The sequence below is a fragment of the Paracoccus yibinensis genome, from assembly GCF_030846195.1.
GTDB lineage: Bacteria > Pseudomonadota > Alphaproteobacteria > Rhodobacterales > Rhodobacteraceae > Paracoccus > Paracoccus yibinensis.
This window is the reverse complement of the sequence record NZ_JAVCWH010000014.1, coordinates 1-56,438: the sequence shown is the minus strand read 5'-3', so window position 1 is coordinate 56,438 and position 56,438 is coordinate 1. Positions and strand designations below refer to the sequence as shown.

General features: G+C 65.3%; 53 protein-coding genes and 3 tRNA genes (1 of these 56 running past the window's edge). 35 read left to right on the top strand and 21 right to left on the bottom strand.

The genetic code is table 11. The features are described from left to right. On the top strand, positions 1–233 hold the end of the coding sequence (locus RAH32_RS18145; protein WP_306609838.1) for a hypothetical protein. It extends 355 nt beyond the left edge of the window; 233 of the gene's 588 nt are visible here — the last part of the coding sequence; the start codon falls outside the window, past its left edge; its stop codon occupies positions 231–233. 284 nt (positions 234–517) lie between these two features. On the opposite strand, the gene RAH32_RS18140 is transcribed toward RAH32_RS18145, so the two are convergent. Together RAH32_RS18140 and edd are read right to left on the bottom strand one after the other, a co-directional pair. Next, a tRNA-Ser gene (locus RAH32_RS18140) sits at positions 518–607 on the bottom strand. Positions 608–653: 46 nt separating this feature from the next. Further along, positions 654–2,456 (bottom strand): phosphogluconate dehydratase, encoded by a 1,803-nt coding sequence (gene edd, locus RAH32_RS18135; protein ID WP_306609837.1) that lies wholly within the window; start codon positions 2,454–2,456, stop codon positions 654–656. Positions 2,457–2,600: 144 nt separating this feature from the next. Between edd and RAH32_RS18130 the strand changes: the two genes are divergently transcribed. From RAH32_RS18130 to pgi, 5 genes are read left to right on the top strand one after another with little or no spacing between them, the layout of a single operon-like run. After that, positions 2,601–3,794, top strand: coding sequence for an RSP_2647 family RNA methyltransferase (locus RAH32_RS18130; protein WP_306609836.1), 1,194 nt, complete (start codon positions 2,601–2,603; stop codon positions 3,792–3,794). Beyond that, positions 3,794–4,333, top strand: coding sequence for an RSP_2648 family PIN domain-containing protein (locus RAH32_RS18125; protein ID WP_306609835.1), 540 nt, complete (start codon positions 3,794–3,796; stop codon positions 4,331–4,333). The genes RAH32_RS18130 and RAH32_RS18125 overlap by 1 nt, the downstream gene beginning before the upstream one ends. A 60-nt stretch (positions 4,334–4,393) precedes the next feature. After that, on the top strand, positions 4,394–5,845 hold the full coding sequence (gene zwf / locus RAH32_RS18120; RefSeq protein ID WP_306609844.1) for a glucose-6-phosphate dehydrogenase: 1,452 nt from the start codon (positions 4,394–4,396) through the stop codon (positions 5,843–5,845). Positions 5,846–5,847: 2 nt separating this feature from the next. Beyond that, complete coding sequence (gene pgl, locus RAH32_RS18115) at positions 5,848–6,519, top strand: 6-phosphogluconolactonase (protein WP_306609843.1); 672 nt, start codon at positions 5,848–5,850, stop codon at positions 6,517–6,519. Positions 6,520–6,531: 12 nt separating this feature from the next. Next, entirely contained in the window at positions 6,532–8,142 is a 1,611-nt protein-coding gene (gene pgi / locus RAH32_RS18110) for a glucose-6-phosphate isomerase (RefSeq protein WP_306609834.1), read from the top strand. 58 nt (positions 8,143–8,200) lie between these two features. Here pgi and RAH32_RS18105 read toward each other — a convergent pair whose 3' ends face one another. Continuing rightward, positions 8,201–8,419 carry a SlyX family protein gene (locus RAH32_RS18105; protein ID WP_306609833.1) on the bottom strand — a complete coding sequence of 73 codons (219 nt, stop codon included), beginning with the start codon at positions 8,417–8,419 and terminating at the stop codon, positions 8,201–8,203. 51 nt (positions 8,420–8,470) lie between these two features. Here RAH32_RS18105 and hisS point away from each other — a divergent pair, with 51 nt between their 5' ends. From hisS to hisG, 3 genes are read left to right on the top strand one after another with little or no spacing between them, the layout of a single operon-like run. Then, positions 8,471–9,952 carry a histidine--tRNA ligase gene (gene hisS, locus RAH32_RS18100; RefSeq protein ID WP_306609832.1) on the top strand — a complete coding sequence of 494 codons (1,482 nt, stop codon included), beginning with the start codon at positions 8,471–8,473 and terminating at the stop codon, positions 9,950–9,952. Then, a complete protein-coding gene (locus tag RAH32_RS18095) occupies positions 9,952–11,013 on the top strand; it encodes an ATP phosphoribosyltransferase regulatory subunit (RefSeq protein WP_373429737.1) in 1,062 nt (353 codons plus the stop codon). The genes hisS and RAH32_RS18095 overlap by 1 nt, the downstream gene beginning before the upstream one ends. Beyond that, positions 11,010–11,687: an ATP phosphoribosyltransferase gene (hisG, locus tag RAH32_RS18090; protein ID WP_306609830.1), complete on the top strand. Its 678-nt coding sequence runs from the start codon at positions 11,010–11,012 to the stop codon at positions 11,685–11,687. The genes RAH32_RS18095 and hisG overlap by 4 nt, the downstream gene beginning before the upstream one ends. Before the next feature lie 216 nt (positions 11,688–11,903). On the opposite strand, the gene RAH32_RS18085 is transcribed toward hisG, so the two are convergent. The 3 genes from RAH32_RS18085 to ftsY all read right to left on the bottom strand — a co-directional run bounded on the left by RAH32_RS18085 (position 11,904) and on the right by ftsY (position 13,814). Then, positions 11,904–12,146, bottom strand: coding sequence for a transposase (locus RAH32_RS18085; protein ID WP_306609842.1), 243 nt, complete (start codon positions 12,144–12,146; stop codon positions 11,904–11,906). Between the two features lie 209 nt (positions 12,147–12,355). Beyond that, positions 12,356–12,547, bottom strand: a complete 192-nt coding sequence (locus RAH32_RS18080; protein ID WP_306609829.1) for a hypothetical protein — start codon at positions 12,545–12,547, stop codon at positions 12,356–12,358. Between the two features lie 256 nt (positions 12,548–12,803). Continuing rightward, positions 12,804–13,814: a signal recognition particle-docking protein FtsY gene (gene ftsY, locus RAH32_RS18075; RefSeq protein ID WP_306609828.1), complete on the bottom strand. Its 1,011-nt coding sequence runs from the start codon at positions 13,812–13,814 to the stop codon at positions 12,804–12,806. Positions 13,815–13,954: 140 nt separating this feature from the next. Between ftsY and RAH32_RS18070 the strand changes: the two genes are divergently transcribed. The 4 genes from RAH32_RS18070 to ispG all read left to right on the top strand — a co-directional run bounded on the left by RAH32_RS18070 (position 13,955) and on the right by ispG (position 17,395). Further along, complete coding sequence (locus tag RAH32_RS18070) at positions 13,955–15,247, top strand: adenylosuccinate synthase (RefSeq protein WP_306609827.1); 1,293 nt, start codon at positions 13,955–13,957, stop codon at positions 15,245–15,247. A 67-nt stretch (positions 15,248–15,314) separates the two neighbouring features. After that, positions 15,315–15,527 (top strand): DUF2842 domain-containing protein, encoded by a 213-nt coding sequence (locus RAH32_RS18065; protein WP_306609826.1) that lies wholly within the window; start codon positions 15,315–15,317, stop codon positions 15,525–15,527. Beyond that, on the top strand, positions 15,524–16,186 hold the full coding sequence (locus RAH32_RS18060) for a thiamine diphosphokinase (RefSeq protein WP_306609825.1): 663 nt from the start codon (positions 15,524–15,526) through the stop codon (positions 16,184–16,186). The genes RAH32_RS18065 and RAH32_RS18060 overlap by 4 nt, the downstream gene beginning before the upstream one ends. A 78-nt stretch (positions 16,187–16,264) precedes the next feature. After that, positions 16,265–17,395 carry a flavodoxin-dependent (E)-4-hydroxy-3-methylbut-2-enyl-diphosphate synthase gene (ispG, locus tag RAH32_RS18055; protein WP_306609824.1) on the top strand — a complete coding sequence of 377 codons (1,131 nt, stop codon included), beginning with the start codon at positions 16,265–16,267 and terminating at the stop codon, positions 17,393–17,395. A gap of 53 nt (positions 17,396–17,448) precedes the next feature. Here the strand turns inward: ispG and moaA are convergent, their stop codons facing one another. Continuing rightward, on the bottom strand, positions 17,449–18,456 hold the full coding sequence (moaA, locus tag RAH32_RS18050; RefSeq protein ID WP_306609823.1) for a GTP 3',8-cyclase MoaA: 1,008 nt from the start codon (positions 18,454–18,456) through the stop codon (positions 17,449–17,451). Positions 18,457–18,566: 110 nt separating this feature from the next. Here moaA and RAH32_RS18045 point away from each other — a divergent pair, with 110 nt between their 5' ends. Continuing rightward, positions 18,567–19,073 carry a hypothetical protein gene (locus tag RAH32_RS18045; RefSeq protein WP_306609822.1) on the top strand — a complete coding sequence of 169 codons (507 nt, stop codon included), beginning with the start codon at positions 18,567–18,569 and terminating at the stop codon, positions 19,071–19,073. Here RAH32_RS18045 and RAH32_RS18040 read toward each other — a convergent pair. Continuing rightward, positions 19,061–19,735 carry a DNA alkylation repair protein gene (locus RAH32_RS18040; RefSeq protein WP_306609821.1) on the bottom strand — a complete coding sequence of 225 codons (675 nt, stop codon included), beginning with the start codon at positions 19,733–19,735 and terminating at the stop codon, positions 19,061–19,063. The genes RAH32_RS18045 and RAH32_RS18040 overlap by 13 nt on opposite strands. Positions 19,736–19,845: 110 nt before the next feature. On the opposite strand from RAH32_RS18040, the gene aroA reads away from it, so the two are divergent. Continuing rightward, positions 19,846–21,177, top strand: a complete 1,332-nt coding sequence (aroA, locus tag RAH32_RS18035) for a 3-phosphoshikimate 1-carboxyvinyltransferase (RefSeq protein WP_306609820.1) — start codon at positions 19,846–19,848, stop codon at positions 21,175–21,177. Here the strand turns inward: aroA and RAH32_RS18030 are convergent. The 3 genes from RAH32_RS18030 to RAH32_RS18020 form a co-directional block, all read right to left on the bottom strand. After that, positions 21,174–21,554, bottom strand: coding sequence for a VOC family protein (locus RAH32_RS18030; RefSeq protein WP_306609819.1), 381 nt, complete (start codon positions 21,552–21,554; stop codon positions 21,174–21,176). The two genes, aroA and RAH32_RS18030, sit on opposite strands and share 4 nt — an antisense overlap. A gap of 55 nt (positions 21,555–21,609) precedes the next feature. Next, the gene (locus RAH32_RS18025) at positions 21,610–23,502 is read right to left on the bottom strand and encodes a propionyl-CoA synthetase (protein ID WP_306609818.1); all 1,893 of its coding nucleotides are present in this window, start codon (positions 23,500–23,502) and stop codon (positions 21,610–21,612) included. Positions 23,503–23,735: 233 nt separating this feature from the next. Continuing rightward, positions 23,736–26,015, bottom strand: a complete 2,280-nt coding sequence (locus RAH32_RS18020; RefSeq protein ID WP_306609817.1) for an NADP-dependent malic enzyme — start codon at positions 26,013–26,015, stop codon at positions 23,736–23,738. Between the two features lie 126 nt (positions 26,016–26,141). On the opposite strand from RAH32_RS18020, the gene RAH32_RS18015 reads away from it, so the two are divergent. The 6 genes from RAH32_RS18015 (at position 26,142) to RAH32_RS17990 (ending at position 31,629) form a co-directional block, all read left to right on the top strand. Then, complete coding sequence (locus RAH32_RS18015) at positions 26,142–26,534, top strand: cytidine deaminase (RefSeq protein WP_306609816.1); 393 nt, start codon at positions 26,142–26,144, stop codon at positions 26,532–26,534. After that, positions 26,534–27,817: a thymidine phosphorylase gene (locus RAH32_RS18010; protein WP_306609815.1), complete on the top strand. Its 1,284-nt coding sequence runs from the start codon at positions 26,534–26,536 to the stop codon at positions 27,815–27,817. Before RAH32_RS18015 ends, RAH32_RS18010 begins: the two co-directional genes overlap by 1 nt. After that, the gene (locus tag RAH32_RS18005) at positions 27,814–29,001 is read left to right on the top strand and encodes a phosphopentomutase (protein WP_306609814.1); all 1,188 of its coding nucleotides are present in this window, start codon (positions 27,814–27,816) and stop codon (positions 28,999–29,001) included. The genes RAH32_RS18010 and RAH32_RS18005 overlap by 4 nt, the downstream gene beginning before the upstream one ends. Further along, complete coding sequence (locus RAH32_RS18000; protein ID WP_306609813.1) at positions 28,998–29,957, top strand: adenosine deaminase; 960 nt, start codon at positions 28,998–29,000, stop codon at positions 29,955–29,957. The genes RAH32_RS18005 and RAH32_RS18000 overlap by 4 nt, the downstream gene beginning before the upstream one ends. Next, positions 29,954–30,586 carry a uracil phosphoribosyltransferase gene (gene upp, locus RAH32_RS17995; protein WP_207470957.1) on the top strand — a complete coding sequence of 211 codons (633 nt, stop codon included), beginning with the start codon at positions 29,954–29,956 and terminating at the stop codon, positions 30,584–30,586. The genes RAH32_RS18000 and upp overlap by 4 nt, the downstream gene beginning before the upstream one ends. Before the next feature lie 65 nt (positions 30,587–30,651). Then, a complete protein-coding gene (locus tag RAH32_RS17990) occupies positions 30,652–31,629 on the top strand; it encodes an SPOR domain-containing protein (RefSeq protein ID WP_306609811.1) in 978 nt (325 codons plus the stop codon). 61 nt (positions 31,630–31,690) lie between these two features. On the opposite strand, the gene RAH32_RS17985 is transcribed toward RAH32_RS17990, so the two are convergent. After that, positions 31,691–31,831: a hypothetical protein gene (locus RAH32_RS17985; protein WP_306609809.1), complete on the bottom strand. Its 141-nt coding sequence runs from the start codon at positions 31,829–31,831 to the stop codon at positions 31,691–31,693. Between the two features lie 122 nt (positions 31,832–31,953). Then, positions 31,954–33,198, bottom strand: a complete 1,245-nt coding sequence (tyrS, locus tag RAH32_RS17980) for a tyrosine--tRNA ligase (RefSeq protein ID WP_306609808.1) — start codon at positions 33,196–33,198, stop codon at positions 31,954–31,956. A 59-nt stretch (positions 33,199–33,257) separates the two neighbouring features. Between tyrS and RAH32_RS17975 the strand changes: the two genes are divergently transcribed. From RAH32_RS17975 to RAH32_RS17960, 4 genes are all read left to right on the top strand, one after another. After that, positions 33,258–34,361: an anhydro-N-acetylmuramic acid kinase gene (locus RAH32_RS17975; RefSeq protein WP_306609807.1), complete on the top strand. Its 1,104-nt coding sequence runs from the start codon at positions 33,258–33,260 to the stop codon at positions 34,359–34,361. Between the two features lie 90 nt (positions 34,362–34,451). Next, positions 34,452–34,528, top strand: a tRNA-Asp gene (locus tag RAH32_RS17970). A 23-nt stretch (positions 34,529–34,551) separates the two neighbouring features. Beyond that, positions 34,552–34,628: transfer RNA gene (locus tag RAH32_RS17965), tRNA-Asp, on the top strand. Positions 34,629–34,770: 142 nt separating this feature from the next. Beyond that, positions 34,771–36,030: a glutamate-5-semialdehyde dehydrogenase gene (locus RAH32_RS17960; RefSeq protein WP_306609805.1), complete on the top strand. Its 1,260-nt coding sequence runs from the start codon at positions 34,771–34,773 to the stop codon at positions 36,028–36,030. 11 nt (positions 36,031–36,041) lie between these two features. Here the strand turns inward: RAH32_RS17960 and RAH32_RS17955 are convergent, their stop codons facing one another. After that, entirely contained in the window at positions 36,042–36,665 is a 624-nt protein-coding gene (locus tag RAH32_RS17955) for a histidine phosphotransferase family protein (RefSeq protein WP_306609803.1), read from the bottom strand. A 39-nt stretch (positions 36,666–36,704) separates the two neighbouring features. On the opposite strand from RAH32_RS17955, the gene RAH32_RS17950 reads away from it, so the two are divergent. The 7 genes from RAH32_RS17950 to RAH32_RS17920 all read left to right on the top strand — a co-directional run bounded on the left by RAH32_RS17950 (position 36,705) and on the right by RAH32_RS17920 (position 43,179). After that, positions 36,705–36,884, top strand: coding sequence for a DUF3553 domain-containing protein (locus RAH32_RS17950; RefSeq protein ID WP_306609801.1), 180 nt, complete (start codon positions 36,705–36,707; stop codon positions 36,882–36,884). A 153-nt stretch (positions 36,885–37,037) separates the two neighbouring features. Then, positions 37,038–37,820: an L-ornithine N(alpha)-acyltransferase gene (gene olsB / locus RAH32_RS17945; RefSeq protein WP_306609841.1), complete on the top strand. Its 783-nt coding sequence runs from the start codon at positions 37,038–37,040 to the stop codon at positions 37,818–37,820. Continuing rightward, on the top strand, positions 37,817–38,668 hold the full coding sequence (olsA, locus tag RAH32_RS17940) for a lyso-ornithine lipid O-acyltransferase (RefSeq protein WP_306609800.1): 852 nt from the start codon (positions 37,817–37,819) through the stop codon (positions 38,666–38,668). The genes olsB and olsA overlap by 4 nt, the downstream gene beginning before the upstream one ends. Positions 38,669–38,738: 70 nt before the next feature. Beyond that, positions 38,739–41,003, top strand: coding sequence for an adenosylcobalamin-dependent ribonucleoside-diphosphate reductase (locus RAH32_RS17935; protein WP_306609798.1), 2,265 nt, complete (start codon positions 38,739–38,741; stop codon positions 41,001–41,003). 244 nt (positions 41,004–41,247) lie between these two features. Beyond that, positions 41,248–41,802, top strand: a complete 555-nt coding sequence (locus RAH32_RS17930) for a thioredoxin family protein (RefSeq protein ID WP_306609796.1) — start codon at positions 41,248–41,250, stop codon at positions 41,800–41,802. Then, positions 41,799–42,479, top strand: coding sequence for a phosphoglycolate phosphatase (gene gph, locus RAH32_RS17925; protein ID WP_306609794.1), 681 nt, complete (start codon positions 41,799–41,801; stop codon positions 42,477–42,479). Before RAH32_RS17930 ends, gph begins: the two co-directional genes overlap by 4 nt. A gap of 274 nt (positions 42,480–42,753) precedes the next feature. Then, complete coding sequence (locus tag RAH32_RS17920) at positions 42,754–43,179, top strand: protein tyrosine phosphatase family protein (protein WP_306609792.1); 426 nt, start codon at positions 42,754–42,756, stop codon at positions 43,177–43,179. Between the two features lie 3 nt (positions 43,180–43,182). Here the strand turns inward: RAH32_RS17920 and RAH32_RS17915 are convergent, their stop codons facing one another. The 6 genes from RAH32_RS17915 to RAH32_RS17890 form a co-directional block, all read right to left on the bottom strand. Further along, positions 43,183–43,524 carry an arsenate reductase family protein gene (locus RAH32_RS17915; RefSeq protein WP_306609790.1) on the bottom strand — a complete coding sequence of 114 codons (342 nt, stop codon included), beginning with the start codon at positions 43,522–43,524 and terminating at the stop codon, positions 43,183–43,185. A 150-nt stretch (positions 43,525–43,674) separates the two neighbouring features. Next, positions 43,675–44,982, bottom strand: a complete 1,308-nt coding sequence (locus RAH32_RS17910; RefSeq protein WP_306609788.1) for a DUF3422 family protein — start codon at positions 44,980–44,982, stop codon at positions 43,675–43,677. Positions 44,983–44,995: 13 nt separating this feature from the next. Then, positions 44,996–46,429, bottom strand: coding sequence for an NCS1 family nucleobase:cation symporter-1 (locus RAH32_RS17905; protein WP_306609786.1), 1,434 nt, complete (start codon positions 46,427–46,429; stop codon positions 44,996–44,998). A gap of 199 nt (positions 46,430–46,628) precedes the next feature. After that, a complete protein-coding gene (locus RAH32_RS17900; protein WP_306609784.1) occupies positions 46,629–48,071 on the bottom strand; it encodes an NAD(P)(+) transhydrogenase (Re/Si-specific) subunit beta in 1,443 nt (480 codons plus the stop codon). Between the two features lie 13 nt (positions 48,072–48,084). Further along, positions 48,085–49,656, bottom strand: coding sequence for a Re/Si-specific NAD(P)(+) transhydrogenase subunit alpha (locus RAH32_RS17895; RefSeq protein WP_306609782.1), 1,572 nt, complete (start codon positions 49,654–49,656; stop codon positions 48,085–48,087). Between the two features lie 173 nt (positions 49,657–49,829). Beyond that, the gene (locus RAH32_RS17890; protein ID WP_306609780.1) at positions 49,830–50,450 is read right to left on the bottom strand and encodes a hypothetical protein; all 621 of its coding nucleotides are present in this window, start codon (positions 50,448–50,450) and stop codon (positions 49,830–49,832) included. A 199-nt stretch (positions 50,451–50,649) separates the two neighbouring features. Here RAH32_RS17890 and pepN point away from each other — a divergent pair, with 199 nt between their 5' ends. Further along, entirely contained in the window at positions 50,650–53,241 is a 2,592-nt protein-coding gene (gene pepN / locus RAH32_RS17885; protein WP_306609779.1) for an aminopeptidase N, read from the top strand. A 42-nt stretch (positions 53,242–53,283) separates the two neighbouring features. Next, positions 53,284–54,192, top strand: coding sequence for a 1-acyl-sn-glycerol-3-phosphate acyltransferase (locus tag RAH32_RS17880; RefSeq protein ID WP_306609777.1), 909 nt, complete (start codon positions 53,284–53,286; stop codon positions 54,190–54,192). A gap of 104 nt (positions 54,193–54,296) precedes the next feature. On the opposite strand, the gene RAH32_RS17875 is transcribed toward RAH32_RS17880, so the two are convergent. Next, on the bottom strand, positions 54,297–55,157 hold the full coding sequence (locus RAH32_RS17875; protein ID WP_306609775.1) for a D-amino-acid transaminase: 861 nt from the start codon (positions 55,155–55,157) through the stop codon (positions 54,297–54,299). Between the two features lie 141 nt (positions 55,158–55,298). On the opposite strand from RAH32_RS17875, the gene RAH32_RS17870 reads away from it, so the two are divergent. Further along, complete coding sequence (locus RAH32_RS17870; protein ID WP_306609774.1) at positions 55,299–56,255, top strand: L-malyl-CoA/beta-methylmalyl-CoA lyase; 957 nt, start codon at positions 55,299–55,301, stop codon at positions 56,253–56,255. Positions 56,256–56,438: the final 183 nt, after the last annotated feature.

The window sequence follows — 56,438 nt, the reverse complement described above, 5'->3', positions numbered from 1 at the left end:
GCGAGCGGGACGTGATCTCCGATCTGGACGTGACCGACCTGCAAAGGCTGATGGGCCTGCGCAACCCGCTGTCCCACTTCCGGCACGTCGATGATGCCGGCAACCTCGACCGCCGCTCGCTCGACACCGGCCAGCAGGCCGCCGACGTCGTTCGCCACGACGCCATCTTCGCCATCGGCCTCGCCGTCAGAATGCTGGCCAAGCCCGCTTTCCGCCTTGGACCGACCGCCTGAGCCCGGCGCCTCGCCTCGATTATGGTTCGACCCCGGTTCCATCCCGCAAACGCCCCTCTCGTCGAAGTGCTCAGCCTGAACCTGAAATAAACAATCCCTGCCAATGGCTTGCAGAACTTTACCAAATCCGCGCAGTCAACAGGTCCGGAGAATATCGACCCGGAGAGAACGCTTCCGGGCCGCTTGGCGCCGCCGCCGGTGCTCAGCCCCTCCCGCATAACCCTCGAAAACAACGGAAAAATCCGGCCGCAGCCGGATCGGGAGAACGCTTTCGCGGGGGTAAGTGGCGGAGCAGGTGGGATTCGAACCCACGGGACCATCACTGGCCCGGCGGTTTTCAAGACCGCTGCCTTAGACCGCTCGGCCACTGCTCCGTAGGGTTGCGTAAACTGCGGCAGTCGGATTGCCAAGGCCCATCCGTCACACCACCACGCCCGCGCCTTCGGTCGCAGGGCCGGCCACGGCGCGGAAGGCGGCGAACAGTTCGCGTCCCATGCCTTCGCTGCTGGTGGCAGGGTCGTGCATGGCAGCGGGACGGGCTTCGAAGTCCCGCGCAAGGCAGTCGATCGTTCCGCTGATCGCGTCCAGCCGGATCAGGTCGCCATCCTGGATGCGGGCAAGGGGCCCGCCGACCGATGCTTCGGGCGAGATGTGGATGGCCGCCGGGACCTTGCCCGATGCACCCGACATGCGGCCATCCGTCAGCAATGCGACGCGCAGCCCGCGATCCTGCAGCACGGCCAGGATCGGCGTCAGGGAATGCAGTTCGGGCATCCCGTTCGCGCGCGGCCCCTGGAAACGGACGACGACGATCGTGTCTTCGGTGAATTCGCCAGCCTTGAAGGCCTCCTTCACCTGGTCTTGGTCCGAGAAGACGCGGGCGCGGGCCTCGATGACATGGCGTTCCTCGGCGACTGCGCTGACCTTGATGACGCCGCGGCCCAGGTTCCCCTGGAGCTGCTTGAGACCGCCGGTCCTGGCAAAGGGATTGCCGGCCGGGCGCAGGATCCTGTCGTTCAGCGTGTCGCGCGATCCTTCGTCCCACCAAAGGCGGTCACCATCGAGCCTGGGTTCCAAGGTATAGCCGTCCAGCCCGGTGCCGTTGACGGTCTTCACGTCGGGGTGCAGCAACCCCGCCTCGAGCAGTTGTCCGATCATGTAGCCGATGCCGCCCGCCGCGTGGAAATGGTTCACGTCGGCCAGACCGTTCGGATAGACGCGCGCCATCAGGGGCACGGATTCCGAGATGTCGTGGAAATCCTCGATGTCGATCAGGATACCCGCGGCCTTGGCCATGGCGGGGATGTGCATGACGAGGTTGGTCGATCCCCCAGTCGCCATCAGGCCGACGATGCCATTCACGAAGGCCTTTTCGTTCAGGACCTCGCCCGCTGGCAGGTAGTCGTTGCCCAACCGGGTAATGGCTGCGGCACGCTGGACGCCCGCCACGGTCAGCGCATCGCGCAGGGGGGTGTTGGGGTTCACGAAGCTGGAACCGGGCAGGTGCAGGCCCATGAACTCCATCAGCATCTGGTTGGAGTTCGCGGTGCCGTAGAAGGTGCAGGTTCCCGGGCTGTGGTAAGACGCCATCTCGGCCGCCATCAGGGCCTCGCGGCCGACTTCTCCGGCGGCGAACTGCTGGCGGACCCTGGATTTCTCGTCATTGGGCAGGCCCGAGGGCATGGGACCGGCGGGCAGGAACACCGCCGGAATATGGCCGAAGGTCGCGGCGGCCATGACAAGGCCCGGCACGATCTTGTCGCAGACGCCCAGATACAGCGCGGCATCGAAGCAGTCGTGCGACAGCGCCACGCCAGCCGCCAAGGCGATCACGTCGCGCGAAAACAGCGACAGCTCCATCCCTGCACGGCCTTGGGTCACGCCGTCGCACATGGCCGGCACGCCGCCCGCGACCTGAACCGTGGCGCCTGCCGCGTTGCCGGCGCGGCGGATCAGATCGGGAAAACGCTCATAGGGCTGGTGGGCCGAGAGCATGTCGTTATAGGCGGTGACGATGCCGATATTGGGTTTGCGGGACAGGGCCAGGTCGTCCTTGTCGGGCATCGCGGCATAGGCATGGGCTTGGTTGCCGCAGGAAAGATGCGCGCGCCGGGGACCTTCCTCGGCCGCGCGGGCAATCTTGGCCAGATAGGCCTCTCGTCCGGTGCGGGAACGTGTGCGGATCCGGTCGGTGACTCGGTCGATGGTGGCGTGCAGGGTCATGGCTGGCTCCTTCTTGCGCCATTATATACGCTGTTAGCGTTAACGGTTCAACATCGCTTGTCGCTGGGCTTTGCTTTGTCGGTGACGGCCTTGTGCCGGACGGGAGGCCGTGCCAGATCCGGGGACGCGAAAAGGATGAACCCGATGACCGATCTGCCCGTGCTGCGCCTGCGCCCGAAGTCCAAGCCCCAGGCGATCCGCCACGGCTTCCCCTGGGTCTTTGCCGACGAAGCGGTGATGGACCGTCGGAGCCGCGCAATCCCTGCGGGCGGCTTTGCCGTCCTGGAAGACGCCGAACGCAAGGCTCTGGCGCTGGTGACGGTGAACCCGAACTCCAAGATTGTCGGCCGGGTGATGGACGCGGACCCCGACGCGCGGATCGACCGGGCGTGGCTACGTGCAAGACTGGAACGGGCCTTGCAGTTGCGGCAGCGGCTGTATGACACGCCTTTCTATCGATTGATCCATGCCGAGGCCGACGGTCTTCCGGGGCTGGTGATCGACCGTTTCGGCGATGCGGCAGTGATTCAGCCGAATGCTGCGTGGGCAGACCGGATGGCTGACGATCTGGCCGATGCTTTGGTCGATGTGACGGGTGTGACGACCGTGATCCTGAACGGCCAGGGTCGCGCGCGTGGGCTGGAGGGACTTGAGGAACGGATGGAGGTTCTGCGTGGACAGGCACCGTCCGAACCCGTGGCGGTGCCGATGAACGGGGCGACCTATCTGGCCGACCTGATGGGCGGGCAGAAGACCGGGCTGTTCTTCGACCAGAGGCCGAACCACGCCTTTGCGCAGCGGTTGGCCAAGGGCGGCACGATGCTAGATGTCTTCAGCCATGTCGGAGGCTTTGGCTTGGCCGCGCTTGCAGCAGGCGCGACCCATGCCACTTGCGTCGATGGCAGCGCGGCGGCTCTGGATCTGGCTAAGGCTGGGGCAGGGCGCATGAATGCCGCCGACCGTCTGGAAACCGTGCAGTCCGACGCCTTCAAGGCGATGGAACAGATAGCCGCCGATGGCCGGCGCTTTGATCTGGTCGTCTGCGATCCACCCGCCTTCGCACCCGCGAAGCCGGCACTGGAGGCGGGGCTGCGCGCCTATGAACGGGTGGCAAAGCTGGCCGCACCGCTGGTCGCTCCGGGCGGCTATCTGGTGTTGTGCAGCTGTTCCCATGCGGCCGATCTGACGGCCTTCCGCAATGTCAGCGCGCGCGGCATCGGACGCGGCGGCCGGCGGGGGGTGCTGATCCATACCGGACAGGCGGGGCCGGATCATCCGATGCTGCCGCAACTGGCGGAAACCGGCTATCTCAAGGCGCTGTTCTTCCGGCTGGACTGATGCGGGCCGTTCTTGACGCCAATGTCCTGTTTCCCACCATCCTGCGAGAGATCCTGACTGATCTTGCAGGCGCAGGGCTGTTCGTGCCGCTGTGGTCGCCGCGCATCCTGGCCGAATGGCGCCATGCGGCTGCCCGGCTTGGTCCCGATCAGGATGCCGTGGCGGGGGTCGAGATCGCGTTGCTGCGCGACCGCTTCCCCGGTGCCGAGATGCCCGATGATGGCACCCGCGCCATCGATCTGCATTTTCCCGACCCTGCCGACCGGCATGTGGCGGAAACGGCCTTGGCGGGGGACGCGACGCTGATCGTGACGGCAAATCTGCGCGATTTCCCCCGGACCCTGATGGCTGGCCTTGGCCTGCGCGCGATCCATCCCGACGCATTCCTGCTGGATTTGTCCCGGATCGATCCGGGCACGGTTCGCGCCGTCGTCACCAAAGCCTGCGACAAGGCCGCCGCCATGGGCGGCGACATGACCATGGCCGAGATGCTGAAACGCAGCCGCCTGCCACGGCTGGCCAAGGCCCTGAGAGGTTGAACCGAGTTGCTGTTAACGCTAACAAGAGATATGGCGATCCCCAACCGCAAGGAGGACAGCATGGTCTCGCGCGTCATTCCGGTCGATGACTTCGATCTGGTCATCTTTGGTGCCACCGGCGATCTGGCGCAGCGCAAGATCCTGCCGGGCCTGTTCCGCCGCTTCGTGGCCGGTCAGATCCCGGCGACTTCGCGCATCATTGGCGCGGCCCGCACTGAACAGGACGACGCGGCTTTCCGAAGCGAAGCCGGAAAGGCGATCGAGGAATTCGGCGGCATTGCCTCTGATGACCCGCATCTGGCGCAGTTCCTGGACCTGCTGGGCTACACCCCCATCGACGCAAAGGGCGACGGCGGGTGGGCGGATCTGAAATCACGGATGCGTCCCGGTGCGGTCCATGCGTTCTATTTCTCGGTCGCGCCGGCCCTTTTCGGCGATATCGCCAGCCGCCTGGCAAGCCACGGCATTGCGGATGAAAACAGCCGCATCGTGGTCGAAAAGCCTTTTGGCCGCGACCTGGAAACCGCGCGCGCGCTGAACGCGACGTTGGCCCGGCATTTCCGGGAAGAACAGATCTATCGGATTGATCACTATCTGGGCAAGGAAACCGTCCAGAACCTGATGGCCGTCCGCTTCGCGAACATCCTGTTCGAACCCCTGTGGAATTCCCAGTATGTCGATCACGTCCAGATTACGGTGGCCGAAACCGTGGGCGTGGCCGGGCGCGGCAGCTATTACGACAAGTCGGGCGCGATCCGGGACATGGTCCAGAACCACATGATGCAGCTTCTGTGCCTGATCGCGATGGAGCCGCCCTATCACTTCGACCCGAACGCCGTGCGCGACGAAAAGCTGAAGGTGATCCGCGCCTTGCAAGCCGTGGAACCCGGCGACATCGTCCGCGGCCAGTATCAGGCGGACGGCAAGTCCACCGGCTATCTGGAGGATTCGGAGAACCCGGATTCCCGGACCGAAAGCTATGTCGCGATGAAGGTCTGCATCTCGAACTGGCGGTGGCAGGGAACGCCTTTCTATCTGCGCACCGGCAAGAAGCTGCGCGCCCGAACCAGCGAGATCGCGATTGTCTTCCGCGAGCCGCCGCATTCGATTTTTGACGACAGCGGCGCGCCCAAGGCCAACGAACTTGTCATCCGCCTGCAACCGAACGAGGGCATGAACCTCAAGGTGATGATCAAGGAACCGGGTCCGGGAGGGATGCGGCTGGTGCAGGTGCCGCTGGACATGTCCTTCGCCGATGCGCTTGGCGCCGATGGCAGCGACATGCCCGACGCCTATGAACGGCTGATCATGGACGTGATCCGGGGCAACCAGACCTTGTTCATGCGCGGCGACGAGGTCGAGGCCGCCTGGGCCTGGACCGACCCGATCATCGCCGCCTGGGAAGACAGCAAGCGGCGTCCCGAACCCTATGACGCGGGATCTTCCGGCCCCGAGGAAGCGTTGCGCCTGCTGCATCGCGACAACCGCCGATGGAGGGAGATTCGCGCGTGACGATGGAATTCAAGGAATACCCGGACAGGGAAATGCTGGCCCTGTCGCTGGCCGACCAGATCGCGTCGCAGCTGGCGCAGCAGTTGCGCACGGGCGACACGGCCAGCCTGTGCGTTCCCGGCGGCACTTCGCCCACGCTGGTGTTCGAAACGCTCAGCGGGGCTGATATCGACTGGGACCGGGTGACGGTGTTCCTGGGCGACGAACGCTGGGTGGACGGGGAACACAAGCGGTCGAACGGCCGCCTGCTGCGCCGCCACCTGTTGCGCGACAAGGCGGCGGCTGCGGATTACATCGACCTTTACACCGGCGACTCCACGCCGGACGAGGCCGCAGAGGGTCTGGCCCAGGCAATCCGCCCGCACCTGCCGATCACGGTGGTCCTGCTGGGCATGGGCAACGACATGCACACGGCCAGCCTGTTCCCGGGGGCCGACCGACTGGCCGAAGGGTTGGCCGCGGACGCGCCGCTGGTCCTGCCGATCCGGGCCGAGGGGGCCGAGGAACCGCGCATCACACTGACCCGCCCGGCCTTGGCCGATGCGATGAATGTCCATGTCCTGCTGATGGGCCCGGAAAAGCGCGAGGCACTTGAGCGGGCGCAGAAGCTCGACCCGATCGAGGCGCCGATCCGCGCCTTCCTGGACAACGCGACCGTTCACTGGGCCGAATAGGAGCCTTTCCGAATGACCGACATCTGGACCCGCCTGAAATCCCACCGTCAGGCGCAAGGCGCAACCCGCATCACCGATCTGTTCGAGGCCGATCCCGCCCGCGCCGGTGACTTTGCCACTCAGGCGGACGGCCTGGTCTTCGACTGGTCGAAGACCATGGTCGATGCAAGGGCGCGCGATCTGCTGGTGGAACTGGCCGAAGGCGCCGACATCGCTGTCCGCCGCGAGGCGATGTTCACCGGCGCCAGGATCAACGAGACCGAGGACCGCGCCGTGCTGCACACAGCCCTGCGCAACCTGCGCGGCAGCGTAGTGGTGGACGGCCAAGACGTGATGCCCGCGGTGCGCGAGACGCATGACCGCATGGCCGATTTCGCCCGCGATGTCCGGTCGGGTGCCTTCACGGGGCAGGGCGGCAAGATCACCGATGTTGTCAATATCGGCATCGGTGGTTCCGATCTTGGCCCCTACATGGCCGTCCTTGCGATGGCGCCCTATCACGACGGGCCACGCTGCCATTTCGTCAGCAACGTGGACGGCGCCGACATCGCGGATACGCTCAAGGGACTGGACCCGACCACGACGCTGGTGATCGTGGCGTCGAAGACCTTCACCACCATTGAGACCATGACCAACGCCCAGACCGCCCGCGACTGGATGGGCCGCGTCGTGACCGACCCGGCGGCGCAGTTTGTTGCCTTGTCCTCGGCGACCGGCAAGACGGCGGAATTTGGCATCGACTCGTCGCGCGTCTTCGGGTTCGAGGACTGGGTCGGAGGGCGCTATTCCGTCTGGGGGCCGATCGGGCTGTCGCTGATGCTGGCCATCGGTGATGCGCGCTTTGACGAGTTCCTTTCGGGCGGTGCTGCGATGGACGCGCATTTCCGCGCGGCGCCCCTGGCCGAAAACCTGCCCGTCCTGCTGGCCCTTGTTGGCATCTGGCACCATCAGGTCTGCGGCTATCCGACCCGCGCCGTGCTGCCCTATGACAACCGCCTGCTGCGCCTGCCGGCCTATCTGCAACAGCTCGAGATGGAATCGAACGGCAAGCGCGTGGCGATGGACGGGTCCGACCTGACTGTGGTGTCTGGCCCCGTCGTCTGGGGCGAACCTGGCACCAACGGCCAGCACGCCTTCTACCAGCTGATCCACCAGGGCACGACGCCCGTTCCCTGCGAATTCATCCTGGCCGCTCGCGGGCATGAGGATGACTTGGCGCACCATCACATCCTGCTGGCCGCCAACTGCCTTGCCCAGTCCGAGGCCCTGATGCGCGGCCGCTCGTTGGAGGAGGCACGCGCCCTGATGCAGGCCAAGGGCCTGGAAGGCGCGGAACTGGACCGGCAGGCGCGGCATCGCGTGTTCCCCGGAAACCGGCCCTCGACCACGCTGCTGATCGAGCAACTGACGCCCTTCACCTTGGGCCAGATCGTCGCGCTTTATGAACACCGCGTCTTTGTGGAAGGCGTGATCCTGGGGATCAACAGCTTCGACCAGTGGGGCGTTGAACTGGGCAAGGAGTTGGCGCTGAAGGTGGAACCGCTGCTGAAGGGCGAGGGCGCGCCGGGTCATGATGCGTCCACCGAGCATCTGGCGCAGGTCTTCCGGCAGATGCGAGGGTAGAAAAGGCCGGGGGCTTCGCGCCCCCGGACCCCCGCGGGATATTTCTGCACAGAAGATGCTACCAGTGCGGCGGGCGTTGATCGGCCAACGGGATCGAGCCTTCGGCATCAGCCTGCTGTTCGGCGGCGAAGCGCATCAGCATCTCGACCCGGCGGGTCAGCAGGGCGATCTCGCCGTCCTGGCGGGCGATGACCTCGTGCAGCTCGTCGGTCACGCGCGTCAGGTGGGCCAGCGTTTCCTCAAGCTGCCGGATTCGCGCCTCGGTATCCTTGTCCATATCGGCCCCTTCGGTTAAGGCAGCCACGGATTTGGCCGGAAAGGCAGGACCATGGCGAAAGATCAGAAAAAACAGCCCCGTCCCAAGGCGGAAACGCCCAAGGGCTTTCGCGACTATTTCGGCGCGGACGTGACCGAACGCAAGGCGATGCTGGACCGGATCGCCGAAATCTATCACCGCCATGGCTTCGATCCCCTGGAAACCAGCGCCGTCGAGACGGTCGAGGCCCTGGGAAAGTTCCTGCCCGACGTGGACCGCCCCAATGCCGGCGTCTTTGCCTGGCAGGAGGAAGCCGTGCCCGGCGGCGGGTCGGGCGACTGGCTGGCGCTGCGCTATGACCTGACGGCGCCGCTTGCGCGGGTGGCGGCGCAGTTTCGGAATGACCTGCCCTCGCCTTACCGGCGCTATGCCATGGGGCCGGTCTGGCGGAACGAAAAGCCGGGTCCGGGGCGGTTCCGGCAGTTCTATCAATGCGATGCGGATACTGTTGGCAGTGCCTCGGTCGCGGCGGATGCCGAGATCTGCGCAATGCTGGCCGATGCCTTGGAGGCCGTGGGGATCGCGCGCGGCGACTACATCGTGCGGATCAACAACCGCAAGGTGCTGAACGGCGTGCTGGAGGCTGCCGAGGTTCGCGCCGATCAAGCCGAGGACGTGCTGCGCCAGATCGACAAGTTCGACAAGGTCGGGCGCGACGGCGTGCTGGCGCTGCTGACCACGGGCCGCAAGGACGACAGTGGTGCGATGATCGAAGGCGTGGGCCTGTCCGAGGCGCAGGCCCAGCCGGTGCTGGCCTTCCTGACCTCGAAGGGCGCGAACAACGCCGCAACGCTGGCGAACCTGCGGGCGGCGGTCGGCGCGTCGGCCATCGGGGCCGAGGGCGTGGACGAGCTGGCCGAGATCGCCGGGATGCTGGCCGCCATGGGCGTGGCCGAGGACCGGGCGGTCGTCGACCCCTCGGTCGTGCGGGGGCTTGGCTATTACACCGGCCCGGTCTTCGAGGCCGAACTGACCTTCGAGATCCTGGACGAGAAGGGCCGCAAGCGGCAGTTCGGTTCGGTCGCGGGCGGCGGGCGCTATGACGGGCTGGTCGAACGCTTCACGGGCCAGAAGGTGCCCGCGACCGGGGTGTCCATTGGCGTGGACCGGCTGCTGGCCGCCTTGCGCGCCAAGGGGTTGGCGGGGGCCGAGGCGCAGGGGCCGGTGGTCGTGACGGTGATGGACCGCGACCGGATGGCAGACTACCAGGCCATGGCGTCCGAGTTGCGCGCGGCGGGCATCCGGGCCGAGGTTTATCTGGGCAATCCCAAGAACTTTGGCAACCAGTTGAAATATGCCGACAAGCGCGGCGCGCCGGTGGCAATCATCCAGGGCGCGGACGAAGCTGTGCGCGGCGTGGTGCAGGTCAAGGATCTGGTCCTGGGCGCGCGCATCGCAGCCGAGGCCAGCCTTGACGAATGGAAGGCGCAGCCCGCCCAGACCGAGGTTTCCCGCGCCGATCTGGTCGCGGAAGTGAAACGGATCCTTGGATGATCCCCAAGCGCGACAAGCAAGCCATCGGCCAGCGTTTTCTGCAAGCTTTCCGCGAGGCAGGCGCGGCCGAGGTCGCGCCCGATATCCTGCTGCCCGCCGATACGCTGCTGGATCTGTATGGCGAGGATATCCGCGCGCGGGCCTATACCTCGACCGATCCCTTGCGGGGCGAGGTCATGCTGCGGCCCGATTTTACCGTTCCTGTCGTGCAGATGCACATGGCGAACGGGGCGGAACCCGCGCGATACTGCTATCTGGGCGAGGTGTTCCGCAAGCAGGATCCGGGTGACGAACGCCCCGCCAATCCGCGCGACAACGAATATCTGCAAGCCGGGTTCGAGCTGTTCGCCCATGATCCCCAGGCCGACGCCGAGGTCTTCGCGCTGTTCCACCGGCTGCTGGCGCCATATGGCCTGCATGCCGTGACGGGCGATATGGGCTTGGTGATGGATGCCGTGCGTGCGCTGCCGCTGTCGGATGCGCGGCGTGATGCGCTGCTGCATCATGTCTGGCGGCCCGGACGCTTTGGCCGCCTGCTGGCGCGGTTTTCGCAGCCTGTCGCCCTGCGCGCCTTTGCGGAAAGCGCCGCCCCCTGGGCAGGGCTGCGGTCCGAGGACGAGATGGAGCGGCGCATGGCCCGGCTGAGGGCCGATCAGGATGCGCCGCCGCTGGACCCCCGGTGGACCACGCGGCTGGAACGGCTGTTCGCCATCAGCGCGCCCATGCCGGATGCCTTGGCGCAACTGTCGGACTTGTCGCGGGAGTGGCCCGACCTTGCGCCCGCCATCGGGCGTGTCGAGGAACGGGCAGGGATGCTGGTCGATGGGGGCATCGCGCCGGACAGCATCCTGTTCGATGCAAGCCATGGTCATCGCACGATGGAATATTACGACGGCTTCACCTTCAGCTTCCTCGCGCCGGATCACCCGGGTTGGCCGCCCGTTGCCACCGGCGGACGCTATGACGCGCTGACCGCCGTTCTGGGCCGCGGCGGTCGCGCCATCCCCGCCGTGGGCGGCATCATCCGCCCCGGCCTTGTTGCCGAACTGGAGGCCGCATGATCCGGCTGGGTGTGCCGTCCAAGGGGCGGCTCATGGAACAGACCTTCGACTGGTTCGCCGCGCGGGGCGTGACCCTGTCGCGCAGCGGATCGGATCGCGAATATGCGGGCCGGGTTCAGGGTGCCGAAGGGGTATCGCTGGTCCTGCTGTCGGCGGGCGAGATCCCGCGAGAGCTTGCCGCAGGGCGGATCGAACTGGGCGTCACCGGCACGGATCTGGTGCGGGAAAAGCTGGCGGGCTGGCGGTCTGACGTGGCCGAGGTGGCGCCGATGGGCTTTGGCCATGCGGACCTGATCCTGGCCGTGCCGGAATGCTGGTGCGATTGCGAGGATCTGGACGACTTTGCCTCGATCGCGCGCGATTTCCGGGCGGCGCACGGGTTCCGCCTGCGGATTGCCACGAAGTATCACCGACTGGTGCGCGCCTGGCTGGCCCAGCACGAGGTCGCCGATTACCAGCTGGTCGATTCCCAGGGCGCGACCGAGGGGACCGTTGCCAACCAGACTGCCGAGGCCGTGGCCGATATCACCTCGTCCGGGGAAACGCTGCGGGCCAACAACCTGAAGATCCTGGGGGTCGCGCCGATCCTTCGGTCACAGGCCACGCTGTTCGTGAACCGGGCGGCCCTGGACGATGTGCGGCCCTTCCTGGCGCAGCTTGGGGTGGCGGCCTGAGCGGGGGCTGTCTGCCCCCACGCGCTCTGCGCATTCCCCCGAGGATATTTCAATGAAGAAGTCCTAAATCCTTTCGGGATTAACTTGCGACATAGCCAGCTGCCTGAAAGTAGTTCCAGCACTCAGCGGGTGTGGACATTCCGCAGATGTCTCGGGAAGCGTTGAACAGTTCGGTAAAGATCCGCGCCCCGACCTTGCGCAGATGCGCTTCGAGCTTCAAGAACGCCTGCTCGATGGGTTCAGGTCCGGGGAATAGGGCAGCAGGTAGAGAAACCAGCAGCCAGCCTGCTTGATGGCCTTGGCTGCCTCGACGTTCCGGTATGTCGCGAGGTTGTCCAGGATGACAACAGTGCCAGGCATCAGTTCCGGCACCAGAACCTTTTCGACGTAGGCGGCGAAGGCAGGCCCGTCCATCGCCCCCCTGATGACCAAGGGGCAATCAGGCCGTCGGGGGTCAATCCTGCAATGAAGGTCTGGCTGTTCCAGTGTCCGAAGGGCGCGTCCATGGCGAGCCGCTCACCACAGGGAGCGCGACCACGCAGGCGGTGAGGTTGGTCTTTATGGACGCCTCATCACGGAACACAAGCCGTTCCGGCTGACGCCGCATTGCGGGCAAGCGGTGCGTCAACCAATCGTGTCGGGCCTGCTTTGCCCTTGCGCGGCACCGTTCACTGGCCACCAGCGATTTTTCTATAGGTGAAGCCGAGCCGCGACAGCAGCGCGGCAATGGAGGAATGGGGAGCTTCGACACCTTCCGCCATCGCCAGGGCGTCGCGCAGTTCGAAGAGCGTGATGTCAGGATCCTGGGGTGACCAGTTCCTCGAAAAACGCCTGGCATGGCGCGAGCTTGCCTCGTCCAAAAGGACGGCCTTGAGGCGCGGGATGAGGGTGACCGCATGTCCATATCAGGCGTGCCCACCGTGCGCCTGTCGCAGGTGGCAGCTTCAGGCGCATGGCTGCGGCACGGCCGCTCAGGCCCTCTTCGATAGGCCGCTGAAACCGCGTCTGGAGCGCATTCGGCAAAGGTGCTGAGATGATCCATCCCCCCCGAACAAGAGGAGCACAAACTGGGGTTTGCAGGAATCCTCCTGCGATTCACGTTTTTACCGAAACGCTTTAGAGGCCCACGAGCGCACGGGCGAAGTCGTTGGCGTCGAAGGCGTCCAGGTCGTCGATCTGTTCGCCCACGCCGATGGCATGGATCGGCAGGCCGAAGCGGTCGGCAAGGGCCACCAGCACGCCGCCGCGCGCGGTCCCGTCCAGCTTAGTCATCACAAGGCCCGAGACATCGGCCAACTGGCGGAAGGTTTCCACCTGGTTCAGCGCGTTCTGGCCCGTGGTCGCGTCCAGCACCAGAAGGGTGTTGTGGGGCGCGGTCGGATCCTTCTTGCGGATCACCCGGACGATCTTGGCCAGTTCCTCCATCAGGTCCTGGCGGTTCTGCAGCCGGCCCGCCGTGTCGATCATCAGCAGGTCGGCACCTTCGGCCTCGGCCCGGGTCATGGCGTCGAAGGCCAGGCTGGCCGGGTCGCTGCCTTGGGCTGCGACCATCACCGGCACGCCGGCGCGCTTGCCCCAGATCTGGAGCTGTTCGACGGCGGCGGCGCGGAAGGTGTCGCCCGCCGCGATCATCACCGACTTGCCCGCTGCCCGGAACTGGCTGGCGAGCTTGCCGATGGTGGTGGTCTTGCCGGCGCCGTTCACGCCCACGACCAGCACGACCTGCGGCTTCTTCGGGTAAAGGGGCAGGGGGCGGGCCACGGGGGTCATGATCCGGGCGATCTCGCCCGCCAGCAGTTCCTTGAGTTCGGTCGAGGATACCCGGCGGCCCATCCGGCCCTCGGCGATGTTGGCCGTCACGCGCAGCGCGGTATCGACGCCCAGGTCAGCCTGGACGAGCATGTCCTCAAGCTCCTCCAGCATCTCGTCGTCAAGGGCGCGGCGTGGTTCCTCAGGGCGCGCAGGAGTGGTGCCGAACAGGCGGCCGACCAAGCCCGGCGCGGGGGCGGCGGGCGCCGGTTGCTCGGCGATCGGAGCAGGCGAGGCGTCCACGATCCCGTCCAGCCCTTCGCCGATCTTCGAAGACGATCGCGTCAGCCGGTCGCGTAATTTGGTGAAAAACGACATGCCCGCACCTTTCCAAGTCCGCCGAAGACCCTAATCGCTGCAGGTCGAAAGGAAAAGGGTGGCAAATCGCGGCTTTCCCCCAGCGTGGTCCTGCGCTAGACCCTGCACCGGACATTTTTCGGGGAATGGAAGGACCGTTCATGGCCAATGTGGTGGTTGTCGGCGCGCAATGGGGCGACGAGGGCAAGGGCAAGATCGTCGATTGGCTGTCCGAACGGGCCGATGTGATCGCCCGCTTCCAGGGCGGCCATAACGCCGGGCACACGCTGGTCATCGGCAACACGGTCTTCAAGCTGTCGCTGCTGCCGTCGGGCATCGTGCGCGAAGGCAAGCTGGCCGTGATCGGCAACGGCGTGGTGCTGGACCCCTGGGCGCTGTTTTCCGAGATCGACAAGCTGTCGGCGCAGGGGGTCAGGATTTCGACCGAGAACCTGATGATCGCGGAAAACACGCCGCTGATCCTGCCCCTGCATCAGGATCTGGACAAGCTGCGCGAGGAAGCCGCGGGCAAGGCGAAGATCGGGACCACCGGGCGCGGTATTGGCCCGGCCTATGAGGACAAGGTGGGCCGCCGCACGATCCGCGTGGCGGATCTGGGCGACGAGGAAACGCTGGATGCGCGCCTGGACCGCCTGCTGGCCCATCACGATGCACTGCGCCAGGGCCTTGGCGCGGAGCCCATCGACCGGGCCGAGCTGAAGGCCAGGCTGATGGAGGTCGCGCCGAAGCTGCTGCCCTATGCCCAGCCGGTCTGGAAGATCATGGCCGACGCCCGCAAGGCCGGAAAGCGCATCCTGTTCGAGGGCGCGCAGGGGTCGCTGCTGGACATCGACTTCGGCACCTATCCTTATGTCACCAGTTCCACCACCATGTCGGGGATGGCTGCGTCCGGGACCGGGATGGGGCCGTCGGCCATCGGCTTCGTTCTGGGGATCGTCAAGGCCTATACCACCCGCGTGGGCGAAGGGCCGTTCCCGACCGAGTTGCATGATGCGGACGGCCAGCGTCTGGGCGAACGGGGGCATGAGTTCGGCACCGTCACGGGGCGCAAGCGGCGCTGCGGCTGGTTCGATGCGGTGCTGGTGCGCCAGACCTGCGCGATCAGCGGCGTCAACGGCATCGCGCTGACCAAGCTGGACGTGCTGGACGGGTTCGACACCCTGAAGATCTGCGTCGGCTATGAGATCGACGGCGTGAAATACGATTATCTGCCGACCGCCGCCGCGCTGCAGGCCAAGGTCACGCCGATCTACGAGGAAATGGAGGGGTGGCAGGAATCGACCCAAGGGGCGCGGTCCTGGGCCGATCTGCCTGCGGCGGCGATCAAGTATGTGCGCCGCGTCGAGGAACTGATCCAGTGCCCGGTCGCGCTGCTCTCGACCAGTCCCGAACGGGACGATACGATCCTGGTGACGGACCCGTTCGCGGACTAAGCCGGGGGTTTCACACCCCCGGACCCCCGTGGGATATTTATCCACAGAAGATGAAACGGAGGCGGCGATGAACCTGAAGACACGCAAGAGGCTGTCGCTGCTGATCCTGGTCATCGGCCTGCCGCTTTACATCGTCGCTGCGGTGACGCTGGTCAACTGGATGGACACGCGCTTTGGCCGCCAGCCGATCCTGGTCGAGGTCGCGGTCTATGTGGGCTTGGGCATCCTGTGGATCCTGCCGTTCAAGCGCGTCTTTTCCGGCATCGGGCGCGGGGAATGATACCGCCGCTGGTCATCTCTGATCGAGGGGTGACCGTGATCGGGGGCGGCGCGACGACCCCTTATGACCTGCAGACCGCGCTGGCGGTGGCGCCGACCCTTGTGGCCGCTGATGGCGGGGCCGACCGGGCGCTTGCCTTGGGGCAGGCCCCGGACTGGGTGATCGGCGATCTGGACAGCATCACGGCGGGCGCGCGCAAGCTGATCCCGGCGGGGCGCATTCATCACGTGGCCGAACAGAACAGCACCGATTTTGCCAAATGCCTGAGCCGCATTGCCGCGCCCTTCGTGATGGCCGTCGGCTTTGCCGGGCTGCGGCTGGATCATACGCTGTCGGTGCTGACCACCATGGCCAGCACGCCTCGGCCCCTCGTGATCCTGCTTGCATCCGACGACGTGGTGTTCGTGGCCCCCCCGCGCCTGACCCTGCCGCTGATCCCGGGGACGCGGGTGTCGCTTTATCCGATGGGACCGGCACGCGGAGTCAGCACGGGCCTGGAATGGCCGATCGAGGGGATCGAGTTCGCGCCGGGCGGGCGGGTCGGCACCTCCAACATGGCCAATGGCGTCGTGACCCTGCGGATCGAGGGCAAGATGCTGCTGATGTTGCCACGCAGCACGCTGGCATCTGTCATGACGGCGCTCCGCCTGCCTGCCTGAACGATCAAAGCCCTGTGCGGCGGTTGCCGGTTTGGCCGCGATGGCTTATCTGCAAGGGGCGAACCTGCGGAGGCATCCATGTCGCTGAACCCCATCCGTCCCTGGCGCAACATCGAGCGCCGGAAGTCGCGCCAGATCATGGTGGGCAGCGTTCCCGTAGGGGGCGATGCGCCCATCAGCGTGCAGACCATGACCAACACCAATGGCCATGACGTGCGCGCGACCCTGGACCAGGTGATCCGCGCGGCCGATGCTGGGGCGGACATCGTGCGCATTTCGGCGCCCGACCAGGAAACCACGCGGGCGCTGCGCGAGATTTGCCGCGAAAGCCCGGTGCCGATCGTGGCCGACATCCATTTCCACTACAAGCGTGCGATCGAGGCGGCCGAGGCGGGTGCGGCCTGCCTGCGCATCAATCCCGGCAATATCGGCGATGCCACCCGCGTGCGCGAGGTCATCAAGGCGGCCAAGGACCACGGCTGTTCGATCCGTATCGGCGTGAATGCAGGATCGCTGGAACGGCATTTGCTGGAAAAATACGGCGAGCCTTGCCCGGATGCGATGGTTGAAAGCGGTCTGGATCACATCAAGATCCTGCAGGACAACGACTTCCACGAGTTCAAGATCAGCGTGAAGGCTAGCGATGTGTTCCTGTCCGCCGCTGCCTATCAGCAACTGGCCGATGCGACTGATGCGCCAATTCACCTGGGCATTACCGAAGCCGGGGGCTTTGTCGGCGGCACGGTGAAATCGGCCATTGGCCTTGGCAACCTGCTGTGGATGGGCATCGGCGACACGATCCGCGTCAGCCTGTCCGCCGATCCGGTCGAGGAGGTCAAGGTCGGGTTCGAGATCCTGAAATCGCTGGGGCTGCGGACGCGGGGGGTGCAGATCATTTCCTGCCCGTCCTGTGCACGGCAGGGCTTTGACGTGATCCGAACCGTTGAAGCGTTGGAAAAGCGACTGGAACACATCAAGACGCCCATGTCGCTGTCGATCATCGGTTGCGTGGTGAACGGCCCGGGCGAGGCGTTGATGACCGATATCGGCTTTACCGGCGGCGGCGCGGGCAATGGCATGGTCTATCTGGCCGGGCGCCAAAGCCACAAGATGACGAACGACCAGATGATCGACCATATCGTGCAACTGGTCGAGGAGCGGGCCGAGAAGATCGAGGCTGAAGCGAGCGCGCAGACGGCTGCCGAGTAGGGGTGTGCTTGCACGCATCGTTGCCTTAGCCATGGTGCGTGCAAGCACGCACCCTACCCGCCGGTATGGCTCATGTGTCGGCTCATCTGGCCCGCGACGGTCTGGCGGGAGTAGTCGAAATCGTGGCCCTTGGGCTTGTGCGCGATCGCGGCGCGGATAGCTTCTTTCACGACTTCATCGTCCGCTGATGCTCGCAACGGGGCGCGCAGGTCGGCGCGATCCTCTTGCCCCAGGCACATGTAGAGTTCGCCCGTGCAGGTCAGGCGCACGCGGTTGCAACTTTCGCAGAAGTTGTGCGTCAGCGGCGTGATGAAGCCGATCTTCTGGCCGGTTTCCTGCAGGCGGACATAGCGGGCAGGGCCGCCGGTCCGTTCCGCCAGGTCGATCAGCGTGAAGCGTTCGGCCAGGCGGGCGCGCAGATCGGACAGCGGCCAGTACTGGTCCAGCCGATCCTCGTTGCCAAGATCGCCCATCGGCATGACCTCGATGAAGGTCAGGTCGTGGCCCTCGTCGCCGCACCAGCGGACAAGGTCGAACAATTCACTGTCGTTCACGCCCTTCAGCGCGACCGCGTTGATCTTGACCCGCAGGCCGGCGGCTTGCGCGGCACGGATCCCGTCCAGCACCTGCGGCAGGCGTCCCCAGCGGGTGATTGCGGCAAACTTGTCGGCATCAAGCGTATCCAGAGACACATTGACCCGTTGCACGCCACAATCGACCAGTTCGCTGGCATAGCGGCCAAGCTGGCTGCCATTGGTGGTCAGCGTCAACTCGTCCAGGGTCCTGCCCAGGTGGCGCGACATGGCGTGGAAGAACGACATGATGTTGCGACGGACCAGCGGCTCTCCCCCGGTGATGCGCAGCTTGCGCACGCCCAGGCCCACGAAGGCGCTGCACAGGCGGTCCAGCTCCTCAAGCGTCAGAAGCTCGGCCTTGGGCAGGAACTGCATATGTTCGGCCATGCAATAGACACAGCGGAAATCGCAGCGATCCGTGACCGATACCCGAAGATAGGTGATCGGCCGTGCGAAAGGGTCGATAAGGGGGGCTGCTTGCTGCATGACTTTAATCTATGCGCGCAGTTGATCGCAGACAAGCGGCGACTGGTTGTGGATCGGGTCGGGTTATGCAGACTGGCTTGAAGCTGAATATGGGACAGAAGGGACAATTCATGCGTTTCACCACCGTTGCCCCGGCGCTGATCATGACTGCGGGCCTGCTGGCGGGCTGCACCCAGGGCCCGATGACGGCAGGCCGCACTGCCGATGCCGCCCCGCAGACGCAGATGACGGCTGAACAGGTCACGGCGGCCACCGCCATCACCCGCGCCCCTGCGCCGCGTCCTGCAGCGCGCGCGTCCGCCGCCCAACTGGACACAACCACGCCCGAACAGCGCGCCGCCGCCGCAAAACCTGCCGAGACGGCCGAAACGAGGCTGGGCAGCACCATCGCATCCCTTGGCGATCCGTCCGAGGGCGGGTTCTGGATCAAGACCCCTTTGGTGAAGGAACGCGGGATCGGCCGGATCGTGGACCCGACCACCGGAAAGTCCGCCAAGGTCGATCTGATCCCCCTGGATGGCCCTGCCAGCGGCGGATCACAGGTGTCGCTTCCCGCACTGCAGCTGCTGGGTGTGTCGCTGACGGACCTGCCGACGCTTGAGGTTTATCGATCCTGAACCAGCCGCAGGGCTTCCTTGCGCGCGAAGGGCTTCATCCGCGCCCCGTGATCGGCCAGGAAGGTGTGGACGCGGGGGGCGTCGCGCTTGGACAGGTCGCGCAGCCACCAGGCGATGGCCTTCTGGATGAACCAGTCGCGGTCATCCGCCAGTCGCGCGGCCCAGTCCAGGATGCGCTCGCGGGCGGCCACGTCGCCGGGCTTGGGATTGTTCATCTTGGCCCAGGGCAGGGTGCCCACCAGGGCCGCCCGCCGGGTCCATTTGTTCAGATGGTCCAGCCAGGCTTCGACCTGATCCAGTCGCGTGGGTTCGGCCACCAGCCGCTTCTGACCGGCGATCATGGCGCTGTCCGCGATGGCCCAGCCGTCGAATTCTGCCGCCCAGCCCGCAATCAGCGACCATACGGCATCGTCGGGGCGGATCCGTGCCTGGGTCAGCAGCTTGGCCGCCGCGATGCGCGCTTCATGGATGTCGCTGGCCCAGAGGTCGCGGGCCAGGCCGACGCGCCCCTCGACGTCCCGCGAGGCCCGCCATTCGGCAACCAGGTCGTCCAGTTGCGGGTTCGCCACCCCAAGATAGACGCGCGGCGTCTTGTGATAGGCCTGCATCTGATCCGCCTTTCCGGGATCGGCCAGGGCCTTCAGGCTGTCCAGTTCTGTCATGGGAACCTCCGTTCCCGCGGTTCTAGGAAGACCCGCGCGCGGGCGCAAGAACGGGCTGGCCGTGCCGGGGTGGCGGCGCTAAAAGACCTGCGCAATCAACAGGTGTCGCCATGTCCCATTCCACTGATCCTCGCCCGATGACCGTCCGCCGCAGCGGCCCGCTGCGGGGCACGGCCCAGGTGCCGGGCGACAAGTCGATCAGCCACCGGGCGCTGATCCTGGGCGCGCTGTCCGTGGGCGAGACCCGGATCACCGGCCTGCTGGAAGGCCAGGACGTCCTGGATACCGCCAAGGCCATGGCCGCCTTTGGCGCGCGGGTCGAACGGCTGGGCCAGGGCGAATGGTCCGTGCACGGCGTCGGCGTCGGCGGGTTTTCCGAACCCGAGGGCGTGATCGACTGCGGCAATTCCGGCACCGGGGTGCGGCTGATCATGGGGGCCATGGCCACCACGCCGATCACCGCAACCTTCACAGGCGACGCAAGCCTGTCGCGTCGCCCGATGGCGCGCGTGACCGAGCCGCTGGAACTGTTCGGCGCGCAGATCACGGCGCGGGAAGGGGGCCGGCTGCCCATCACGCTTCAGGGCGCGGCCGATCCCCTGCCAGTCCGCTATCGCACGCCGGTCGCCAGTGCGCAGATCAAGTCGGCGATCCTGCTGGCAGGTTTGAACGTGCCCGGCGAGACGGTCGTGATCGAGGCCGAACCGACCCGCGATCACTCCGAACGGATGCTGGCGGCCTTCGGGGCCGATATCCGGGCCGAGACGACCGAGGAAGGTCATGTGATCACGCTGCAAGGCCGCCCCGAACTGCGCGCGCAGGCGGTTGCCGTTCCGCGCGATCCGTCAAGCGCGGCCTTTCCCGTGGCTGCCGCGCTGATCGTGCCGGGATCGGAGATCCGCGTGCCGGGGGTCAGCCGGAACCCGACTCGCGACGGGTTGTATGTGACCCTGCTGGAAATGGGTGCGGATATCGCCTTCGAAAACCCGCGAGAGGAGGGAGGCGAGCCGGTGGCAGACCTGGTGGTTCGCCACGGCGCGCTGAAAGGGGTCGTGGTTCCCGCCGAACGCGCCGCCAGCATGATTGACGAATTCCCCATCCTGTCGGTGATCGCGGCCTTCGCCGAAGGCACGACGGTCATGAACGGCGTCGCCGAACTGCGGGTCAAGGAAAGCGACCGGATCGACGCCATGGCCCGCGGGCTGGAGGCCAATGGCGTGCGGGTCGAGGAGACCAAGGACAGCATGACCGTGCATGGCATGGACCGCGTTCCCGGCGGCGGCAGGGCTGTCACGCATCTGGATCACCGCATCGCCATGTCCTTCCTGGTCCTGGGACTGGCTTCCGAAGCGCCGGTATCCATCGACGACGGCGCACCGATCGCAACGTCTTTCCCGGATTTCCTGCCCCTGATGCAGGGATTGGGCGGGGATCTGGGCTAGCCTGTTCGTTCGTCGAACTTGGCTTCGATGTTGTTGCCGTCCGGGTCCAGCAGATAGGCCGCATAATATCCCGGATGATAGTCGCGCAGGCCGGGGGGGCCGTTATCCGTGCCCCCGGCCTTCAGACCGGCTTCATGAAAGGAATGCACCTCGGCCCGGGACCGGGCCGAGAAGGCCAGGTGGATCCTGCTCGGCGGGGCGCCGGCATCGGCCTCATCCAGATAGAAACAGCCCAGTTCCAGCCAGTCCCGTCCCCCTTTCATGTCGCTGCTGCGGCCCAATGCCTCGAAGACGGCCTGATAGAAAAGGATGGCCTGGTCGAGATGCACCGAGCGCAGATGAATATGGTCCACGATGGAATGTGCTTGTGTCGTCATCGGCGCCTCCGTTGCGGAAAACGCCGATGAACGCCCAGGGTTCTACAAATTTTTGTTAGGCGTGCTGCGGATACCCGACCGCGCGCAGGGCCACCGCGATTTCATCCAGAATGGCAGGGTCGTCGATCGTCGCCGGGGTCTTGAACGACTCTCCGTCTGCGATCTTGACCATGGTGGCGCGCAGGATCTTGCCCGACCGGGTCTTGGGCAGGCGGTCCACGACGCAGGCCGTCTTGAAAGCCGCAACCGGGCCGATCTGGTCGCGGACCATTCCGACGACCTCCTTGACCACCTGGGCATCGGGGGTGTTCGTGCCTTTCTTGAGGCAAAGGAACCCCAGGGGCATCTGACCCTTCAGGCTGTCCGCCACGCCGATCACCGCGCATTCCGCCACGGCGGGATGGGCCGACAGAACCTCCTCCATCGCGCCGGTGGACAGGCGGTGCCCCGCGACGTTGATCACGTCGTCGGTGCGCGCCATGATGTAAAGGTATCCATCCTCGTCGATATAGCCCGCGTCTCCCGTCTCGTAATAGCCGGGGAAATGCGACAGATAGGATTTGGTGAACCGATCCTCGGCATTCCACAGGGTCGGCAGGGTCCCTGGCGGCAGCGGCAGCTTGATGGCCACGGCGCCCAGGGTGCCCGCGGGGACAGGATGGCCCGCCTCGTCCAGGACCTGCACGTCATAGCCGGGCAACGTGACCGAGGGGCTGCCGCGCTTGACCGGCAGAAGCTCGATCCCCACGGGGTTCGCGACGATGGGCCAGCCGGTTTCGGTCTGCCACCAGTGGTCGATCACCGGCACCCCCAGCTTTTCCTCGGCCCACTGGATCGTGTCGGGGTCGGCGCGTTCGCCCGCCAGATACAGCGTCTTGAAATGGCGCAGGTTGTATTCGCCAATCAGCTTGCCTTCCGGGTCTTCCCTGCGGATGGCGCGGATCGCGGTAGGGGCGCTGAAGACGCTTTTGACGCGGTGGTTCTGGATCACCCGCCAATAGGCGGCAGCGTCGGGCGTGCCCACGGGCTTGCCCTCGAAGACGATGGTGGTGGCGCCGACCGCCAGGGGGCCATAGCAGATATAGCTGTGGCCCACGACCCAGCCCACGTCGGACGCCGCCCAGAAGACATCGCCCGCGTCGATGTCATAGACGTTCTTCATCGACCAGGCGAGCGCGACCATATGCCCCCCGGTATGCCGCACCACGCCCTTGGGCTGCCCGGTCGTGCCGGATGTATAAAGCACATAGGCGGGGTGGTTCCCCTCGACCGGGACGCATTCGGCGGGTTCGACGCCGAACTGGAAGCTGTGCCAGGCGACGTCGCGGCCTTCGGTCAGGTGCGCGACCTCTTGTTCCCGCTGGAAGATCACGCAGAAGTCGGGCTTGTGGGTCGCTTCCTCGATCGCCCGGTCCAGAAGCGGCTTGTAGGGGACGATGCGGCCGGGTTCCAGCCCGCAGGACGCTGCGATGATCGCCTTGGGCGTGGCGTCGTTGATGCGGACCGCCAGTTCGTGCGCGGCAAAGCCGCCGAAGACGACTGAATGGATCGCGCCCAGCCGCGCGCAGGCCAGCATCGCCTCCAGCGCCTCGGGGACCATGGGCATGTAGATGATGACCCGGTCGCCCTTCTGGATGCCCTTGGCGCGCAGCGCGCCCGCAAGGCTGGCCACGCGGTCGCGCAGCTCCCGGTATGTGATACCCCGGCAGGACCGGGTAATGGGGCTGTCGTGGATGATGGCAAGCTGGTCGCCGCGCCCGGCCTCGACATGGCGGTCAACGGCGTTCCAGCAGGCGTTCAGCATCCCGTCCGCAAACCATTCCCCTGCCGGACCTTGATCGAAGAAGGCGCGGCTTGGCGGGCGGTCCCAATCGATCTTGCGGGATGCGTCCATCCAGAAGGCTTCGGGATCGGCCTGCCAGGCGGCATAGGTCTCGCGATACGACATGGTGTTGTCTCCTCACTCCTGCGCATGTGTTACGCAGGGGCGACGGGTCGGCGCAACAATGTTAGCGGATCAAGACCAAGCCGCGTGGCGAAATGTAGCAGATATATGCCGGAACGGTTTGCAAAACGGAAAAAGCTGCAAACCAGCCCATACAGGGGCATCTAGTTTGCAAACGCAGCATCGCGGATGCAGAGCGCCGGACGATCATCAGCCGAATCGCCCGGCGCGGAAAATCAACTGTAATGCGCGACCGGAGTTCCCGCCAGAACGCTCATGTTCAGCAGGCCGCGCGTGGTGATCGAGGGGGTGACGATATGGGCGCGGTTGCCCATGCCCATCAGGATCGGCCCGACCTCCAGTCCGTTGGCGCGCATCTTCAGCGCGTTGCGCACCCCGGATGCCGCGTCGGTGCCGGGGAAGACCAGAACGTTCGCCATGCCTTCCAGCCGCGATCCGGGGAAGATGCGTTCGCGCAGGGCAGGATCCAGCGCCGCGTCGACATGCATTTCGCCGTCATACATGAAGTCGGGCTTGCGGGCATCCAGCAACGCCAGCGCCTCGCGCATCTTGCGGCCCGTATAGGTGTCGAGGTTGCCGAACTGCGAATGGCAGCAAAGCGCGATCTTGGGCTTCATGCCAAAGCGGCGAACGTGGCGGGCGGCGCCCATCACGGTGTCCATCACCTGCTGCGGCGTCGGATCATCGTTGCACTGTGTATCCGCGATGAACAGCGGCCCGTCTTCCAGGATGATCATCGACAGCGCGCCCACCGGGGACAACCCGTCGCGCGCAAGGATCTCTCGGATATAGCGCAGGTGCCATGAATACTGCCCGAAGGTGCCGCAGATCAGGCTGTCGGCCTCGGCCCTGTGGACCATGACGGCGGCAATGGCCGTCGTGTTGGTGCGCATGATGGCGCGGGCGATATCGGGGGTGACGCCGCGCCGGGCCATCAAGTTGTGATAGGTTTCCCAGTAATCGCGATAGCGGGGATCGTCCTCGGGGTTCACGATCTCGAAGTCGCGTTCGGGGCGGATCGGCAGGCCGGCGCGTTCGGCCCGCATGGCGATCACCTCGGGACGGCCGATCAGGATCGGAACGTCGGTCGTTTCCTCCAGCATGGCATTGGCGGCGCGAAGGACGCGCTCGTCCTCGCCCTCGGCAAAGGCGATGCGGCGGGTGGCGGTGGCTGCGGCCTCGAAGACCGGGCGCATGATCAGGGCGGATCGGAAGACCGAACTGTCCAGCTTGCGCTTGTAGGCTTCCAGATCCTCCAGCGGGCGGGTCGCCACCCCGGTTTCCATAGCGGCACGGGCCACGGCCGAACTGACGACGCCCACAAGGCGCGGATCGAACGGTTTCGGGATCAGGTATTCCGGCCCGAAGGTCAGCGTCTCGCCCCGATAGGCCGCTGCGGCTTCGGCCGCCGTGGTGGCGCGGGCAAGGGCCGCGATGCCTTCGATGCAGGCAAGCTCCATTTCCGCGTTGATGGTGGTCGCGCCCACGTCAAGCGCGCCCCGGAAGATGAAGGGGAAGCAGAGGACGTTGTTCACCTGATTGGGGAAATCGCTGCGTCCCGTGGCGATGATCGCGTCGGGGGCGACCGCACGGGCGTCGTCGGGCACGATTTCCGGATTGGGGTTCGCAAGCGCGAAGATGATCGGGCGGCGGGTCATCTTCGCCACCATCTCGGGCTTCAGGACGCCGGGACCCGACAGGCCCAGGAACAGGTCCGCTCCCTCGATCACCTCGGCCAGGGTGCGGGCATCGGTTTCTTGCGCGAAGGCGGCCTTCTGGACGGTCATGTCCTCGACCCGGCCCTTGTAAACCAGGCCGTGAATGTCACACAGCCAGACATTCTCGCGCTTGACGCCCAGCTTCAGCAGCATGTTGAGGCAGGCGATTCCCGCAGCCCCGCCGCCGGTCGAGACGACCTTGATGTCCTCGAACCGCTTGCCGGCGACATGCAGCGCGTTGGTGGCCGCCGCGCCGACCACGATCGCGGTGCCGTGCTGGTCGTCGTGGAAGACCGGGATGTTCATGCGTTCGCGGCACAGCTTCTCGACGATGAAGCAGTCCGGCGCCTTGATGTCTTCCAGGTTGACCGCGCCAAAGGTGGGTTCCAGCGCGCAGACGATGTCGGCCAGCTTTTCGGGGTCGGCTTCGTTCACCTCGATATCGAAGCAGTCGATATTGGCGAATTTCTTGAACAGAACGGCCTTGCCCTCCATCACGGGCTTGGACGCCGCCGCGCCGATATTGCCAAGGCCCAGGACCGCGGTTCCGTTCGACACGACCGCGACCAGGTTCCCGCGCGAGGTATAGCGGCTGGCAGTGGCCGGGTCGGCCTGGATCTCAAGGCATGCCTCGGCCACGCCGGGGGAATAGGCGCGGCTCAGGTCCCGGCCATTGGCCAGCGGTTTGGTTGCCCTGATCTCCAGCTTACCCGGGCGCGGGAATTCATGATAATCCAGCGCCTCTTGCCGGGCATTGTCCTGCCTGCGTTCTTCCATCTTTGCCCCCTCGTATGCGAATTAGTTCACCGTTAAACCATTTCCTTGGCGGGGAACAGAAGCCTTCGGCTTGCGTTAGCGGCAACCCTGCGCAAAACTGTCGTGAACAGGTGAAGGAGCCGTCGAATGTCGTTGCTGGATGCTGCCCGCGAGGTGCGTGAGATGGCATATGTCCCTTATTCGCGCTTCAAGGTGGGCGCGGCCATCCGTGGCGCATCTGGCGCGATCTACAAGGGCTGCAACGTGGAAAACGTGGCCTATCCCGAAGGCACCTGCGCCGAGGCGGGGGCGATTTCCGCCATGATCGCGGCGGGCGAGACCGAATTGATTGAGGTCGCGGTGATCGCCGACAGCCCTTCGCCCGTGCCGCCCTGTGGCGGCTGCCGACAGAAGCTGGCGGAATTCGGCCGCCATGATACGCCCGTGCTGCTTGCAACGACCGAAGGCGCGACGCTGGCCACGACCGTGGGCGAGTTGTTGCCAGGGCGTTTCGACGCCGGGCATATGGTCAAGGCATAATGACCGACCCCCGTCCGGTAATCGCGGCGATCCGCGACGGTCGCGGTCTCGACGGGCCGGGCGCGGCGCTGATCGCGCAGGGATTGGCAAACGGTTCGGTCAGCGACGCGCAGGCGGGCGCCTTTGCCATGGCCGTGCTGGTCAAGGGCATCGGCGTGCCGGGCCGTGTGGCCCTGACGCGTGCCATGCGCGATTCGGGTCATGTGCTGCATTGGGATCTGCCAGGGCCTGTGGTGGACAAGCATTCCACGGGCGGCATCGGCGATGCGGTGAGCTTGGTCCTGGCGCCGCTGCTGGCAGCAAAGGGGGTGTTCGTTCCGATGATTTCGGGGCGCGGGCTGGGACATACCGGCGGCACCCTGGACAAGCTCGAGGCGATCCCCGGATACCGCTGCGACCAGTCCGAGGATGATTTCCGCCGGATCGTGCGCACCGTGGGTTGCGCCATCGTGGCGGCCAGCGGCGATTTCGCCCCGGCCGACCACAGGCTGTATGCGATCCGCGACGAATCGGCGACGGTGGAATCGATCGACCTGATCACCGCCTCCATCCTGTCGAAGAAACTGGCGGCGGGTTTGCAGGCGCTTGTGCTGGACGTAAAGGCGGGATCGGGGGCTTTCCTGCGCAAGGCCGAATCCTCGCAGCGGCTGGCACAGGCCTTGGTGGAAACTGCCAACGGCGCTGGCTGTCCGACCTCGGCGCTGATTACCGACATGGATCAGCCATTGGCGCGCAGCGCGGGAAACGCCTTGGAAATCGCCGAATCCATCCGGGTCCTGAAAGGTGAAGCCGGCGCACTGCGCGACCTGACCCTGGCGCTTGGGGCTGAGGTGTTGCGCCTTGCGGGGCAAGGGGACGAAGGGCTGGCAGGCCTGCTGGATTCCGGCGCGGCGGCCGAGGTCTTCGGCCGCATGGTCGCCGCCCAAGGCGGCCCCGTGGATCTTCTGGACCGGCCTGACGCGCATCTTGCCCTCGCGCCGGTCGTCCGCCCCGTCCCCACGCCGGAAGGCCGGGTTGCCCAGATCGACGTGACCGCGCTTGGTCATGCCGTCGTGGCCCTCGGCGGGGGCCGTGTCCGCGCAGGCGAGGCGATCGACCCGCGTGTCGGCCTGTCAATGCTGGCGAAACTGGGCGAGGAGGTCGGCCCCGGCCGCCCCCTGGCCCTGGTCCACGCCGCCGACGACACCGCGGCCGAAGTTGCCGTCGCCGCCGTCTCTGCCGCCTATCGTCTGGGTGAGGAGGGCGCGCCCGGCCCCCTGATCCGCGACAGGATCGCGCCATGACGGACCGGCGCGCCTTTCTGATCGTGATGGACAGTGTGGGCATCGGCGGGGCGCCGGATGCCGATCAGTTCTTCAACGGCGACCTGCCCGATACCGGCGCCAATACCGTGGGCCATATCGCGCAGGCGCGGGCGCTGGACATGCCGAACCTGGCCCGGCTTGGCTTGGGCGCGGCGGTGCGGCTGGCCTCGGGGCAGGACGCGCCGGGGCTGATGGTGCCGCCGCAGGGGCTGTGGGGGGCAGCCACCGAAATCTCGCGCGGCAAGGACACGCCCTCGGGACACTGGGAGATCGCGGGCGTGCCGGTCCCCTGGGAGTGGCACTACTTCCCCAACACCACCCCTGCCTTTCCGCCCGAGGTGACGGCCCGCATCTGCGACCTGGCGGGAACCCGCGGGATCCTTGCCAACTGCCACGCATCAGGCACGCAGGTGATAGAGGAGTTCGGGCCTGAACACATCCGCAGCGGCTGGCCAATCTGCTATACCTCGGTCGACAGCGTGTTGCAGATCGCCGCGCATGAAGAGCATTTCGGCTTGGACCGCCTGATCGCGCTGTGCCAGTCGCTGGCCCCGATGCTGCACGCCATGCGCGTGGGCCGCGTGATCGCCCGTCCTTTCGTGGGCGAGGCTCCGGGCGCTTTCCGCCGTACCGGCAACCGCCGCGACTTCGCCATCGCGCCGCCGGGCCGCACCATCCTGGACATCGCGCAGGGCGAAGGCCGCGTGACCCATGCCATCGGCAAGATCGGCGACATCTTCAGCCATCGCGGCATCACCCATCTGCACAAGGGCAAGTCCGACGCCGACTTGGCGGACCACCTGATCCGCCTGGGGTCCGATGCCGAACCGGGCAGCCTGACCTTCGCCAACTTCGTCGAATTCGACACGAATTTCGGCCATCGCCGCGACATTCTCGGCTATGCCGCGCAACTGGAATGGTTCGACGGCATCGCGGGCCGCTTTCTGGACAGGCTGCGCCCCGGCGACCTGGCGATCTTCACCGCCGATCACGGCAACGACCCGTCCTGGCACGGCACCGACCACACCCGCGAACGCGTGGCGGTCCTGGGCCATGGCGTTGGCGCGCGAGAGGTCGGGCTGGTCGGCTTCAGCGACATCGGCGCTTCGGTCCTGGCGCATCTGGGCCTGCTGGCGCCCGATCATGGAAGGTCCTTCCTGTGAAGAGGATCGAACTGCACCTGCACTTGGAAGGCGCAGCGCCCCCCGCCTTCATCCGCGGCCTTGCCGCCGAAAAGCATGCCGACCTGACCGGCGTCTTCGACGAACGCGGCAACTATGCCTATGACGGCTTCGACGGCTTCCTGCGCTGCTACGAGGCCGCGACCAGCGTGCTGCAAACCCCGCAGGATTACGCCCGCCTGCTGGCCGAGGTTCTGGAGCGATCAGCCGAACAGGGCGTCATCTATACCGAGCTGTTCGTCTCGCCCGAGTTCTGCGGCGGGGCTGACCTGTCCGCCTGGCGCGACTATCTGGCCGCCATGACCGAGGTTGCCGACAAGGCGCGCGCCGCAGGTATTGACAGCCGTGCAATTTTGACCGCCATCCGTCATTTCGGTTCCGATCGCGCAAAGAAGACTGCCATCTGCGCGGCGGAAACGGCGGGCACCTGGGTGACGGGCTTTGGCATGGGCGGGGCCGAGGACGTGGGCCGCGCGACCGACTACGCGTGGTCCTTCGACTGCGCGAAGGAGGCAGGGCTGGGCCTGACCTGCCATGCGGGCGAATGGGGCGGTCCCGACAGCATCCGCGACGCCCTGGCGCTTGGTTGCACCCGCATTGGCCACGGCGTCCGCGCCATCGAGGATCCGGCCCTTGTTCGCCATCTGGCGGACAAGGGTGTCACGCTGGAGGTTTGCCCGGGTTCGAACGTCGCGCTTGGCGTCTATCCCGACTGGCCCGCCCATCCGATCGCGCGGCTGGCCGATGCCGGGGTGCGCGTCACCGTATCCACCGACGATCCGCCCTTCTTCCACACGACGATGCGTCGCGAATATGACCGGCTTGCCGATGCCTTCGGTTGGGGCGATACGGAATTCGCCCAGATCAACCGCTGGGCCGCCGAGGCTGCTTTCTGCGACCAGGCGACCCGCGACCGGATTTTGAAGGAGTTCCCGTGAGCCAGCACCTGACCGTCATCGACCACCCGCTTGTCCAGCACAAGCTGACGATCATGCGCAAGAAGGACGTCTCGACCGCGGGCTTCCGTCGCCTTCTGCGCGAGATCAGTCTGCTTCTGGCCTACGAAGTCACGCGCGAACTTGAACTGACCACCACGCGCATCGAAACCCCCTTGTGCGAGATGGACGCCCCGACGCTGGAGGGGAAGAAGCTTGCCCTGATCTCCATTTTGCGGGCTGGGAACGGGCTTCTGGATGGGATTCTTGAAATGATCCCTTCGGCCCGCGTTGGATTCGTGGGCATGTACCGCGACCCCGAGACCCTGATGCCGGTAGAATATTACTGCAAGGTTCCCAAGGAACTTGACGCGCGGCTGACCATCGTCGTGGATCCCATGTTGGCCACCGGCAATTCATCTGTTGCCGCGATCGACATGCTGAAGGCCCGCGGTGCCACCAATCTGCGCTTCCTGTGCCTGCTGGCAGCGCCCGAAGGCGTCGAGCGGATGCGTCAGGCGCATCCCGATGTGCCGATCTTTACCGCCTCGCTGGACGAACGGCTGGACGATCACGGCTATATCGTGCCCGGCTTGGGCGACGCGGGCGATCGGATGTTCGGAACGAAATAGCCGTTAACCCAGGCTTCAGGCTTTCGGCCTATTCCTGATTCGGGAAATCGAATCGTGGGTGGCTGATGCGGATCTTGGCTTGGATGGTGCTGGTGCTTTGGTTGCCGGGACGGGTTCTGGCCGCGCCCGAGCCGCCTCCGCCCGGTGACTATCCGGGGGCGCAATATATCGACCGCACCGGCTGCGTCTTCGTCCGTGACGGCGAAGAATGGTCGCCGCGCCTCGACAAGCAGGGTGCGCCGATCTGCGGCTTTCCCCCAAGCCAGCCTGCCGAAGCGGCCAGTGCACCCGAAACCCTGCCGTCCCCCGAGGAGGTGTTGACGGCGGTGCTGGCAGAGGGCTTGCGGTCCGGCGATCTGGCTGCTGGCGAACCGCTCACGCCCTTGGTGGAGGCCGCGCCGGATCCCGCCCAGGCGGAACTGGACAAGACCCTTGCCTTGCAGGTCGAACTGGATGCGCGTCTTCGCAGTGCCATGGCGGGTCGTGCACCCGACGGGCTGTGCGCGCGACTGGGGTATCGCCCTGCTGGCGACGAAACGCCGATCATCGGCGGTGACGTGACACAGGGCCTTTGTCCCGGCATGAAGGCCGACCCCGCGCCTGCGGTGGTGGCCGAAAGGTCGGCCGAACCCAAGGCTGCCGCGACACCGCCATCCGAGAACCGTCCCGCAGAATCGACGCGAAAGGCAGAAGAACCCCGATCGGTGAAGCGCGTCGAGCCTGACCCTGCCAAGGTTGGCCCCAAACCCGCCTCGGTGGTCGCACGCCGTCCGGAACCGCCCCGGACCGCCACGCCCTTGGTCGAGATGATTCCCGCCAATGCGCGCTATGTCTGGATCGGCACCTATTCGGACGAAGCCAACGCGCTTGCAGCCCTGCGGCGGTTGTCCGGCCTGGGTTATCGCACGGCGCAACGCAGTGAGCGCGTGAACGACGAGGTGCGGAAGGAAATACTTGCCGGACCTTTTGCCGACCGCCAAGCCCTGGTCTCGGCCTTGGCGCGGCTGCGGGCGAATGGCTACCCCCGGGCAGTGGCACGCTGACGTCCAGACATGCAAAGGGGGCGCGAACGCCCCCGGAAAAATCCAACTGGTCTGGCCGTGATCAGGCGGCGCGGCGGGTTTCGATCACGCGCGGCGCTTCCTCGCGGGTGAAATACGCGAACATCTGATCCAGCACGGCATCGGCCTGGGCCTGCAACTTGCGGGCGCTGATGCTGAGGGGTTGGGCGTTATTCTGTGCCATTGTCCTGTCTTTCAGGGTCGAAGTGGTCCTCCCGACCCGGAAGATAGGGGCGGTATGCCAACGTGTCCATTGCCGCGACGCAGCGTCAACCAGGCCTGCAAGGCAGCCATGCAGCCCCTGCATCAGCCGATCTGGACCATCCTGTGTTTCTTCTTGCCGACCGACACCTTCAGACCATCTCCGATCAGCGCGGCGTCCACGGCCATCTGCGGGTCGGACACAGGCTGGTTGTTCAGCCGCAGCCCGCCTTCGGAGATCAGGCGCTTGGCCTCCTTCCCTGAACCGGTGATGCCCGTCTGGACCAGCAGTTGCGTCACCGTCAGCCCCCTCGTCAGGGAATCCGCGGCAACCGTCGTGACTTCCAGCTCGCCACCGGCCCCGCCCTGCTCGAAGACCTCGCGCGCCGTCGCCTCGGCGCTTGCAGCGGCCTCCGCCCCATGCAGCAGGGACGTCACCTCGTTCGCCAGCCGGATTTTGGCCTCGTTGATCTCGGCTCCTTGCAGCGCCCCAAGGCGGTTGCAGTCATCCACCGGCAGTTCGGTATAGAGCTTCAGGAAGCGCCCCACATCGGCATCGGTCGTGTTGCGCCAGAACTGCCAGAATTCATAGGGCGACAGCATCGCGCCGTTCAGCCAGACGGCACCCCCGGCCGACTTGCCCATCTTGCGCCCGTCACTGGTCGTCAGCAGGGGCGAGGTCAGCCCCCAGATCACCGCATCGTCCACCCGGCGCGTCAGGTCGATGCCGTTGACGATGTTGCCCCATTGGTCCGATCCGCCCATCTGCAACCGGCAGCCATAGCGGCGGTGCAGTTCGAGAAAGTCATAGGCCTGCAGGATCATGTAGTTGAATTCCAGGAAGGACAGCGACTGCTCGCGGTCCAGCCGGGACTTGACCGATTCGAAGGACAGCATCCGGTTGACGCTGAAATGCCGCCCGATGTCGCGCAGGAACTCCAGATAGTTCAGCCCGTCCAGCCATTCGGCATTGTTCAGCATCAGGGCCGCGCCGTCGCCATAGGCAAGGTATCGTGCGAAGACCTGCTGCATGCCGTCGATGTTGGCCTGGATCGCGGCCTCGTCCAGCAGGGGGCGTTCCTCGCTGCGGAAACTGGGGTCGCCCACCTTGGTCGTGCCGCCGCCCATCAGCGTGATCGGCCGGTTGCCGGTCTTCTGGAACCATCGCAGCATCATGATGTTCAGCAGGTGCCCCACATGCAAGGACGCCGCCGTCGCGTCATAGCCGATATAGGCCGTCACCGGGCCGTCCAGCAGCGCCTGGTCCAGCGCCGCGTAATCCGTGCAGTCGGCGACATAGCCGCGTTCGAACATCACGCGCAGGAAATCGGACTTGGGGCTGTAGGTCATCGGCTTTTTCCTTCTGGTCGGCGCGGATATACCGGCTGGGGCAGGGAAGGAAAAGCGCGATGATCCGGGTTCTGGGAATGATGTCGGGCACCTCGATGGACGGGGTGGACGCGGCGGTAATCGAGACCGACGGCGTGCGGATCGGGGGGTTTGGGCGCCGCGCATTCCGCGCCTACTCTGACAATGAATCGGCTGCATTGCACGCTGCGCTCGGCCGCTGGCCGGGAGAGGAAGGGGTCGAGGACGCGGCGGCGATCTCGGTTGCAAGCCACGCCGCAATGGCCGCCGATTTCCACGAGGCCGACATGATCGGCTATCACGGTCAGACGCTGGCCCATGATCCGCAGGGCAGGGGCACGCATCAGTCGGGTGATGGTGCGTTGCTGGCGCGCAAGACGGACCGGCCCGTCGTCTGGGACTTTCGCACTGAAGACGTGCGTCGGGGTGGCGAAGGCGCGCCGCTGGCGCCGTTCTTCCACTGGGCCTGCGCCGGGTGGGCCGTGGGGCAGGGCCATCTTCCCTCGCAGCCGGTTGCTTTCCTGAACCTCGGCGGGGTCGGCAACATCACCTGGGTTGATCCGGCAGCCTCTGCGCCCGAAGCGCCGGGTGCCTGCCTTGCCTTCGATACGGGGCCGGCCAATGCGCCGATCAACGACCTGATGCGCCGCAGGCTTCGCCGCAGCCATGACGAAGATGGGGCCTTGGCGAGGACTGGTAATGTAGAAGAAGCCATTGTCGCCGACTTCCTGAGTCATCCCTGGTTTGACCGCCCCCCGCCCAAGTCGCTCGACCGCGACCAGTTCGCGGGCCTTGCCGCCGCCGTCGAGCCGCTGGCGGATGCCGATGCCGCAGCCACCCTCGTCGCGGCCTTGGCAGGCGCTGTCGCGGCAGGTCTCCGCTGGCTGCCATCCGTTCCCGCCACGGTTCTTGTCTGCGGCGGCGGGCGGCGCAATCCGGCGATCATGACGCGCCTGGCCCAGGATCTGCCCTGCGATGTCCAGCCGGTCGAGGCGGCAGGCCTGGACGGCGACATGCTCGAGGCGCAGGCCTTCGGCTGGCTGGCGGCCCGCGTCATGCGGGGGCTGCCGACCTCAGGGCCGACGACGACTGGCGTTCCCGCAGCCTGCTGCGGAGGGCGGATCAGTCATCCGCGCAAACGATAGGATTTTTCCAAACGCGCCCTTGACGGGGGCGATCGGTCTGCGTAAACCGCCCCTCACCCCGGCGGGCGATCTGGTCGGGGTGGTGAGTGTGCGGTTGTAGCTCAGTTGGTTAGAGTACCGGCCTGTCACGCCGGGGGTCGCGGGTTCGAGCCCCGTCAACCGCGCCACACACACCATCGCCATGAAATGCGCGGTTGTAGCTCAGTTGGTTAGAGTACCGGCCTGTCACGCCGGGGGTCGCGGGTTCGAGCCCCGTCAACCGCGCCATTTCTTCCTTGATTGAACTGCTGCAGGGGGGGCTTTGCCCCCGTCCTTCGGACTCCCCCAGGATATTTCCGCCAAGGCAAAGCCGCTGGGTTGAAGCGGAGGCCGGGATGGGTCATTTCGGCTGCAGGAAGGGATGTTCACGATGACCGATCATGATGATGCAACGGCGCTGATCGCGCGGATGGGCGAGGCTGCACGGGCGGCTGCCATCGACCTGGCGCAGGCCAGCGCCGAGCGCAAGCACGCCGCCCTGATCGGCGCGGCCGAGGCCCTGCGCCGGAACCAGGCCGACATCCTGGCCGCGAACGACAAGGACATGCAGTTCGGCCGCGACAAGGGCCTGGCCGATTCGATGCTGGACCGGCTGCGGCTGGACGCGGACCGCCTGCGCGGGATCGAGGACGGGCTTCGCGCCGTGGCCGAACAGCGCGACCCGGTGGGTGAGGTCGTGGCCGAATGGGACCGCCCGAACGGCTTGCACATCCAGCGCGTCCGCACGCCCATCGGTGTGATCGGTGTCATCTATGAAAGCCGCCCGAACGTGACCGCCGACGCGGGCGCCCTGGCGCTGAAATCCGGCAATGCCGTGATCCTGCGCGGCGGCTCGGAAAGCCTGCATTCCAGTCAGGCGATCCATGCCTGCATGGTCGAAGGGTTGCAGGGGGCGGGCCTGCCCGAGGCCGCGATCCAGCTTGTGCCGACCCGCGATCGGGCCGCCGTGACCGCGATGTTGCAGGCGCAGGGTCTGATCGACGTGATCATTCCGCGCGGCGGCAAGGGACTGGTCGGACTGGTGCAGCGCGAAGCGCGGGTGCCGGTATTCGCGCATCTCGAAGGGATCTGCCACGTCTATGTCGATGCCGCCGCCGATCCCGGCAAGGCGCAAAGCGTGGTCCTGAACGCGAAGACACGGCGCACCGGGATCTGCGGGGCGGCGGAATGCCTGCTGATCGACCGGGCCTATCCCGGAGGTCCTGACCTGATCCGGGCGTTGCTGGACGCGGGCGTCGAGGTCCGGGCCGAGGGCGACCTGGCGCGCATCCCCGGCACTGTCGCCGCCGAACCGGACGACTTCGGGCGCGAGTTTCTGGACATGGTGATCGCGGCGCGGCTGGTGGATGGGGTGGACGAAGCCATCGCGCATATCCGCCGCTATGGCAGCCAGCACACCGAATCGATCCTGACAGAAGACGACAGGGCGGCGCAGCGGTTCTTCACGGGCCTGGACAGCGCCATCCTGATGCGAAACGCGTCCACTCAGTTCGCCGATGGCAGAGAGTTCGGCATGGGCGCCGAGATCGGCATCGCCACCGGCAAGATGCACGCACGCGGCCCCGTGGGTGCCGAACAGCTGACCAGCTTCAAGTATCTGGTGACCGGCGACGGCACGATCCGCCCCTAAAGGAACGGGTTTCAGAAGGCGATTTCGGCGCCCGTCTCGTCCACTTCCCAGGTCGGAGGGCGGCGGGCTTCGGCCAGGGCTTCGGCCAGCAGCGGGAAGTGAACCTCCGAGGGCAGGGGGCTGCGCTGTCCGTCGCCGCCAAGCCAGGCCCACAGGGCCGCGTCCTGTTTGGTCCTATCGGCTTCGGCGACCAGGCGCCAGCCTGCAGGACCGTGCAGCACCGTGACCTTGCCGCCCCACGGCATCGCCGTTTCAAGGCACATCATCGCCAGCATGATCATCCGCATTTCGGCGCGCGGGAAATCCCCCTGTGCATCCAGGTGAACCTGCATCCGGCCCTGGGCGGAAAACCCGTCCAGAAGCTGCGCCAGCCCTGCGCGCGAAATCCGCTGATCACCCTGCGCCTGCCCGAAGGCCACGCGGAAAATCTGGATCCGCGCACGGGCGGATGACACGCTTTCCGCGATCAGCTGCAGCTCGGGGCAGGCCGCGATGCCGGGAAAATCGGACGACATCTCCAGCAGTTCGACCCCGTTGCCGATGGCCCCCAGCGGCGAGACGAGATCGTGGCACAGCCGCGACCCCAAAAGCTGCGACAGCTCGCCCGCTGCAAGGCGCGTTGTATCCAGGGTCATGTGGCATTACCTTTCCAGTGGAACGCAGGGAGAGCCGCCGTGAACGAGATCCTGGAACCCGGAATGATCGTCCGCCATCCCGGCGCGCCCGAATGGGGCGAGGGACAGGTACAGTCACGCATCGGCGACCGCATCACGGTCAACTTCGCCGAGGCTGGAAAGCGGGTCATCGACGGAAGACGGGTTTCGCTGGACATCGTCTGGACACAGGGCGGCTAGAGTGGTTCAGCGTCACGATTGCAACCTTTGATTGTCCTGCGCAAGGCATGACGCATGGTAAGGCGGGGGCGCCATCAACCTGCGGCGCTGTTGCAAAGCCTCGGCCCCCCGCCTAGAGAGAACGTGATGTCCATGATCGCCCCTGCCTCCCGCATGAAGACCGATCCGTCATTCTTCGACCTCCGACTGGCTGTGTCGGATCAGGATCTGCTGGCGGCGCAGCGCCTCCGCTATCGGGTGTTCGTCGAGGAATTGGGCGGAACCGGACCGTTGGTGGATCACGACAAACGGTTGGAACGCGACGAATTCGACCCTATCGTGGATCATCTTTGCCTGATCGACAATCGCCGTTCGGCCGAGGATCTGGACCATGTCGTCGGGGTCTATCGCCTGTTGCCCGGCGATCGCGCGGCGCAGTTCGGGCGATTTTACTGCGATTCGGAATACGACCTGACGCCCTTGCGCGACTGCGGCCGCCCCGTGCTGGAGCTTGGCCGGTCCTGCGTCGACCCGGCCTGCCGGGGCGGGTCCGGGATGTTCCTGATGTGGAATGCCCTTGCCGATTACGTTCTTGATCACCGGATCGAAATCCTGTTCGGCGTGGCCAGCTTCCATGGCACGGACATTCCGATGCTGGCCCCTTCGATCAGCTGGTTGTACCACCACCACCTTGCGCCCGCGGATCTGCGGCCCAGGGCGCTGTCTGCGGGTTATCACAGGATGGACCTGATCCCCGCCGACCGTCTTGACCGGCGAGAGGCCATGGCCGGGATGCCTGCACTGATCAAGGCCTATCTTCGCCTTGGGGGGATGGTGGGCGAGGGTGCCTTCATCGACCGCGCCTTCAACACGACCGACGTGTTTCTGTTGATGGACACTGCCGCGATGTCGGACAAGCACCGGCACTTCTATGAAAGCCGCTGGCAGCCGCAATGACCCTTTCCCCACGCGTCGATCCGGGACGGGCCGAGTCGACTTGGCGCGACGCGGTGCCGCCCCCTTGCGCACCGCCATCGGGCTTTCGCGACTGGCTGCGCGTCCTGCGGCGCGGGGGCGGCGCTGTTCTGGTGCTGTTGGCAGGGGTGCTTTTGATCCTGCCGATGAGAGGGGTCGAGCGGCTGTTCTACGGCCGCCGCCGCCCCTGGACCGGGCCCCATGTGCAGATGGTCTGCCGCCTTACCCTTGCCTGCATGGGCATCCGCTGGTCGTGCCGGGGACAGCCGATGCGCGGCCCAGGCGCGGTGGTGGCCAACCATTCAAGCTGGCTGGACATCCTGGTGCTGAATGCGGCCGTGCCGGTCTTCTTCGTCAGCAAGTCCGAGGTCGCGGACTGGCCCGGCATCAACATCCTGACCCGTGTGACCGACACGCATTTCGTGATCCGCGATCCCCGGCTGGCATCCGCACAGGCGCAGGAATTCGCGGCGCGCGTCCGTGCGGGTCACCGGCTGCTGTTCTTTCCCGAGGGCACTTCGACCGACGGGCGGCGCCTGTTGCCTTTCAAGGCGACGCTGTTTCAGGGTTTTCTTGATCCTGCATTGCCTGAAGGACTGGCGATCCAGCCGGTCAGCGCGCTTTATCAGGCGCCAGAGGGGGCGGATCCGCGTTTCTATGGCTGGTGGGGCGACATGGACCTTGGGCCGCATTTGCTGGCCGTGCTGGCGGCCCGGCGGCAGGGGCGGGTGAGGGTGGTCCTCCATGATCCGATCCCGGCTGCAGGGCAGACGCGCAAGACCCTGGCCATCGCGTGCGAGGATGCGGTGCGGCGAGGAATGGCAATCTGATCGCTTGATTGGCTGGCCAAAAAACCCATATCTTGTAGATTCATCCCTTTGCTGCCCCAAGAGGTCCATCATGGTCCGTTTCGCCGCACCCATTGCCGAACAGATCTGGGACATGAAATATCGCCTGAAGGACGCCCAGGATCGTCCGATCGACCTGACGGTCGAAGACAGCTGGCGCCGCGTCGCTCGCGATCTGGCCCGGGTCGAGGCAGAGCCGGCCGAATGGGAAGGTCGTTTCTACGCGGTCCTTGAGGATTTCAGGTTTCTGCCGGCGGGCCGCATTCTGGCAGGGGCAGGCACGGGGCGGTCGGTCACGCTGTTCAACTGCTTCGTCATGGGTACGATCCAGGACAGCATGGGGGGCATCTTCGACGCCCTGAAAGAGGCCGCGCTGACCATGCAGCAAGGCGGCGGCATCGGTTATGACTTCAGCACTCTGCGCCCGAAGGGGGCCGAGGTGCTGGGGGTAGGGGCCGACGCCTCGGGTCCGCTGTCCTTCATGGATGTGTGGGACTCGATGTGCCGCACCATCATGTCGGCGGGGTCGCGGCGGGGCGCGATGATGGCCACGATGCGCTGCGACCACCCCGATATCGAGGACTTCATCGCAGCCAAGCAGGACAGTGCCCGGTTGCGCATGTTCAACCTGTCTGTCCTGGTGACTGACGCCTTCATGGAAGCTGTGAAGGCTGACGCTTCGTGGGATCTGATCTTCGGGGGCAAGGTCTATCGGACGACCCAAGCGCGCGACCTGTGGAACCGGATCATGCGCGCCACCTATGATTATGCCGAACCGGGCGTGATCTTCATCGACCGCATCAACCAGCAGAACAACCTGCATTACGCCGAGACGATCTCGGCCACGAACCCTTGTGGCGAACAGCCGCTGCCGCCCTATGGCGCCTGCCTGCTGGGATCGGTCAACCTGGCGCGGCTGGTCAACGATCCTTTCACGCCGAAGGCGCGGCTGGACATGGCGGCGCTTGACGATCTGGTTCGCGTGGCGGTGCGGATGATGGACAACGTGGTTGATGCCTCTCGCTTCCCGCTGCCCCAGCAGGCGGCAGAGGCGCAGGCCAAGCGCCGCATCGGTCTGGGCGTGACGGGGCTTGCGGATGCGCTTCTGATGCTGGGGCTGCGCTATGGCGCGCAGGACGCGGTTGACCGGACGCGGGACTGGATGAAGGCCATCGCGCGGTCAGCCTATCTTGCAAGCGCCGATCTGGCCCGGGAGAAGGGGCCTTTCCCGCTGTTCGACCGCGATGCCTTCCTGGCATCCGGGTTCATGCAGCGGATGGACGAGGATGTCCGGCAGGCTGTTTCGCAGCACGGCATCCGCAACGCGCTTCTGACCAGCATCGCGCCCACCGGGACGATCAGCCTTTATGCGGGCAACGTCAGTTCGGGGATCGAGCCGGTCTTCGCATACGCCTATACCCGCAAGGTGCTGCAGAAGGACGGGTCGCGGACCGAGGAAGAGGTCGTGGATTACGCTGTCCAGATGTGGCGGGATCTGCACGGCGATGCGCCCCTGCCGGATCACTTCGTGAATGCCCAGACCCTGACCCCCGGCGATCACGTCGCCATGCAGGCGGCAGCACAGGAGTGGGTGGACAGCTCGATTTCCAAGACGATCAACTGCCCCGCCGACATATCCTTCGACGACTTCAAGGGCGTCTATCTGTCCGCCTGGGAACTGGGCTGCAAGGGCTGCACCACCTATCGCCCCAACGATGTGACAGGCAGCGTGCTGTCGGTCAGCGAAAAGGCGGAAACCGCGCCGCAGGCCGATACCGGGGCCGATGTCGTCTATCTGACCCAGCCCCTTGATCGCCCCGCCGCACTGGAGGGCGCGACCTACAAGCTGAAATGGCCTGCCAGCGAACACGCGATCTATATCACCATCAACGACATCGTGCAGTCAGGCAATCGCCGTCCGTTCGAGATCTTCATCAATTCCAAGAACATGGAGCATTTCGCCTGGACGGTCGCCCTGACCCGGATGATCAGCGCCGTCTTCCGGCGCGGAGGCGACGTGTCCTTTGTGGTCGAGGAGTTGAAGGCGGTCTTTGACCCTCGGGGCGGCGCATGGATGGGTGGGCGCTACGTCCCTTCGATACTGGCTGCCATCGGCGGAGTCATCGAACGCCACATGGTTGCCATCGGCTTCCTGTCAGGAGAGGGAATGGGTCTTAAGTCCGACCCCCACATGGAAGCCGTTCCAGTCAGCGAACGCCCGCTTGGCCCGGCTTGTCCGAACTGCGGTCAATACGGCATGCGCATGAACGAAGGCTGCATGACCTGTCCCCATTGCGGGCATTCGAAATGCGGGTAGGGGATGGTGGCGGCGTTCCGAAAGGGAAAGGTGGGGAAGCCGAACCTTCATTCTATGATCCTTTCATGGCTCAACCCATTGTTGAGCACAGAAAGTCGCATTTCAGGATAGCGCGTCCCCGGGCTATACCAAAGTTATAAATAATCTGTATTATGGATCAAAGACACCTTGCAACTGTACCCGGGCTTGTTCTTCCCTCCGATGTTTTCCAAACTTGTACCCGCAAACCTGATCGGAGGATGTCATGGCCGTATCGCCCCCCGTTTGTGACTTTGGCGCTCTGTGGCACGATTTTGAACTGCCAGGAACAGATGGTCGGACTTACCGGCTGGCGGATGTTGCAGGACCACGCGGCACTCTGGTGATGTTCATCTGCAATCACTGTCCCTATGTCCAGTCCATCATCGACCGGATCGTGCGCGACGTGCGCGAAATGCAGGCATCAGGCATCGGGGTCGTTGCCATTTCGGCCAATGATGCCGTGGAATATCCCCAGGATGGTCCCGATCACATGAAAGCCGAGGCTGAGCGCCGCGGCTTTACCTTTCCGTATCTTTACGACGAAACCCAGGATGTCGCACGTGCCTATGGCGCCGAATGCACCCCGGACTTCTTCGGTTACAATGCGGAAGGAACGTTGCAATATCGTGGACGGTTCGATGCGTCGGCCAGGACACCGGGTCCGATTGAGGCACGACGGGAATTGCTGGAAGCGATGCTGCAAATCGCCGAAACTGGCAAGGGACCTGAAAGGCAAGTTCCGTCAATGGGCTGCTCTATAAAGTGGAAGGCCGCATGAACGTGTGCCTTGCACCCTGCCCGATCGTATTCGACCTGGATGGCACCTTGATCGACAGCGCGCCGGACATTCACGCCTGTATCAACTCCGTCCTTGGACAGCACGGCACGCCGCTTCTGACGCTGGAGCAGGTGCGCACCTTCATTGGCGGCGGTGTTGATGTCCTGTGGCAAAAGATCATTGCCGCACAAGAACTTCAGGATGCCAGAAAAGCGGAATACATCGCCGCCTTCATGTCTTGCTATCAGGACGCGACACAGTTGACCGCCCTTTTCCCCAATGCGGCTTTGACACTGGAAACGCTTGCAGATCGCGGGCATCCGCTGGGAATCTGTACCAACAAGCCCTTGGCGGTCACGCAGGCCATCCTGAGACATTTCCACATCGCGCATCTTTTTAGCTGTGTCATCGGCGGCGACTCGCTTCCTGAACGAAAGCCTCATCCCGCGCCATTGCGTGCGGCCATACAGGCCCTCGGGGCCGATCCGAGGAATCCCAAGGCAGTCTACGTGGGTGACAGCGAATTCGACGCAGCATGTGCGGCGGCTGCATCGGTGCCCTTCCTGATCTATACCCAGGGCTATCGCCAAACTCCTGTCGAGGAACTGCCTCACCTGGCGTCCTTCGACGACTTCGCAGCCCTGCCCGGCATGATCGAGAATCAAGTTCCGGCGTGATGCGCGCATCGACTTGGGATGGGAACAGCGCGGTGGCCGACACCGGGAAACGCACCGCCATTCCTTCCAGGAGCGATTTGCAGTGGCCGGCGTTGTTTGGACATGGGTCCAACGGACCATTGCATGGCCGTCAGAATCAGCCTGCCCGGTTTGGCGGCTGGCCGCCGGATCTGGCGGGCACCCAGCCCGAACCATCGGCGGATACTCCTGCACGCGCTTGACATTGCGGACGCAGATGCGCCAATCCGGGGGCTGTGCCACGGAAAGGCTTGTCATGGATCTTCGCCAGCTTACACCGAATCTTGCGGTTTCTCCGCAGATCGACCCTGAAGACGTGGCCTTGCTGGCCCAATCAGGCTTCAAGACACTGATCAACAACCGTCCCGATGAGGAAAGCGGCGCCGTGGATCACGACGTCATGGCAAAAGCCGCTGCTGATGCCGGGATGGAATATCATTATCTTCCCTTCCAGCCAGGGCAGATCACCTCGGACCTGATCCAAGGCTTTGCGGTTGCGCTTGACGGGGCCAAACCGGCAATCGCCTATTGCCGGTCGGGCAACCGTTCGACCATCCTGTGGGCGCTTGCCCAATCGGGCAAGCTGTCCGAGGCCGAGGTTCTGAACACCGCCGCCCAGGCAGGCTATGACCTGTCGGGCGTGGTGCCCCTGATGCGGTCCCTGGCGGGCGCCAGCCGCTGATCGTTACGCCGGGACGCCCAAGGCCCGCTTGACATTGGCGGTCCAGCCCAGCAGGCGCAGGTTGTCCGCGACAATGGCCGGGCGCTTCATCACGCTGGGCTTTGCGCCCATCATCGCCACCGGATCGGCTGCCCGTTCCTCATCGGACATGCCCCGCCAGGTCAGGCTTGCACGGTTCACGATCTTGTCGCCGAACTCCGCAGCCAGGCGGCTGCGTTCCTCCTCGGTCAGGGGTTGCGTCTGGACGTCGCGGAAGTTCACCGTCCATCCGTTCTGCTGCAATTCCGTCTGGGCCTTCTGGCAGGTGGAACAATGTGACAATCCATAAAGCGTCAGGGATTTCATGGCAGGATCCGTGTCAGACAAAAGGAACCAGCGGAACCCCGCAGGCGGACAGGGTCAGAAGCGCGGCAAGGGTCAGGATCAGTTTCACGGTCGGCTCCTAAAATGGGTTGTATGGAACGGCTTATTTCCGTCCCGCAGGCGCACGGCAAGTTACAAATCACCAGCCGGGCCGTGCTTGTGCAGGCTGCGGCGAACCTGACGCATCGTCCACCAGACGATCAGGACCGCAACAGGGGTCAATCCTGCAATCAGATAAGCCTTGTCCACCCCCAAGGCCGATGCCACAGGATAGAGTGCATAGGACAGCAATCCCACCGTGTAATAGCTGATTGCGACGACCGACAGCCCCTCGACCGTGTGCTGCAGGCGCAGTTGCAGGTCGGCGCGGCGGTCCATGCGCTCCAGCAGCGCCTGGTTCTGGGCGGACCGTTCGACATCCACCCGCGTGCGCAGCAGGTCGGCGGCGCGCCGGGTCCGTTCGATCATCGCGCGCAGGCGATCCTCGGCCGATGCGACGGTGCGCATGGCAGGCCGGTAACGGCGGCGCATGAATTCGTTCAGCATCTGCCGCTCCTGGAACCGGGTTTCGCGCAGCGCCGAAACCCTGTCCATCACGATCGCTTCATAAGCCCTGGTCGCCCCAAAGCGAAAGAAGTGCTGGACCGCCTGGGCTTCCAGTTCGGCCGACACCTCCAGCAATTCATGCAGCACGGCCTCGGCCGGGCGCGCATTGTCGTGCATGCCCTCGACGATGGCCGACAGGCGCGGTTCCAGTTCGTTCAGGCGGCGCGACAGGCCGCGTGACCGGCCCAGTCCCAGCATCGACATGGCGCGATAGGTTTCCAGTTCGACCAGCCGATGCACGATGCGGCCGATCCGGCCCGGCCCCACATCCGGGCGCACGAAGACCGCGAACCGCATCCAGCCATCCGGGTCGATGCGGAAGTCACCCGCGATCATGGCCGCTTCTTCCAGCACCCAGACGGCCGTCAGGCTGTCACGGGCGAACCATGTGCCTATCCGCTCCAGCGCGTCGGCGGGGTCTTCCGGCAGGATGTCGATCTGGACCATCACGGCGGCAACCCTGCGCCCGGGCGCGGCGGCTTGCCAATCCGCCGAGAAGATCGCCCCCGCGCTTGGATCGAAGGGCCGGATCGGCAGGCCAGGGGTCATGGCCATATAGGTCACGAATTCCGTATGGCTTTCCCATTTCAGGTCGTGCCGGCCCAGCCGCCCCTGATAATGGCTGTCGTCGGGATCGGGACGCGGGCCGCCATGCCGCGAGGTCAGCGCCGTCAGATGCGCCATGTCCCGATCCCGGTCGCGATTGGCCGCGTCCCGCGGTTCCTTGAAGGCCACGAACGCGCATGTCGCGGGGGCTGTCAGGCGGGGCGAGGGACGGGCATGCAGTTCGTTGACAAGATCGTATCGCAACGGGTGTTCGATGTCCGGCCCCACGCCACTCTCCCTTTCAGTTCCTGCGGCTGAACAGGATATACAGCACTCCGCCCAGCACCGCGCCGATCAGCCAGCCAAAGCCGGACAACGCCTGCAAGGCGGGCAGCCAGACCGTTCCGATGGAAAAGACCGCCGCTATTCCCACTGCCATGATGGCACGCCGGTTCCAACCGCCATCATAGTAGTAGCTGCCCGACGGATCCGCGCTGAACATCTGATCGACTTTCAGGCGCCTCTGCTTGACCACATAATAATCGGCGATCAGGATTCCGTATAACGGCGCAAGGATCGCCCCCAGGGTGTCCACGAAGCCTGCAATGCCGATCGTGGAAATCACCGACACCCACAAGGCCCCGATGACGAAGGCCACCGCTGCGGTGATGATCCCGCCGGTGCGCGCGCTGATCGTCGATGGCGACAGGTTTGCGATGTCATAGGCGGCGGGCACGAAGTTGGCGACCAGGTTGATGCCCACCGTCGCCGCAAAGAACGTCACCGCCGCGATCAGCGTCAGGGCAAGGCTGTCCACGCGTTCGACGATGGCAGTCGGATCGGTCAGCCGCTCTCCGAACAGCACCACGGCGCCTGCGGTGATGAACAGCGCGATGAAGGAAAAGAACGCCATGGACACGGGCAGGCCCCAGAAATTGCCCACGCGCATCTGCCGTTCGGTCTGAACGAAGCGCGAAAAGTCACCGAAATTGATCACCACCGCCGCGAAGTAGGCCACCATGGTCCCCACCACGGCGATGAAACCGGACACGGTGCTGTATTCGCTGTCGCCCCCTTGGAAGATGACGCCGATCTCTGACCAGATGCCATTTCCGGCCTGATACCAGATCATCAGCGCCAGCACGATCATTACCAGATAGACGAAGGGTCCTGCCCAGTTCAGGAAGCGGCCTACCCAGGCGATCCCCATCATAAACAACCCGATCTGAAAGCCCGCCACGATGATGTAGGCAATCCAGTCCACGCCGTTCAGGCCCAGGAAGCCGCCGCCGCTGTCCTCGATCCCGAGCAGGGCATGGATCGCCAGCGCCACGGCGGTCGAGGCGAAATAGGTCTGCACCCCGTACCAGAAGATCGCGACGATGCCGCGGATCAGCGCCGGAAACCGCGCGCCCTTCACGCCCATCGAGGATCGCGCCATCACCGCATAGGGAATGCCGTAGCGAACCGAGGGGCGACCCGACAGGTTCACCAGCCACATGACGATCAGCCCCGACACGACGATTGCCGTAAAGGTCAGCCAGCCGTTCAGCCCATAGGACAGGAACAGCGAGGCGGCCAGGGTATAGCCGAACAGGCTCTGGATGTCGTTGTTCCAGACGTTGAAGATCTCGAACGCGCCCCAGTGCCGCCTTTCATGCGGGACGGGCGCAAGGTCATCGTTGTAGAGCGATGGATCGCCGCTGGCGATATGGATATAGTCCGGATGGTTCACGGTCTGTCCCTGCCCTTGTGATTGTTTCTTCAACTGCATGACAGCCGAAAGTTTACGCTGCGCCAAGCGCGACCATACGGGAACAAGGTCCGGCGGCGTAGAATCAGTATTGCAGGAAAATGCCTTTACAGATTGCCCGCGCCGTGGGCGATCCGCGTACGAATCAGCAGGGGGACGGTCGCCCGTCCCCTGCCCGTTTTCACTCGATCATCGGCAGCAGCTTGTTCAAGCTGTCCTTGGCGTCGCCATAGAACATCCGGGTGTTGTCCTTGAAGAACAGCGGGTTCTCGATCCCCGAGTAGCCGGTGCCCTGTCCGCGCTTGCTGACGAAGACCTGCTTGGCCTTCCAGACCTCCAGCACCGGCATCCCGGCAATGGGGCTGTTCGGGTCGTCCTGCGCCGCAGGGTTCACGATGTCATTGCTGCCGATGACGATCACCACGTCGGTCGAGGGGAAGTCCTCGTTGATCTCGTCCATCTCCAGCACGATGTCATAGGGCACCTTGGCTTCTGCCAGCAGCACGTTCATGTGGCCCGGCAGGCGACCCGCGACGGGGTGGATGGCAAAGCGCACCGTCTTGCCGGCTGCGCGCAGCTTGCGGGTCAGTTCGCTGACCGCGCCCTGCGCCTGCGCCACGGCCATGCCGTAGCCCGGGACGATGATCACGCTGTCAGCGTCGTTCAGCGCGGCGGCCACACCCTCGGCGTCGATGGCAATCTGTTCGCCCGTGATCTCGGCCGCAGGTCCGGTCTCGCCGCCGAAACCGCCCAGGATCACGCTGACGAAGTTGCGGTTCATCGCCTTGCACATGATATAGGACAGGATCGCACCGCTTGAACCAACCAGTGCGCCGACCACGATCAGCAGGTCATTGCCCAACGTGAAGCCGATGGCCGCCGCAGCCCAGCCGGAATAGCTGTTCAGCATCGACACCACGACCGGCATGTCCGCCCCGCCGATGCCCATGATCAGGTGATAGCCGATGAAGAAGGCCAGCAGCGTGATCAGGATCAGCCAGAAGATCGCCGGCCCCACGCCCGCGCAATAAAGGATGCCCAGCAGGATCGACAGGCCCAGTGCGCCGGCGTTCAGCAGGTGTCCACCCGGCAGCTTCTTCGGCTTGCCATCGACGCGGCCCGCCAGTTTGCCGAAGGCCACGACCGAACCGGTAAAGGTCACGGCGCCGATGAAGATGCCCAGGAAGACCTCGATCTTCAGCATCGCGATCTCGGCCGGGGTCTTGTGGGCAAGAACCGCGGCGAAGCCCTGGAAGACATGCACGCCGCCCTCGGCCTTGGCGCGCAGGACGCGGGCCAGTTCAATCTGGGCGTTGAAGCCCACGAAGACCGCCGCCAAGCCCACCAGCGAGTGCATGGCGGCGACAAGCTGCGGCATTTCGGTCATCTGGACGCGCTGCGCCACGACCCAGCCGATCGCGCCGCCGATGGCGATCATGACCAGCGACAGGAACCAGTTGCCCGCGCCCGGCCCGATCAGCGTCGCCAGAACGGCCAAGGCCATCCCCGCGATGCCGTACCAGATCGCCCGCTTGGCGCTTTCCTGTCCCGACAATCCCCCCAGCGAGAGGATGAACAGCACGGCTGCGACCACATAGGCCGCGGTGGTGAATCCGTATTCCATGCGTCCTCTCCTCTTACGACTTCTGGAACATCGCCAGCATGCGGCGGGTGACCATGAAGCCACCGAAGATGTTGACGCCCGCCATCAGCACGGCCAACGCGCCCAGCAGGACGACCCACCAGGACCCGGACCCGATCTGCATCAGCGCCCCCAGGATGATGATGGAGCTGATCGCATTGGTGATCGCCATCAGCGGCGTGTGCAGCGAATGGGCGACGTTCCAGATGACGCGGAAGCCGATGAAGCAGGCCAGCACGAAAACGATGAAATGCGCCATGAAGCTGGCCGGTGCCACCGCGCCGATCACCAGCAGCACGATCGCGCCCGCGACCAGCAGCGTGACCTGCGACTTGGTTTCCGCCTTGAAGGCCGCCACCTCGGACGCGCGGCGTTCCTCGACCGTCAGTTCGCGCTTCTTCTCCTTGGGCTTTTGCGCTGCAATTGCCGCGATCTTCGGCGGCGGCGGCGGCCAGGTGACGTCATGGTCACGGGTGACGGTCGCCCCCCGGATCACGTCGTCTTCCATGTTGTGCTGGATCACGCCGTCCTTCTTGGGGGTCAGGTCGGACAGGAAGTGGCGGACGTTGTTGCCATACAATTCCGAAGCTTGCGCGCCCATGCGCGACGGAAAATCGGTATAGCCGATGATCGTCACGCCGTTCTCGGTCACGTGACGCTCGTCAGGGATCGTCAGTTCGCAGTTACCGCCCCGCTCGGCCGCCAGGTCCACGATCACGCTGCCTGGCTTCATCGCCTCGACCATGTCGCGGGTCCAAAGCTTGGGCGCGTCGCGGCCGGGGATCAGCGCGGTGGTGATGACCACATCCATCTGCGGTGCAAGCTCTCGGAACTTCGCAAGCTGCTTTTCGCGGAACTCGGGCGACGAGGGCGCGGCATAGCCGCCCGTGGCCGCGCCATCCTGCGCTTCCTCGAAATCGAGATAAACGAATTCGGCGCCCATCGACTCGATCTGCTCGGCCACCTCCGGGCGAACGTCGAAGGCATAGACCTGCGCGCCCAGGCTGACGGCCGTGCCGATGGACGCCAGACCTGCGACGCCCGCGCCCACCACCAGCACCTTGGCCGGCGGCACCTTGCCGGCGGCAGTGACCTGTCCGGTGAAGAAGCGGCCGAAGTTGTTGGCGGCCTCGATCACTGCGCGATAGCCGGCGATATTGGCCATCGATGACAGCGCATCCATCTTCTGCGCCCGGCTGATGCGCGGCACCATGTCCATCGCGATCGCAGTGATGCCCTGTTCCTTGGCCTGGACCAACAATTCGCTGTTCTGGGCGGGATAGAAGAAGCTGATCAGCGTCTGTCCCGGCTGCATCTGCCCGATCTCGGCTTCGGACGGCTGGCGCACCTTGGCCACCACATCGACAGACCGGATCAGCTCGGCTGCGGAAGGCACAACCGTCACCCCCGCCCCGCGATAGCTGTCGTCCGAAAAACCAGCCCGCGCCCCTGCTCCGGCCTCGACAAAGACCTCGTGGCCCAGCTTCATCAGATGCCCGGCAGAGGATGGCGTGACCGCGACACGCGCCTCGCCCTCGAAACCTTCCTTCAACGCGCCAATCTTCATGGCTGTGTTGCCCCCCGCTCGCTTTGTTCCGGGTGACAGATAGCACCGCGAAATATTCTTTCACAAGTCCGTGCGTGGTCCATGCAGGACAAATGTCGAATGCGGTCGGGACGAACAAAGAAAACGCCCAGGGCCAGACGGCCCTGGGCGGAAGTCGTGCAAATGCCTGACGGTCAGTTCGCCGGCGCCGTGGTTGCCGGGGCAGGCGGCGTGGTGGTGGCAGGAGGCGTCGTGGTGGTGGTGTCCGGCTCTTCGATCGACACCGCGTCATCGACGGCTTCACCCGCGTCGCTGGCCGCATCCGCGGCGGCAGCGGCGGCATCGTCAGCCGCATCGCTGGCCGCGTCGGCTGCGCCCTCGGCGGCGGTGCCGACCGCATCGGCGGCATTGTCGGCAGCCGTAGCGGCGCTTTCGGCAGCGTTCTCGGCAGCCTCTGCGGCGTCCTCGGTGGCGGCGGCCGCATCATCTGCGATTTCTTCCGTCGCAACCGCGGCGCTGTCTGCCGCAGCTTCTGCGTCGTCCGCGGCAGCTTCGGCATCGGCGGCCGCATCGGTGCCCGCATCGGTGGCGGGCGCATCGGTCGTCGTTACCGTGGTCGTGTCGCCGTCAACCGCAACGGTGTCGTCCCCCGTGAAGCGCTGCAATACGAAATAAGCCAGCGCAAGCGCGAGCAGGACACCGATGATCAATGGCAGCGGCGAGGAGCGACGCTCGACCGGCTCGACATAGGTTTCCTTGGGCGTAACCGGGTCGACAGGACGTGTGCGGTTCGGATCGTTCGGGTCATAGGTCATTGCTGGCCTCCAAAAGTTCTGTAATGAGACACCGGTTCAGCGTCGCCGCAGATGTGTTCTGCCGGTGGTCCCGTGTCGATCAGACCGAACGGACCCATAGGTTGAACCAGCCGACTTGCGACCCGGCCTTCAGGCGACTAACACATTGGACAAGATGAAGTTCCGCGCGGCGGAGCAGCTTTTTGACGGCGGGGACAGGATGATCACGACGACGGCGCAAAATGTGCAATTTCTTGCCGATTACCGCCCTTATCCCTTTGTTTTATCGTCAACGCGCATGACGATCCGCCTCGCGGCCACGGATACCCGTGTGCAAACCGTCCTGTCTCTGGCTCCGCGCGATCCCGAACGGCCCGAGAGCCTTGTCCTGGATGGCGGCAAGGGGGTCCGGCTGCTGTCCCTGACGATCGACGGGGTCGCCCCCGATCCCGCGCATGTCAGGCGCGAGGGTGAAACCTTGACGATCGCCGCAGCCGCCCTGCCCCGCCATTCCTTCCTTCTGGAAACCGAGGTTGGCATCGACCCATCCGCGAACACCGCGTTCGAGGGACTTTATATCTCGAACGGGATGTTCTGCACCCAGTGCGAGGCCGAGGGGTTCCGCCACATCACCTTCTATCCCGACCGTCCCGATGTCATGGCGACCTTCCACGTCACCATCGACAGCGACCTGCCGGTGCTGCTGTCGAACGGCAACCCCGTGGGCCAGTCGCAGGGCCGCGCGGAATGGCACGATCCCTGGCCGAAGCCCTCCTATCTGTTCGCGCTTGTCGCGGGCGATCTGGTGGCTGTCAGCGACAGCTTCACCACGCGAGGGGGCCGCAGGGTCGCGCTGAACGTCTGGGTTCGTCCGGGCGACCAGGACCGCGCGGGCTTTGCCATGGAGTCGCTCATCAAGTCGATGAAATGGGACGAGGATGTCTATGGCCGCGAATACGACCTGGATGTCTTCAACATCGTCGCGGTCGATGACTTCAACATGGGGGCAATGGAAAACAAGGGGTTGAACATCTTCAACTCGAAACTGGTCCTTGCCAGCCCCGAAACCGCGACCGATGGCGATTACGAACGGATCGAGGCGGTGATCGCGCATGAATATTTCCACAACTGGACCGGCAACCGCATCACCTGCCGCGACTGGTTCCAGCTTTGCCTCAAGGAAGGGCTGACGGTCTTCCGCGACCAGCAGTTCACCAGTGACATGCGCAGCGCGGCCGTCAAGCGGATCGAGGATGTGCAGGCCCTGCGCAGCCGCCAGTTTCGCGAGGACCAGGGCCCGCTGGCCCATCCCCCGCGCCCGGATCGGTATGAGGAGATCAACAACTTCTACACCGCGACGGTCTATGAAAAGGGCGCCGAGGTTATCGGCATGCTCAAGCGCCTTGTGGGCGACGACGGCTATCGCCGGTCGCTGGATCTCTATTTCGACCGCCACGACGGCGACGCCGCCACCATCGAGGATTGGCTGAAGGTCTTCGAGGACGCCACGGGCCGGGACCTGAGCCAGTTCAAACGGTGGTATACTGACGCCGGCACGCCTCGCCTGACCATGGCAGAGGACTGGCAACCGACCGGGGCGGGCGGCACTCTGGCGCTGACCTTTACCCAGGAAACCCCGCCCACGCCCGGTCAGTCCGAGAAACTGCCGCGCGTGATCCCGATTGCCGTGGGCCTGATCGGCCCCAATGGCGATGAGGTTGCGCCCACACAGGTGCTTGAGATGACCGAGGCCAGCCAGTCCTTCACCTTTGACGGCCTCGGCGCGCGCCCTGTTGTATCGGCCCTGCGCGGCTTTTCGGCGCCCGTCATGCTGTCGCGCCAGCTGGACGATGCCACGCGCGCCTTCCTCTTGGCCCACGACACCGACCCCTTCGCCCGCTGGGAGGCTGGTCGCAACCTTGCGCTGTCGGCCCTGATTGCGGCCTCGCAGGGGCAGACCGCAGGGCGGGATTACGTCGGGGCCATTGGCCGCCTGATTGCCGACGACAGCGCCGATCCCGCCTTCCGCGCGCTCTGCCTGAACCTGCCTGGAGAGGAGGAGATTGCCACCCGCCTGTTTGCCGATGGCGTCATCCCCGACCCGGATGCGATCCATGCCGCGCGTGAATCCCTGGCCCGCGACGTTGCCGAAACGCATCAGGACCTGCTGTCGCGCCTTTATGCCGAGATGACGGTCGAGGGTTCCTATCGCCCCGATGCCGTGGATGCGGCGCGTCGGTCGCTGCGCAACGCGGTGCTGTCATTGCTGACCCGGATCGACGGCGGTGAACGGGCCGAGGTGCTGTTCGGTGTCGCCGGAAACATGACCGAACGCATCGCCGCGTTGACCGCCCTGTTGCGGCGCGGACGCGGGCAGGCGGAACTGGCCGCGTTGCATGACCTGTTCGCGGACAACCGGCTTGTGATGGACAAGTGGTTTTCCGTCCAGCCGATGGCCGCGCCGCCCGCCCAGGCCGCACAGGTGGCCCGCAACCTGTCGCAGCGTAGGGATTTCGACTGGAAGAACCCGAACCGCTTCCGCGCGCTGATCGGCGGGCTTTCGGCCAACCATGCGGGCTTCCACGCCGCCGACGGGTCGGGATACGACTTCGTGGCGGACTGGCTGATGCGCATGGATCCCGTGAACCCGCAGATCGCCGCCCGCATGTCCACTGCCTTTGAAACCTGGACCCGATACGACACGGGACGTCGCGCCAAGGCATTGGCGTCACTGGAACGAATCGCCGCAGTCCAGGGTTTGAGCAAGAACACCCGCGAGATGGTTTCGCGGATGATCGCCGCTGGCGCGTGATGCGACTTGCGGTCGCCCCCGGCGCGGGGCAGAAAGGCCGGCATGAATGACGGACCCGCCGATGCCAAGGCCGAAATGCAGGCCCGCCTGGACCCGCTGATCGCCGAGCGGGCCCCCTGGCTTTATTCCGGCAAGGCCCATCACCGCCTGGTGAAATGGGCGATGATGGGCCTTCTGCGCTATCCCACCACCATCCGCCTTGGGGCCGAATTCCGTGATGCCCCCACGGTCGAGATCATGCGCCGCATGACCGACCTGATCGTGCGCGATGTCCGGGTCGAGGGGATGGAGCATATCCCCGCCTCCGGCCCTGCCTTGATCGTGGCGAACCATCCGACCGGCATCGCGGACGGGATCGTGGTCCATGCCCTGATGTCGCATCTGCGCGACGACCTGTTCATCTATGCCAACCATGACATGATCCGCGTGCTGCCGCAGGTGGCTGACTTGATCGCGGGCGTGGAGTGGCGGCTGGAAAAGCGCAGCCATGCCAAGACCAAGGCCACGATGGATTACACGCGCGAGGCCTTGTCGGCGGGCCGGATCGGGCTGATCTTCCCCTCGGGCCGCCTGGCCAAGCGCCACGGGTTGACGCTGCACGAACGCCCTTGGATGGCAAGCGCGGCGATGATCGCGCGCAAGTTCGGCGTGCCGATCATTCCCATGAACATCCGCGCCCGCAACTCGGCACTGTTCTACCTGCTGGACGCGCTCCACCCGACGCTGCGCGACGTGACCCTGTTCAACGAGGTGCTGAACAAGCGCAGCCAGCCCTATCGCGTGACCGTAGGCGCGCCCATCGACCCCGCGACGCTGCCCAGGGGAGAGGATGCGATCAACGTCCTGCGCGACGCGGTGCTGGCCCTGCCCGCGCCCGGCCCCGATGCCGCTCGCCTGATGCAGGATCGCGGCAGGGCGCGGCTGGTGCGCGGGTCGGAAGGCTTGGCCTAGACCGCGGTCCCCGACCCGCTTTCTCTTCTGTGTCCAAATATCCACGGGGGTCCGGGGGCAGTCAGCCCCCGGCCTTCGCCTGCCCGCAAGGGAAGGCAATCAGTTCAAACCGCCGCCTTGCGGCTTTCTTCCAGATAGATCTCGCGCAGCCGCGTGGCGACCGGACCCACCTGCCCGGTGCCGACGGCCGCGCCGTCGATTTCCACCACCGGCATCACGAAGGCGCTTGCCGAGGTGATGAAGGCCTCATCCGCGCCTTGGGCCTCCTCGATGGTGAAGCTGCGTTCCTCGACCTGCATCTGCGCCTCGGCCGCAAAGCGCAGCACGGCGGCGCGGGTGATGCCGTGCAGGATGTCGTTCGACAGCGCGCGGGTGATGATGGTGCCCCCCTTCACGATATAGGCGTTGTTGCTGGTGCCTTCCGTGACCACGCCGTCCTCGACCATCCAGGCGTCGTCCACGCCGCGCGCCTTGGCTGCCATCTTGGCCATGGAAGGATAGAGCAACTGCACCGTCTTGATGTCACGGCGCGCCCAGCGAAGATCCTCGATGCTGATGACGCGCCAGCCGGTCTTTGCTGCGGGTGCATCCGCCAGGCCGGGCTTCGACTGCGTGAACATCACGACCGTGGGCCGCGTGCCCTGCGGGGGATAGGCGAAATCGCGGTCGCCCGGATTGCCGCGCGTCACCTGCAGATAGACCAGCCCGTCGGTAATCGCGTTCTTCTCCACCAGGGCGCGGAAGGCCGCCAGATAGTCGTCGTCCGACAGGGGATTGTCCATCGACAACTCATTCAGCGACCGCTTCAGGCGCACCAGATGGCCTTCGAAATCAAGCAGCTTGCCGTCCAGGACGCTGACGACCTCGTAAACGCCATCGGCCATCAGGAATCCCCGGTCGAAGATCGAGACCGTGGCCTGATCCTCGGGCAGGTAGGTGCCATTCACATAGACCGTGCGCGTCATGATGTCCCCCGTGGTCGCGTTCGTCGGCGTGGTCCTGCGCCCAAAGCGCGGCGTCGTCAAGCCAAACCAAACTGCGGGCTTGATGCTGCGGGTGCGAAACAATATTGCTGGACGGGACGCAAATCCTTTCGGAACATATCCATGAGCTTTCGCACCCAACCCCTGCCGCCTGCCCGCCTGAATCGCTGCCAGCTGTTCGGCCCCGGCTCGCGGGACAGCCTGTTCGAGAAGATGGCGAAATCCGCCGCCGACGTGATCAACCTGGATCTGGAGGACTCAGTGGCCCCTGGCGACAAGGATCGGGCGCGGGCGAACATCATCCAGGCCATCGGCGACATCGACTGGGGCGACAAGACGCTGTCGGTCAGGATCAATGGCCTGGACACCCCCTTCTGGTATCGCGACGTGGTGGACCTGCTGGAACAGGCGGGCGAAAGGCTGGACCAGATCATGATCCCCAAGGCCGGGAACGCCAGCGACATCTATGCCGTGGATGCCCTGGTGACGGCGGTGGAGCGCGCCAGGGGCCGGTCAAAGCGCATCGGGTTCGAGGTTATCATCGAAAGCGCGGCGGGCATCTGCCATGTCGAGGAGATCGCGGCTTCGTCACCCCGGATGCAGGCGATCAGCCTGGGGGCGGCGGATTTCGCGGCATCCATGGGCATGGCCACGACCGGCATCGGCGGGACGCAGGAGAATTACTACATGATCCGGGAAGGCCAGAAGTACTGGCCCGATCCCTGGCATTGGGCGCAGACCGCCATCGTCGCCGCCTGCCGCACCCACGGGCTGCTGCCGGTGGACGGCCCTTTCGGCGATTTCAGCGACCAAGACGGCTTCATCGCCCAGGCCCGGCGTTCGGCCACCTTGGGGATGGTTGGCAAATGGGCGATCCACCCCAGCCAAGTGACGCTGGCGAACGAGGTCTTCTCGCCCAGCGACGCCGCCGTGACCGAGGCGCGCGAGATCCTTGCTGCCATGGAAAAGGCCAAGGCCGAGGGCGCAGGCGCGACCGTCTACAAGGGGCGGCTGGTGGACATCGCTTCGATCAAGCAGGCCGAGGTGATCGTGCGGCAGGCGGAACTGATTGGGGGATAGTCTTGGAGAGTGTCAGGTCTTCTGTGTATGAGTGATCCGGTCCATGCTTCACCGAAAGGAAGCATGCATGACGATCTCCAAGGAACTTCTGGATGAACTGCTGAAGGGTGTTGAGCGCCCTGAGGATCTGCTCGGCGATGCCGGGCTGATGAAGGAACTGAAGATCCGGCTCATGGAGCGGAT

Bases quoted from the DNA above. Each gene is read 5' to 3' on its own strand.
- edd (WP_306609837.1), bottom strand. From the start codon at position 2,456: ATGACCCTGCACGCCACCATCGACCGAGTCACCGACCGGATCCGCACA.
- RAH32_RS18130 (WP_306609836.1), top strand. From the start codon at position 2,601: ATGACCGATCTGCCCGTGCTGCGCCTGCGCCCGAAGTCCAAGCCCCAG.
- RAH32_RS18125 (WP_306609835.1), top strand. From the start codon at position 3,794: ATGCGGGCCGTTCTTGACGCCAATGTCCTGTTTCCCACCATCCTGCGA.
- zwf (WP_306609844.1), top strand. From the start codon at position 4,394: ATGGTCTCGCGCGTCATTCCGGTCGATGACTTCGATCTGGTCATCTTT.
- pgl (WP_306609843.1), top strand. From the start codon at position 5,848: ATGGAATTCAAGGAATACCCGGACAGGGAAATGCTGGCCCTGTCGCTG.
- pgi (WP_306609834.1), top strand. From the start codon at position 6,532: ATGACCGACATCTGGACCCGCCTGAAATCCCACCGTCAGGCGCAAGGC.
- RAH32_RS18105 (WP_306609833.1), bottom strand. From the start codon at position 8,419: ATGGACAAGGATACCGAGGCGCGAATCCGGCAGCTTGAGGAAACGCTG.
- hisS (WP_306609832.1), top strand. From the start codon at position 8,471: ATGGCGAAAGATCAGAAAAAACAGCCCCGTCCCAAGGCGGAAACGCCC.
- hisG (WP_306609830.1), top strand. From the start codon at position 11,010: ATGATCCGGCTGGGTGTGCCGTCCAAGGGGCGGCTCATGGAACAGACC.
- ftsY (WP_306609828.1), bottom strand. From the start codon at position 13,814: ATGTCGTTTTTCACCAAATTACGCGACCGGCTGACGCGATCGTCTTCG.
- RAH32_RS18070 (WP_306609827.1), top strand. From the start codon at position 13,955: ATGGCCAATGTGGTGGTTGTCGGCGCGCAATGGGGCGACGAGGGCAAG.
- RAH32_RS18065 (WP_306609826.1), top strand. From the start codon at position 15,315: ATGAACCTGAAGACACGCAAGAGGCTGTCGCTGCTGATCCTGGTCATC.
- RAH32_RS18060 (WP_306609825.1), top strand. From the start codon at position 15,524: ATGATACCGCCGCTGGTCATCTCTGATCGAGGGGTGACCGTGATCGGG.
- ispG (WP_306609824.1), top strand. From the start codon at position 16,265: ATGTCGCTGAACCCCATCCGTCCCTGGCGCAACATCGAGCGCCGGAAG.
- moaA (WP_306609823.1), bottom strand. From the start codon at position 18,456: ATGCAGCAAGCAGCCCCCCTTATCGACCCTTTCGCACGGCCGATCACC.
- RAH32_RS18045 (WP_306609822.1), top strand. From the start codon at position 18,567: ATGCGTTTCACCACCGTTGCCCCGGCGCTGATCATGACTGCGGGCCTG.
- RAH32_RS18040 (WP_306609821.1), bottom strand. From the start codon at position 19,735: ATGACAGAACTGGACAGCCTGAAGGCCCTGGCCGATCCCGGAAAGGCG.
- aroA (WP_306609820.1), top strand. From the start codon at position 19,846: ATGTCCCATTCCACTGATCCTCGCCCGATGACCGTCCGCCGCAGCGGC.
- RAH32_RS18030 (WP_306609819.1), bottom strand. From the start codon at position 21,554: ATGACGACACAAGCACATTCCATCGTGGACCATATTCATCTGCGCTCG.
- RAH32_RS18025 (WP_306609818.1), bottom strand. From the start codon at position 23,502: ATGTCGTATCGCGAGACCTATGCCGCCTGGCAGGCCGATCCCGAAGCC.
- RAH32_RS18020 (WP_306609817.1), bottom strand. From the start codon at position 26,015: ATGGAAGAACGCAGGCAGGACAATGCCCGGCAAGAGGCGCTGGATTAT.
- RAH32_RS18015 (WP_306609816.1), top strand. From the start codon at position 26,142: ATGTCGTTGCTGGATGCTGCCCGCGAGGTGCGTGAGATGGCATATGTC.
- RAH32_RS18010 (WP_306609815.1), top strand. From the start codon at position 26,534: ATGACCGACCCCCGTCCGGTAATCGCGGCGATCCGCGACGGTCGCGGT.
- RAH32_RS18005 (WP_306609814.1), top strand. From the start codon at position 27,814: ATGACGGACCGGCGCGCCTTTCTGATCGTGATGGACAGTGTGGGCATC.
- RAH32_RS17990 (WP_306609811.1), top strand. From the start codon at position 30,652: ATGCGGATCTTGGCTTGGATGGTGCTGGTGCTTTGGTTGCCGGGACGG.
- RAH32_RS17985 (WP_306609809.1), bottom strand. From the start codon at position 31,831: ATGGCACAGAATAACGCCCAACCCCTCAGCATCAGCGCCCGCAAGTTG.
- tyrS (WP_306609808.1), bottom strand. From the start codon at position 33,198: ATGACCTACAGCCCCAAGTCCGATTTCCTGCGCGTGATGTTCGAACGC.
- RAH32_RS17975 (WP_306609807.1), top strand. From the start codon at position 33,258: ATGATCCGGGTTCTGGGAATGATGTCGGGCACCTCGATGGACGGGGTG.
- RAH32_RS17960 (WP_306609805.1), top strand. From the start codon at position 34,771: ATGACCGATCATGATGATGCAACGGCGCTGATCGCGCGGATGGGCGAG.
- RAH32_RS17955 (WP_306609803.1), bottom strand. From the start codon at position 36,665: ATGACCCTGGATACAACGCGCCTTGCAGCGGGCGAGCTGTCGCAGCTT.
- olsB (WP_306609841.1), top strand. From the start codon at position 37,038: ATGAAGACCGATCCGTCATTCTTCGACCTCCGACTGGCTGTGTCGGAT.
- olsA (WP_306609800.1), top strand. From the start codon at position 37,817: ATGACCCTTTCCCCACGCGTCGATCCGGGACGGGCCGAGTCGACTTGG.
- RAH32_RS17935 (WP_306609798.1), top strand. From the start codon at position 38,739: ATGGTCCGTTTCGCCGCACCCATTGCCGAACAGATCTGGGACATGAAA.
- RAH32_RS17930 (WP_306609796.1), top strand. From the start codon at position 41,248: ATGGCCGTATCGCCCCCCGTTTGTGACTTTGGCGCTCTGTGGCACGAT.
- gph (WP_306609794.1), top strand. From the start codon at position 41,799: ATGAACGTGTGCCTTGCACCCTGCCCGATCGTATTCGACCTGGATGGC.
- RAH32_RS17920 (WP_306609792.1), top strand. From the start codon at position 42,754: ATGGATCTTCGCCAGCTTACACCGAATCTTGCGGTTTCTCCGCAGATC.
- RAH32_RS17915 (WP_306609790.1), bottom strand. From the start codon at position 43,524: ATGAAATCCCTGACGCTTTATGGATTGTCACATTGTTCCACCTGCCAG.
- RAH32_RS17900 (WP_306609784.1), bottom strand. From the start codon at position 48,071: ATGGAATACGGATTCACCACCGCGGCCTATGTGGTCGCAGCCGTGCTG.
- RAH32_RS17895 (WP_306609782.1), bottom strand. From the start codon at position 49,656: ATGAAGATTGGCGCGTTGAAGGAAGGTTTCGAGGGCGAGGCGCGTGTC.
- RAH32_RS17890 (WP_306609780.1), bottom strand. From the start codon at position 50,450: ATGACCTATGACCCGAACGATCCGAACCGCACACGTCCTGTCGACCCG.
- pepN (WP_306609779.1), top strand. From the start codon at position 50,650: ATGATCACGACGACGGCGCAAAATGTGCAATTTCTTGCCGATTACCGC.
- RAH32_RS17880 (WP_306609777.1), top strand. From the start codon at position 53,284: ATGAATGACGGACCCGCCGATGCCAAGGCCGAAATGCAGGCCCGCCTG.
- RAH32_RS17875 (WP_306609775.1), bottom strand. From the start codon at position 55,157: ATGACGCGCACGGTCTATGTGAATGGCACCTACCTGCCCGAGGATCAG.
- RAH32_RS17870 (WP_306609774.1), top strand. From the start codon at position 55,299: ATGAGCTTTCGCACCCAACCCCTGCCGCCTGCCCGCCTGAATCGCTGC.